Annotated in this window: 46 protein-coding genes; 24 read left to right on the top strand and 22 right to left on the bottom strand. The window is 56.2% G+C overall.

Annotation, left to right across the window (positions count from 1 at the left end; all coding sequences use genetic code 11):
• Both RT613_RS18895 and RT613_RS18890 read left to right on the top strand, forming a co-directional pair.
• A partial coding sequence (locus RT613_RS18895) for a sigma factor-like helix-turn-helix DNA-binding protein (protein ID WP_313617897.1) occupies positions 1–217 on the top strand: 217 nt, incomplete at its 5' end.
• Positions 214–957, top strand: a complete 744-nt coding sequence (locus tag RT613_RS18890) for an anti-sigma factor domain-containing protein (protein ID WP_313617895.1) — start codon at positions 214–216, stop codon at positions 955–957. The genes RT613_RS18895 and RT613_RS18890, both read left to right, overlap by 4 nt.
• Positions 958–1,014: 57 nt before the next feature.
• Here RT613_RS18890 and RT613_RS18885 read toward each other — a convergent pair whose 3' ends face one another.
• Positions 1,015–1,371: an antibiotic biosynthesis monooxygenase gene (locus tag RT613_RS18885; protein ID WP_313617893.1), complete on the bottom strand. Its 357-nt coding sequence runs from the start codon at positions 1,369–1,371 to the stop codon at positions 1,015–1,017.
• A complete protein-coding gene (locus tag RT613_RS18880) occupies positions 1,368–1,694 on the bottom strand; it encodes an NIPSNAP family protein (protein ID WP_313617891.1) in 327 nt (108 codons plus the stop codon). The genes RT613_RS18885 and RT613_RS18880 overlap by 4 nt, the downstream gene beginning before the upstream one ends.
• Before the next feature lie 75 nt (positions 1,695–1,769).
• On the opposite strand from RT613_RS18880, the gene RT613_RS18875 reads away from it, so the two are divergent.
• Positions 1,770–2,471, top strand: a complete 702-nt coding sequence (locus tag RT613_RS18875) for a winged helix-turn-helix domain-containing protein (RefSeq protein ID WP_313617889.1) — start codon at positions 1,770–1,772, stop codon at positions 2,469–2,471.
• An 83-nt stretch (positions 2,472–2,554) separates the two neighbouring features.
• On the opposite strand, the gene RT613_RS18870 is transcribed toward RT613_RS18875, so the two are convergent.
• Positions 2,555–3,676 (bottom strand): pyridoxal phosphate-dependent aminotransferase, encoded by a 1,122-nt coding sequence (locus RT613_RS18870; RefSeq protein WP_409558854.1) that lies wholly within the window; start codon positions 3,674–3,676, stop codon positions 2,555–2,557.
• 334 nt (positions 3,677–4,010) lie between these two features.
• On the opposite strand from RT613_RS18870, the gene RT613_RS18865 reads away from it, so the two are divergent.
• From RT613_RS18865 to aat, 5 genes are all read left to right on the top strand, one after another.
• On the top strand, positions 4,011–4,778 hold the full coding sequence (locus RT613_RS18865) for a DsbA family protein (protein ID WP_313617885.1): 768 nt from the start codon (positions 4,011–4,013) through the stop codon (positions 4,776–4,778).
• 312 nt (positions 4,779–5,090) lie between these two features.
• The gene (gene aroQ / locus RT613_RS18860; RefSeq protein ID WP_313617883.1) at positions 5,091–5,528 is read left to right on the top strand and encodes a type II 3-dehydroquinate dehydratase; all 438 of its coding nucleotides are present in this window, start codon (positions 5,091–5,093) and stop codon (positions 5,526–5,528) included.
• A gap of 27 nt (positions 5,529–5,555) precedes the next feature.
• On the top strand, positions 5,556–6,044 hold the full coding sequence (gene accB, locus RT613_RS18855) for an acetyl-CoA carboxylase biotin carboxyl carrier protein (protein ID WP_313617882.1): 489 nt from the start codon (positions 5,556–5,558) through the stop codon (positions 6,042–6,044).
• Positions 6,045–6,056: 12 nt separating this feature from the next.
• Positions 6,057–7,400 (top strand): acetyl-CoA carboxylase biotin carboxylase subunit, encoded by a 1,344-nt coding sequence (gene accC / locus RT613_RS18850; protein ID WP_313617880.1) that lies wholly within the window; start codon positions 6,057–6,059, stop codon positions 7,398–7,400.
• A 2-nt stretch (positions 7,401–7,402) separates the two neighbouring features.
• Positions 7,403–8,017, top strand: coding sequence for a leucyl/phenylalanyl-tRNA--protein transferase (gene aat / locus RT613_RS18845; protein WP_313617878.1), 615 nt, complete (start codon positions 7,403–7,405; stop codon positions 8,015–8,017).
• A 133-nt stretch (positions 8,018–8,150) separates the two neighbouring features.
• Here aat and RT613_RS18840 read toward each other — a convergent pair whose 3' ends face one another.
• The 5 genes from RT613_RS18840 to gatB form a co-directional block, all read right to left on the bottom strand.
• Positions 8,151–8,588 carry a DUF2155 domain-containing protein gene (locus RT613_RS18840; RefSeq protein WP_313617876.1) on the bottom strand — a complete coding sequence of 146 codons (438 nt, stop codon included), beginning with the start codon at positions 8,586–8,588 and terminating at the stop codon, positions 8,151–8,153.
• Positions 8,589–8,688: 100 nt separating this feature from the next.
• Complete coding sequence (locus RT613_RS18835) at positions 8,689–9,087, bottom strand: NADH:ubiquinone oxidoreductase subunit NDUFA12 (protein ID WP_313617873.1); 399 nt, start codon at positions 9,085–9,087, stop codon at positions 8,689–8,691.
• A gap of 109 nt (positions 9,088–9,196) precedes the next feature.
• The gene (locus tag RT613_RS18830) at positions 9,197–9,670 is read right to left on the bottom strand and encodes a GNAT family N-acetyltransferase (RefSeq protein WP_313617872.1); all 474 of its coding nucleotides are present in this window, start codon (positions 9,668–9,670) and stop codon (positions 9,197–9,199) included.
• Positions 9,667–10,164 carry a GNAT family N-acetyltransferase gene (locus RT613_RS18825; protein ID WP_313617870.1) on the bottom strand — a complete coding sequence of 166 codons (498 nt, stop codon included), beginning with the start codon at positions 10,162–10,164 and terminating at the stop codon, positions 9,667–9,669. The genes RT613_RS18830 and RT613_RS18825 overlap by 4 nt, the downstream gene beginning before the upstream one ends.
• 139 nt (positions 10,165–10,303) lie before the next feature.
• Positions 10,304–11,806, bottom strand: a complete 1,503-nt coding sequence (gene gatB / locus RT613_RS18820; protein WP_313617868.1) for an Asp-tRNA(Asn)/Glu-tRNA(Gln) amidotransferase subunit GatB — start codon at positions 11,804–11,806, stop codon at positions 10,304–10,306.
• A gap of 187 nt (positions 11,807–11,993) precedes the next feature.
• On the opposite strand from gatB, the gene RT613_RS18815 reads away from it, so the two are divergent.
• The gene (locus RT613_RS18815) at positions 11,994–12,584 is read left to right on the top strand and encodes a hypothetical protein (RefSeq protein ID WP_313617866.1); all 591 of its coding nucleotides are present in this window, start codon (positions 11,994–11,996) and stop codon (positions 12,582–12,584) included.
• Between the two features lie 19 nt (positions 12,585–12,603).
• Here the strand turns inward: RT613_RS18815 and RT613_RS18810 are convergent, their stop codons facing one another.
• Positions 12,604–13,113, bottom strand: a complete 510-nt coding sequence (locus tag RT613_RS18810) for a GNAT family N-acetyltransferase (protein WP_313617864.1) — start codon at positions 13,111–13,113, stop codon at positions 12,604–12,606.
• Between the two features lie 389 nt (positions 13,114–13,502).
• Between RT613_RS18810 and RT613_RS18805 the strand changes: the two genes are divergently transcribed.
• On the top strand, positions 13,503–13,760 hold the full coding sequence (locus RT613_RS18805; protein WP_313617862.1) for a YjhX family toxin: 258 nt from the start codon (positions 13,503–13,505) through the stop codon (positions 13,758–13,760).
• 47 nt (positions 13,761–13,807) lie between these two features.
• Here the strand turns inward: RT613_RS18805 and RT613_RS18800 are convergent, their stop codons facing one another.
• The 6 genes from RT613_RS18800 to RT613_RS18775 form a co-directional block, all read right to left on the bottom strand.
• Positions 13,808–14,269 carry a GNAT family N-acetyltransferase gene (locus RT613_RS18800; protein ID WP_313617860.1) on the bottom strand — a complete coding sequence of 154 codons (462 nt, stop codon included), beginning with the start codon at positions 14,267–14,269 and terminating at the stop codon, positions 13,808–13,810.
• A gap of 77 nt (positions 14,270–14,346) precedes the next feature.
• Complete coding sequence (locus tag RT613_RS18795; RefSeq protein WP_313617858.1) at positions 14,347–15,048, bottom strand: hypothetical protein; 702 nt, start codon at positions 15,046–15,048, stop codon at positions 14,347–14,349.
• 13 nt (positions 15,049–15,061) lie between these two features.
• The gene (locus RT613_RS18790) at positions 15,062–15,568 is read right to left on the bottom strand and encodes a Panacea domain-containing protein (RefSeq protein WP_313617856.1); all 507 of its coding nucleotides are present in this window, start codon (positions 15,566–15,568) and stop codon (positions 15,062–15,064) included.
• A gap of 2 nt (positions 15,569–15,570) precedes the next feature.
• A complete protein-coding gene (gene gatA / locus RT613_RS18785; RefSeq protein WP_313617854.1) occupies positions 15,571–17,052 on the bottom strand; it encodes an Asp-tRNA(Asn)/Glu-tRNA(Gln) amidotransferase subunit GatA in 1,482 nt (493 codons plus the stop codon).
• 120 nt (positions 17,053–17,172) lie between these two features.
• Positions 17,173–17,460, bottom strand: a complete 288-nt coding sequence (gene gatC, locus RT613_RS18780) for an Asp-tRNA(Asn)/Glu-tRNA(Gln) amidotransferase subunit GatC (protein ID WP_313617852.1) — start codon at positions 17,458–17,460, stop codon at positions 17,173–17,175.
• Between the two features lie 181 nt (positions 17,461–17,641).
• On the bottom strand, positions 17,642–18,352 hold the full coding sequence (locus RT613_RS18775) for a metal-dependent hydrolase (protein ID WP_313617850.1): 711 nt from the start codon (positions 18,350–18,352) through the stop codon (positions 17,642–17,644).
• Positions 18,353–18,448: 96 nt separating this feature from the next.
• On the opposite strand from RT613_RS18775, the gene ruvX reads away from it, so the two are divergent.
• Positions 18,449–18,943, top strand: coding sequence for a Holliday junction resolvase RuvX (gene ruvX, locus RT613_RS18770; RefSeq protein ID WP_313617848.1), 495 nt, complete (start codon positions 18,449–18,451; stop codon positions 18,941–18,943).
• Here the strand turns inward: ruvX and RT613_RS18765 are convergent.
• The 4 genes from RT613_RS18765 to RT613_RS18750 all read right to left on the bottom strand — a co-directional run bounded on the left by RT613_RS18765 (position 18,880) and on the right by RT613_RS18750 (position 22,670).
• Positions 18,880–19,215 (bottom strand): DUF6105 family protein, encoded by a 336-nt coding sequence (locus RT613_RS18765; protein WP_313617846.1) that lies wholly within the window; start codon positions 19,213–19,215, stop codon positions 18,880–18,882. The two genes, ruvX and RT613_RS18765, sit on opposite strands and share 64 nt — an antisense overlap.
• Positions 19,216–19,594: 379 nt before the next feature.
• On the bottom strand, positions 19,595–20,230 hold the full coding sequence (locus RT613_RS18760) for a TetR/AcrR family transcriptional regulator (RefSeq protein WP_313617844.1): 636 nt from the start codon (positions 20,228–20,230) through the stop codon (positions 19,595–19,597).
• 171 nt (positions 20,231–20,401) lie between these two features.
• Positions 20,402–21,004 carry an AAA family ATPase gene (locus tag RT613_RS18755; RefSeq protein ID WP_313617842.1) on the bottom strand — a complete coding sequence of 201 codons (603 nt, stop codon included), beginning with the start codon at positions 21,002–21,004 and terminating at the stop codon, positions 20,402–20,404.
• A gap of 13 nt (positions 21,005–21,017) precedes the next feature.
• Positions 21,018–22,670: an acyl-CoA dehydrogenase family protein gene (locus RT613_RS18750; protein ID WP_313617840.1), complete on the bottom strand. Its 1,653-nt coding sequence runs from the start codon at positions 22,668–22,670 to the stop codon at positions 21,018–21,020.
• Between the two features lie 497 nt (positions 22,671–23,167).
• Between RT613_RS18750 and RT613_RS18745 the strand changes: the two genes are divergently transcribed.
• From RT613_RS18745 to rpmG, 10 genes are all read left to right on the top strand, one after another.
• Complete coding sequence (locus RT613_RS18745) at positions 23,168–24,109, top strand: aspartate carbamoyltransferase catalytic subunit (RefSeq protein WP_313617838.1); 942 nt, start codon at positions 23,168–23,170, stop codon at positions 24,107–24,109.
• A complete protein-coding gene (locus RT613_RS18740) occupies positions 24,106–25,395 on the top strand; it encodes a dihydroorotase (protein ID WP_313617837.1) in 1,290 nt (429 codons plus the stop codon). The genes RT613_RS18745 and RT613_RS18740 overlap by 4 nt, the downstream gene beginning before the upstream one ends.
• A 112-nt stretch (positions 25,396–25,507) precedes the next feature.
• On the top strand, positions 25,508–26,125 hold the full coding sequence (plsY, locus tag RT613_RS18735; protein ID WP_313617836.1) for a glycerol-3-phosphate 1-O-acyltransferase PlsY: 618 nt from the start codon (positions 25,508–25,510) through the stop codon (positions 26,123–26,125).
• 30 nt (positions 26,126–26,155) lie between these two features.
• Positions 26,156–27,298 carry a DNA-processing protein DprA gene (gene dprA, locus RT613_RS18730; RefSeq protein ID WP_313617834.1) on the top strand — a complete coding sequence of 381 codons (1,143 nt, stop codon included), beginning with the start codon at positions 26,156–26,158 and terminating at the stop codon, positions 27,296–27,298.
• 198 nt (positions 27,299–27,496) lie between these two features.
• Complete coding sequence (gene topA / locus RT613_RS18725; RefSeq protein ID WP_313617832.1) at positions 27,497–30,190, top strand: type I DNA topoisomerase; 2,694 nt, start codon at positions 27,497–27,499, stop codon at positions 30,188–30,190.
• Positions 30,187–32,541: a ribonuclease R gene (rnr, locus tag RT613_RS18720; RefSeq protein WP_313617830.1), complete on the top strand. Its 2,355-nt coding sequence runs from the start codon at positions 30,187–30,189 to the stop codon at positions 32,539–32,541. The genes topA and rnr overlap by 4 nt, the downstream gene beginning before the upstream one ends.
• A gap of 36 nt (positions 32,542–32,577) precedes the next feature.
• On the top strand, positions 32,578–33,021 hold the full coding sequence (locus tag RT613_RS18715) for a DUF983 domain-containing protein (protein ID WP_313617828.1): 444 nt from the start codon (positions 32,578–32,580) through the stop codon (positions 33,019–33,021).
• A 3-nt stretch (positions 33,022–33,024) separates the two neighbouring features.
• The gene (locus RT613_RS18710) at positions 33,025–33,702 is read left to right on the top strand and encodes an NUDIX hydrolase (RefSeq protein WP_313617826.1); all 678 of its coding nucleotides are present in this window, start codon (positions 33,025–33,027) and stop codon (positions 33,700–33,702) included.
• Between the two features lie 8 nt (positions 33,703–33,710).
• Complete coding sequence (locus RT613_RS18705; protein WP_313617824.1) at positions 33,711–34,895, top strand: MFS transporter; 1,185 nt, start codon at positions 33,711–33,713, stop codon at positions 34,893–34,895.
• Positions 34,896–34,984: 89 nt separating this feature from the next.
• Complete coding sequence (gene rpmG / locus RT613_RS18700; protein WP_003496403.1) at positions 34,985–35,152, top strand: 50S ribosomal protein L33; 168 nt, start codon at positions 34,985–34,987, stop codon at positions 35,150–35,152.
• A 1,083-nt stretch (positions 35,153–36,235) separates the two neighbouring features.
• Here the strand turns inward: rpmG and RT613_RS18695 are convergent.
• Together RT613_RS18695 and RT613_RS18690 are read right to left on the bottom strand one after the other, a co-directional pair.
• Positions 36,236–37,606, bottom strand: coding sequence for a PleD family two-component system response regulator (locus RT613_RS18695; RefSeq protein WP_313617822.1), 1,371 nt, complete (start codon positions 37,604–37,606; stop codon positions 36,236–36,238).
• Between the two features lie 19 nt (positions 37,607–37,625).
• Entirely contained in the window at positions 37,626–37,997 is a 372-nt protein-coding gene (locus RT613_RS18690) for a response regulator (RefSeq protein ID WP_003547430.1), read from the bottom strand.
• Between the two features lie 131 nt (positions 37,998–38,128).
• On the opposite strand from RT613_RS18690, the gene RT613_RS18685 reads away from it, so the two are divergent.
• The 3 genes from RT613_RS18685 to RT613_RS18675 all read left to right on the top strand — a co-directional run bounded on the left by RT613_RS18685 (position 38,129) and on the right by RT613_RS18675 (position 41,145).
• The gene (locus RT613_RS18685; RefSeq protein WP_313617820.1) at positions 38,129–38,437 is read left to right on the top strand and encodes a DUF3572 domain-containing protein; all 309 of its coding nucleotides are present in this window, start codon (positions 38,129–38,131) and stop codon (positions 38,435–38,437) included.
• An 83-nt stretch (positions 38,438–38,520) separates the two neighbouring features.
• Complete coding sequence (locus RT613_RS18680; RefSeq protein WP_313617818.1) at positions 38,521–39,795, top strand: DNA polymerase IV; 1,275 nt, start codon at positions 38,521–38,523, stop codon at positions 39,793–39,795.
• Between the two features lie 108 nt (positions 39,796–39,903).
• Positions 39,904–41,145 (top strand): L,D-transpeptidase family protein, encoded by a 1,242-nt coding sequence (locus tag RT613_RS18675; protein WP_313617817.1) that lies wholly within the window; start codon positions 39,904–39,906, stop codon positions 41,143–41,145.
• Positions 41,146–41,215: 70 nt separating this feature from the next.
• Here the strand turns inward: RT613_RS18675 and RT613_RS18670 are convergent.
• Positions 41,216–42,545 (bottom strand): OB-fold nucleic acid binding domain-containing protein (locus RT613_RS18670; protein ID WP_409558853.1); only part of this gene is annotated, 1,330 nt, incomplete at its 5' end.

The following is a 42,545-nucleotide window of genomic DNA, read 5'->3' as shown; positions in this document are numbered from 1 at the left end:
CGATCAGATCATGGCCTCGTGGCAAAGGCTGGAGAACGGCAGCCGCCTGCATGAATGCCTGGGCGCCCTGGAAGAAAGCCGGCGCAAGACAATCCTGATGGCCTATGTCGGCGGTTATACCCATGGTGAGATTGCCGGACGGCTGCGGCTGCCTCTCGGCACGGCAAAATCCTGGATAAAACGCGGGCTTACAACCTTGCGGGAGTGCATGCGATGACCGGCACCAATCCTGAAAAAGATTTCACCAATCTTGCAGACGAATATGTTCTGGGTCTTCTGGAGACTCTGGAAACCGAAGAATTTGAAGCGCGGCTCGCCATGGATGAAGCGCTGCGCACCGCTGTTGCAGCCAGCCGTGAACGGTTTTTGCCGCTTGATGCCAGTGTCGAACCGGTCGAGATCAATGACGATCTGTGGGGCAAGATCAGCGCCGGGATTTCAGCGTCACCTGCGAAAGACGAAAGACAGACAAAAACGCCCCCCCCGGCCCGCGCTCCGACCCCATTGGCGGCAAGCAACGACAACAGGGGTACCACTTGGCGCTGGACCGCCTTTGGTTCGTTGGCGGCATCTCTGCTGATGGCGGTTATGTTGGGATGGTCATTGCTGACACGGCCTGATCCTGTTGTCATTGCCGTGTTGCTCAACAGCAATGGTGAGGCACAGGCAATTGTCGAGGATTTTGGCAATGAGCGGGCAACCGTTCGCCTGCTGGCCGATTTCCCCGTGCCTGAGGGTAAAACCCTGCAAGTGTGGACGCTGCCGTCACGGGAGATGGGACCGGTGTCGCTCGGCCTTCTGGATGACAGCCGCTCTGCTGCACTGAAGGGTCCAGCACTGCCCAAACCGAGGGATGAGCAGCTTTACGAGATTACCCTTGAGACCTCAGGCGGCTCACCAACCGGTCGTCCCACCGGGCCAATCCTTGTCAAAGGTTTCGCCAAAGCACCGCGATAAGGCGTTTGAAATTAAGAAGGCATGGTACTGCGAGCAGCAGCGCCATGCCCATTTGTTTCAACCCTGCCCTTGGCTATGGACCGCGAGGCTGTCACCTGGTGCCTCGTCGCGCTCGTTCAGCCCGTAATCTCGAAGCACACTGGCAACACGCAGGCGATAATTGGCAAAGACACCAGCCCGCCCTGCCGTCTGGGCCGCGCGGTGGGCATCGAGGTTGCGCCAGGCCTTGACCGCCTCCTCATCGCGAAAGAATGACAGCGACAGCATCTTGTCAGGGTTGCTGATGCTCTGGAACCGCTCAATCGAGACAAATCCGTCAATGGTTTGCAACTCGCTTCGCAGCGCAGCGGCTATGTCGAGATAATGTTGCCGCTCACCCTCGGCCGGCCACACCTCAAATATTACTGCTATCATCGTTCACTTCCCCCATGCGGTGCAGAGGCCAGTTGCAGGAACAGCCGATCCTCACGGCGGATGAATTGTTCACGCCGGGCAAATTCATAGTTTTCCCGTCCCAGCGGATCGGCGGCCAGACGTGCCCGATAAGCCTCGTAGGCCGCAAGGTTTTCGATATTATAGACACCATAGGCGATGGTGTTCGAGCCTTCCTTTGGCGCGTAATACCCGATCAGTTCTGCACCACAGCGCGGAATGGCCTGCCCCCAATTGCGCGCATATTGCTCAAAAGCATCGACCTTGAAAGGGTCGATTTCATAACGGATGAAACAGGTCAGCATGGCAATCTCCTTTGTTGTGACAGGCTGCTTGTCTACGTCATTGCTGTACATCAATGCTTCGGCTATGATCGAAGTATGAAAGACGGACCTGTCATCGCAACAATTGCCTCGCTGATCGGCGACCCTGCGCGTGCCAATATTTTAACGGCGCTGATGGATGGCCGCGCACTAACCGTCAGCGAGTTGGCAAATGCTGCCGGCGTCACGGTACAGACGGCCAGCGGGCACCTTTCCAAACTCAGCGATGCCAATCTGCTGAAAGCCGAAAAACAGGGACGGCACCGCTATTTCCGTCTTTCCGGTGCAGATGTCGCCCATGTGCTTGAGGCACTGATGGGGCTTGCCCAGCGCACGGGTGCGGTGCGGGTGCGCACCGGCCCCAAGGATGCCGCCCTGCGCGAAGCGCGGGTGTGTTATGACCATCTGGCCGGAGAAAGCGGCGTGCAGCTTTTGAACGGCATTACCCAGCGTGGCCTGGTCATATCGCAGGATGAGAACATTGAGCTGACCGATGATGGTGCACGGTTCTTTTCCGAGTTCGGTATCGATCTGGAGAGCCTGCAAAAGGGGCGTCGTCCGGTGTGCCTGCACTGCCTGGACTGGAGTGAAAGACGCCATCATCTAGGCGGCGCGCTTGGCGCATCGCTGCTGAATGTCATGCTGGAAAAACAGTGGATCAGGCGCTCGGAAGGCCGTGTCCTGACCTTCACCAGCAAAGGCCGTTCGGCCTTTGAAAACACCTTCGTATGTGACGACGCGGATAGCACCGCGCTTTAACAAACTGATTCAAGTGCCTGCGGGTTTGATTCCGAAAAACCCCGCAAGGCACTGAAATCAGATTCTTTTATCCGCTTCGAATTTCAGCGTTTTTCCTGGAGCCAGCTGGCCATACGACCAATCGCCTCGGCGATGTCAGACACGGAACCGGCATAGGAAATGCGCAGGGCGCGGTGTCCTTCCAGCGGATCAAAGTCCATGCCCGGTGTGGCGGCCACATCGATTTCCGCCAACATGCGCTTGGCAAATGCCATGCTGTCATTGGTAAAGCGGCTGACATCCACATAGGCATAAAATGCCCCATCCATTGGCGACGCCAAAGGCAGACCGATCTGCGGCAGACGCGCCATCAGGAAGTCGCGATTGGTGTGGTAGCTTTCCTTGTAGACATCCAGTTCCTCTGCTGCACCAAAGGCAGCAGCGGCTGCAATCTGCGACAACTCAGGCGCAGAAATGTAGAGGCTCTGCGCAAGACATTCGACCGGGCGCACCAGCCGTTCCGGCAGCACCATCCAGCCGACACGCCAGCCGGTCATGCAGTAATATTTGGAGAATGAATTGATGACGACGGCCTGATCGGTGATTTCCAGCGCCGAGGTTTCCTCGCCGACAAAGGTCAGGCCATGATAGATTTCATCCGAAATAAACGCGATGGAACGGCTTTCGCAGTAGGTCGCCAGTCGCTTGAGCGCCTCCCGGCCGGTGACCGTGCCGGTCGGGTTGGCGGGGCTCGCCAGCAGTACGCCTTTCAGCTTGCAGCCAGCAATCGTTTCTGCCCGCTCCAGGCTGGCCGGTGTCAGCGTAAAGCCGGTTTCCGCCGTCACCGGCACTTCTACCACCTTCAGCCCAAGTGCTTTGAGAATATTACGATAGGCCGGGTATCCCGGTCGTGCGATGGCAACCGCATCACCGGCATCAAACAAGCTGATGAAAGCGAGGTTGAAGGCTGCCGACGAGCCTGTCGTCACAGCAATGCGGGCCGGATCAACATCAACGCCGTGCTGCACGCGGTAATGGCTGGCAATCGCTTCACGCAGTTCCAGCAGTCCCAATGCATCCGTATAACCGATGCGCCCGTGTTTCAGCGCTTCGTTTGCGGCGGCCAATGCGGCCTTGGGCGCTGGATGTGATGGTTGACCAACCGCCATTGAGATAACGGGGCGGCCTTCTTTCTTGCGGCGATTGGCTTCCGCAAGAATGTCCATGGCATGGAAGGGTTCAACGGCGCTGCGGCTGGAAACAGGAATCAAAACGAAGCCTTTCTTATTTTCCCCAGCATCAGCCCTGAAAATGGTTAGGGTTTGGTGAAGCGAGATTTGCGTAGTTTCAAAACTTAATGCGCGGCGCCCAAGGTTTTTGTGCACAAGAGCTGCTGCAGGTCGGAGACTTGCCGTATTCTTTTGCCAATCACAATCCCGCCATTGCCGCGCGTTGCGCTATTTTTTCATTTGTCGCGTTTATGGCTTGCCGTAAAATGAATTAGCCTGCAAACACCGCTGAGATGTTTGCTCCAATGTTTTTGATGACAACGAGGCCGAAATGAAATTTTCCCTAGCATCCGCAACGCTTGCCAGCGTTATTGCCCTGACGGGCCTTGGGGTCAGCGCCCCTGCCCACGCACTGGATGACCAGCAGAAAAAGGAAATCGGCGCGTTCATCAAGGAATATCTGATCGAAAATCCGGAGATCATGCTTGAGGTGCAGGACGCCCTGGAGCGCAAGCAATATGAGGTGCGCAACGCCAAGGCGTCGGAAGCGGTCAGCAGCAACCAGAAGGCACTTTTCGAATCGAAATTCGACATGAGCCTCGGCAACCCTTCAGGTGATGTGACGCTGGTCGAATTCTTCGATTACAACTGCGGTTACTGCAAGCGCGCCATGGGCGACATGGACGACATTCTCAATAGCGACAAGAACATTCGTGTCGTGTTGAAAGAGTTCCCGATCCTGGGACCTGAATCACTGGAAGCACATAAGGTTTCCAACGCGGTGAAGCTGATCGCGCCTGAGAAATATCCGGAATTCCAGCGCACCCTGCTCGGCAGCACCGGCCGCGCCAACGAGGCGAGCGCCATCGAGGTCGCCACATCGCTTGGCATTGACGAAGCCGCCCTGCGCAAATCGATGGAAGAAAACCCCAACACGGCCCAGGTTCAGGAAGCCTATACGCTGGCCAACAGCCTCGGCATCACAGGAACACCGTCCTATATCATCGGCACCGAAGCGGTGTTCGGCGCGGTGGGTGCTGCCCCGCTGAAGGAAAAGATCGCCAACATGCGCACCTGCGGCAAGGCAACCTGCTCGTAACCGTGCAGACGGCGCCTCGCTTTCGATCTTCAATTCCCGTGGCCGCCACGGGAATTGCTACCAGCCGGATCATCCGGCCGAGAACAAGCCTCCCACGATGAAGATATGAATGAGCGGTTTTTCTGTGCCAAAACGGGAATCACGCTCATGCCGCGCTGTAGCTCCGGTCTTGCCAATTCAGGCAAACTATCCACATCAAAATGCCGTTGATGACCAGAAGATTAAGGACAACCCGTGCTTTAAGGCGAACAGGGCTTTTCCTTGAACGCCTTAAAGTCTATAGGTGGCGCTGAATTTTTGACGGAACCGTACATGAGCAAGATCGTCCTCGTCCTCAACGGCCCCAACCTGAACATGCTGGGGAAGCGGGAACCGGGTATTTACGGCGGGAAAACCCTTAAAGACATTGAGCAGGATTGCCGCGAGGCAGGCCAGGCGCTTGGTTTTGAGGTGGATTGCCGCCAGTCCAATCATGAAGGTGCGCTGGTCGATTGGCTACATGAAGCTGACGATCGTGCCATTGGCGTCGTCATCAATCCGGGTGCTTATGGTCACACGTCAATTGCGCTGCATGACGCCATACGCGCTATTTCCGTGCCGGTGCTGGAGGTTCATATTTCCAATATCCACGCCCGCGAGGAATTCCGCCACAAATCGATGATAGCGCCCGCCGCGAAAGGCATGGTTTGCGGCTTCGGCCCATACGGCTACATCATGGCGCTCAACGCACTGAAGAACATCACGCAATAAGAATAAACAAGAGAATAGGGTCTCGTTATGGCTGAAAAGAAAAACGGTATCGACAAGGAACTGATCCGCGATCTCGCGAACATTCTCAACGACACCGACCTGTCGGAAATCGAAATCGAGCAGGACGACCTGCGCATTCGCGTTTCGCGCTCTGCGCCGGCAGCAACCGTTTACGCATCGGCTCCTGCCGCTTACGCTCCACCGGCACCGGTAGCCGCTGCGGCTCCGGCTCCTGCTGTCGCAGCACCGGCTGCAGCCTCTGCTGCCCCTGCCCGCAACCCGGCAAACACTGTGACTTCGCCTATGGTCGGCACGGTTTACCTGTCGCCAGCTCCGGGCGCCCGCGCATTTATCGAAGTTGGTGCCACCGTCAAGGAAGGCCAGACGCTTCTCATCGTTGAAGCCATGAAGACCATGAACCAGATCCCGGCTCCAAAGTCCGGCAAGGTCACGGAAATCATCGTCAACGACGCTCAGCCTGTGGAGTATGGTGAAGCCCTCGTGGTCATCGAATAAGGGCGGATAACCATGGTATCCAAGATCCTCATAGCAAACCGTGGCGAAATCGCGCTTCGCGTGTTGCGCGCCGCCAAGGAACTCGGCATTCCAACCGTTGCCGTGCACTCCACGGCAGATGCGGATGCAATGCATGTTCGTCTTGCCGACGAAAGCGTTTGCATTGGCCCTCCTCCGTCGCGTGACAGCTACCTCAACATTCATCAGATTGTTGCGGCATGCGAAATCACCGGCGCAGACGCCGTTCACCCCGGTTATGGTTTCCTGTCGGAAAACGCCAAGTTCGCAGACATCCTGGATGCGCATGGTATTACCTTCATCGGACCAACCGCGGACCATATCCGCATCATGGGCGACAAGATCACCGCCAAGCAGACCGCACAGGAACTGGGTATTCCCGTCGTTCCCGGCTCTGACGGTGAAGTGAAGCCTGAAAACGCCATGGAAATCGCCAAGCAGATTGGTTTCCCGGTGCTGATCAAGGCAACGGCAGGTGGCGGTGGTCGCGGCATGAAGGTTGCCAAGACCGAGGCTGATCTGGACGAAGCCGTATCCACGGCCCGCTCCGAGGCTCTGGCAGCATTCGGTAACGATGCTGTCTACATGGAAAAGTATCTGGGCAAGCCACGTCACATCGAAGTTCAGGTCTTCGGTGACGGTGAAGGCAATGCCGTGCATCTGGGTGAACGCGATTGCTCGCTGCAGCGCCGCCACCAGAAGGTGCTGGAAGAGGCAAACTCTCCTGCTCTTACCGTTGAGCAGCGCATGAACATTGGCGAAATTTGCGCCAGCGCCATGCGCAAGCTGAAGTATCGCGGTGCCGGCACCATCGAGTTCCTCTATGAAAACGGCGAGTTCTATTTCATTGAAATGAACACCCGTTTGCAGGTGGAACATCCGGTTACCGAAGCGATCACCGGTATGGACCTCGTGCAGGAACAGATCCGGGTTGCTTCCGGTCAGGGTCTTTCGGTCACGCAGGCTGATATCGAGTTCAATGGCCATGCCATCGAATGCCGTATCAACGCTGAAGACCCACGCACCTTCGTGCCGTCTCCTGGCACGCTGACCTACTTCCACACCCCGGGCGGCCTTGGCGTTCGCGTCGATTCCGGTGCCTATCAGGGTTACAAGATCCCGCCTTATTACGACAGCATGATCGGCAAGCTGATCGTGCATGGTCGTACCCGCGACGAGTGCATTGCGCGTTTGCGCCGCGCGCTTGATGAATTCGTGGTTGACGGCATCAAGACCACCCTGCCCCTGTTCCAGGACCTCCTGCAGAACGAGGACATCCTGAAGGGTGACTACGACATTCACTGGCTGGAAAAATATCTGGCCGGTGACGCACACTAAAAATGGCAGGGCGACGCAGCAGAAACACGGAAATAACACCCGAGATACTGCTGCGCGCCTATTCCGTTGGCCTGTTTCCCATGGCCGACTCGGCAGACGACCCGGAGATTTTCTGGGTCGAGCCGGAAGTCAGAGGCATCATCCCTCTCGACGCATTCCACGTTTCCAAAAGTCTGGCCAAAGCCATCCGGCGCAAACCGTTCGACATTCGTTTCGATACGGCGTTTGATTCCGTGGTTGGTGGTTGTGCAGCGGAAGCTGCAGACCGACCCAGCACCTGGATCAACACAACGATCCGCGCGCTTTACAGCCAATTGCATATGCTCGGTCATGCCCACAGTGTTGAGGCATGGGAGGGCAATGAGCTGGTGGGTGGACTTTACGGTGTGTCGCTGGGATCGGCTTTCTTTGGCGAAAGCATGTTTTCCCGCCGCACCAATGCCTCCAAAATCTGCCTTGTCTATCTGGTAGAACGCCTGCGAGACAGAGGGTTTACGCTGCTCGACACACAGTTCACCACAGAACATCTCATCACCTTTGGTGCCATCGATGTTCTCAAGGCAGACTATGCCAAATTGCTGGAAAAAGCCGTAGACCGGCCAACCCTGCGGTTCTAAGCCAGCCCCTCTGTCCCAATCGTCATCATGAATGATACGGGGTGCACGCGCGCAATCGTGCACGACAAAGCTCAACCACCCTCGCCGGTGATCGACGTGGTGATTCGCGGCGTGTCAGGACAGAAGGAATTGCTTAGTTGGAGGCGGAGGATGGTGCGACGACATCCGACTGCTGTTTGCAGCCCGTCAGCCATACGTCATAGATCGGATGTTCCACCGCATTGAGGCCGGGGCTATCGGCAAACATCCAGCCGGTAAAGATGCGGCGCACCTTACGATCGAGGGTGATTTCATCAACCTGCACAAACGAATCGATCTTTTGTGCTTCGGCTTCGTCCCGCGAGTAACAGACCTTCGGCGTTACCTGCAGCGCGCCGAACTGTACCGTTTCGTCGATATAAACATCGAAGGAGGTGATGCGGCCGGTGATCTTGTCGATACCGGAAAAGACGGCAACCTTGTTGGAAATGCGCTCCGCAGCAGCATTGCTGACCACTGCGAGGGAAGGAAGGCATGCCAGCGCAAAAACAGCCAACACACGCAAAGAACCATCCCGCGTGAATTTCCTCATATCAAACCGTCCCTCAAGAATTGAAACCGCAAGCACGCCAAAAGCAAATCTGCTTTCCAGCTATAGTGCGAATATGGCGAAAAGCGTGCAGCAGCCTGATTCAGTTGCCCGGTGTCCAGGCGTCGTAGTCGCCTGTCACGCGTGGACGCTCACCAGAAACAGCAAGCGAACCCTTTGGGCGGTAAGCCTGCGACGTGCCCGTGAGGTTTGGCTGGTGTGGTTTCTGCCATTCGCGCGGTGTGTAATCTTCCTGTGAAGGAGGAACATCCGTGCGGTAGTGCATCCAGCCGTGCCAGCCTGGCGGAATGGCAGAGGCTTCGGCGTAACCGTTGTAAACGACCCAACGACGCGGCATACCCCAGGAGGTGGTGCCGCCTTCGTAATAGATATTACCCAACTCGTCCTGCCCTACCTTCTTGCCAAAACGCCATGTGTGAAAGCGCGCTCCGATCGTCTGGCCATTCCACCAGGTGAAGATTTGAGTGATAAGAGTCTTCATATCCGTTCCTTCGGCTTGCCCATGCAAGCGCTTACGCAAGCGCAGCATGCTGGCATCAGCTTATGCCGCCATGCGGCGCGATTGTCCAGTATTTCCAATCATCACAATGTTATTTCAGCTTCATTCTGAAGCCTAGATGTCGCCGCTCGAAACCAAGTCGTTCGTAAAAGCGGTGAGCATCCAGTCGCGCCACGTTGGAGACGAGCTGCACCGTGCCAATATTCAGCCTTTTCGCCTTGTCGATGCAGTAACCGACCATGATTGCACCAATGCCCTGCCCGCGCATGTCAGAGCGCGTCTGCACCGCCTCGATGGCCATGGAAACCGATCCGCGGCCCACCAGCTTGGTGAGAATGACCGTCTGGAACGTGCCGACGATCTCCCCTTCCAGTTCCACCACATAGAGGCTTTCATTCGGCGATGACGCAATGGCGTTAAAGGCTTTGGTGTAATCGCCCAGCGCAGATGGATCTGTCGTGTCGCCATGGGCGCCGACATCATCGGCGGCGTAGATGGCGGCCAGTGCCGGAACATCAGCTTCCTGCGCCTCGCGAATCGTTAGCTGCTCGGCCGTAATCTTCATCTGCGCAGGCTCTTTTCCATGACGATACCTGGCAGACCTTCAATGCCTGCCATGCGCTCAATTTCGTCCACCTCGACAAAACCGACACCCTGATAGAAGGAGATCGCCGCCTTATTGTCGGGATCGACCTCAAGGCGCATGATTTCCGCGTCCGGAAAGCAGGTTTCCAGCTCCGCGAAGATATCACGGCCAACGCCTTGGCGCTGGAATTCTGGCGCGACGTATAGTTGGTGCAGAAGTGCTGTCTTGGTCATTTTGGTCGACATGGCGGCATAACCCATGCCACCGATCCGCTTGCCATCATCGGCGACCAGAAATTCGCCACCCTTTTTCTCGATGCGCTCCTTGATGGCCTGTGGCGTGTGCCAGCCGGCAATCATCTGCGTGACCTTGTCCTCACCGTAGAGCGCGTCATAGGTGGCATGCCAGGTCTTTGCCAGCAATGTGCGTACCTTCTCAATATCGCGATCACTGGCAGTGCGAATGAAAAACATGTCTTTCCTTCCGACTTGAAATGGAAAAGCCGGGAATGATCCCGGCAAGTCAATGTCATTCCCTACACGCGACGTCATCCTAACGATGTGGTTCGTTAGATCCTCGGGACAAGCCCGAGGACGACAGTCACAGAGGTTATCAGTCTTCGATGCCCAGCTTGGCCTTGACCAAAGCCTGCACGGCCTGCGGGTTGGCCTTGCCGCCGGTAGACTTCATCACCTGACCAACGAACCAACCGGCAAGCGTCGGCTTCGCCTTGACCTTTTCAACCTGATCCGGGTTGGCAGCGATGATTTCGTCCACAGCCTTTTCGATGGCGCCGGTGTCTGTCACCTGCTTCATGCCACGGCTTTCAACGATCTCGGCCGGGTTGCCGCCCTCGTTCCAGACGATTTCGAACAGGTCCTTGGCGATCTTGCCGGAGATGGTTTCAGACTTGATGAGATCGATGATCCCACCGAGCTGATCAGCGGAAACAGGAGTCTCTTCAATGTCTTTGCTGGATTTGTTCAAGGCTCCCAGCAAGTCGTTGATAACCCAGTTTGCCGCAGCCTTGGCGTCACGACCGGCCGCAACGGCTTCGTAATAATCGGCAATTGCCTTTTCAGACACCAGAATGGAGGCATCATAAACCGACAGACCGAGTTCGCTGACAAAACGCTCTTTCTTGTCATCCGGCAGTTCAGGCAGATCAGCCTTCAGGCTTTCGATGAAGGCATCATCAAATTCCAGCGGCAGCAGATCAGGGTCCGGGAAATAACGGTAGTCATGCGCATCTTCCTTGGAGCGCATGGAGCGGGTTTCGCCCTTATTCGGATCAAACAGGCGGGTTTCCTGATCGATCTCACCACCATCTTCAAGAATGGCGATCTGGCGACGTGCTTCATATTCGATGGCCTGGCCGATGAAGCGGATCGAGTTGACGTTCTTGATTTCGCAACGTGTGCCAAACTCGCCGCCTGGACGGCGCACGGACACGTTGACGTCTGCACGCATGGAACCTTCGTCCATGTTGCCGTCGCAGGTGCCGAGGTAACGCACGATGGCGCGCAGTTTGGTCATGTAGGCCTTCGCCTCATCGGACGATCGCATGTCAGGCTTGGAAACAATTTCCATCAGGGCAACGCCCGAACGGTTGAGATCCACAAACGACATGGTCGGATGCTGGTCGTGCATCGACTTGCCGGCATCCTGCTCAAGGTGCAGACGTTCGATGCCGATTTCGATATCTTCGAAATTGCCCTGTCGGTCTGGCCCCAGCGAGATTATGATCTTGCCTTCTCCGACGATCGGGTCCTTGAACTGCGAAATCTGATAGCCCTGCGGCAGGTCAGGATAGAAGTAGTTCTTGCGGTCAAAGATCGAACGCTTGTTGATCTGGGCTTTCAGGCCAAGACCGGTACGAACGGCCTGCGCCACACATTCCTCGTTGATAACAGGCAGCATGCCAGGCATGGCAGCATCAACCAGCGACACATTGGCATTCGGCGCATTACCGAAAGACGTCGACGCGCCGGAAAACAGCTTCGAATTGGACAAAACCTGTGCGTGGACTTCCATGCCGATGACAATTTCCCAGTCGCCGGTTGCACCGGGAATGAAGCGTTTCGGGTCTGGTGTGCGCACATCTACAAGGGTCATATCAAGCTCGCGGAATACATTTTTTCTGTTTGTGGGGTAAAACAATTGCGCTGCATGCGCAAGGCTTCTTGCGCGGTAACATCTGGGACAAGCTGGCTTGTCACACAAATGGAAAATATATTGGCTATCGCTCCGCACCACATCGGCCAAAGCCGGTAATCTTGCCTTCAGACAGGGATACGCGCCCATGAAAAAAGTCTCACTCGTTTATGGACTGCTTGCAGTCAGTGCTGTTGTTGCCAGCCCCCTTTTCGCCAGCACCGGCGTTGCACAGGACAGCCCCGTCAAAGACCAGATTGCCCTTATGGCAGAGGCCAAGGCGCAACAGGCAACCGGCGTTGCCCGCAAGACCCGAGAGGTGGACGCCCGACCTGCTGTCGCAGGCGAAGTCATCGTCACCACCATCAAGGGTGAAGGCGTGGAAACCACGTCGAAGCCAGCTGAAGCGGGTGACTGGGTTGTGCGCAATCGCTGCCCGGAAACCGGCAATGAGGAAATTCTGGTCAAGGCGGCCAAGTTTCCACAGCGTTATGGCGAAGCGCAATCACCCGCAGATGCGCAAGGTTACAGCACCTTCAAACCGCTTGGCAGCGACATGACCTATTTTATCGTGTCGGAAAAAACCGGAGCCTTCACCTTCACCGCGCCTTGGGGTGAAAGCATGGTTGCCAAACCGGGCGACGCAATCGTTCAGGTGCCTTCCGACGAGAAGGATACCTATCGGATTGCCGCCAGTTCGTTCAAATGCACCTATGAGATAGTCACACCGGCAAAATAATCCGCTGATCTCTGCAGCGTCAAAATTCGGGGCCGTAGGTATCCTTCGGCTCTTCAACCAACTGCTTGCTGAGACCGATCGACTGCACGTCGCGATCGAGCTTCGGCGCATAGGTTACCGTCAGCCAGTTGACGCTGTAGCCATGCTTCCGGAAAAACGCGATGGCCTGATCGTTCTGCGCATGGCTTTCCACCCGCACTGACGTAAATCCCTGAGCGATGATTTCCCGTTCCACATCAGCCAGCAGGGCCGATCCTACGCCCTTGCGCTGATATTCGGGCTCAATCCAGAAATCGCTGATCTTGTCATCGAAATGTTCGCGTGCTGCCCAGCCGACGATTTCGCCATCGAATTCGGCAACGGTGATGCTGAGCCACGAAGACAGGGTAAAATTTTCGAATGCGGAGCGAGCGTTGTCACTGAGTGCCTTGGTGACACCAATGGGTGCCATGGCCATTTCCCAGGCCCGCAATCCCAAGGCGGCAAGTTCTGCCGCTTCATCTTCCCGCGCATTGCGTATGCTGATCAAATGCCGCCTCCGATCATCCGGTTGCAGTAGAACATTCATTCCCGCATTTGACCAGTACAAGCTTTTGCCAAGCTCTTCATTCAACAGCTTATTTGAGGCACGTTTCATTTGCGCCAAGGCAGCCAAGTTGCGTTGTTGAAGCCACGGTGTGATCGCTCCGGACGTTTCCGCGGCTCCTGAAAACTGCGTAATACTTGACCAGACAGACCAGCAGCGCTAACCAGAAAGCGCAAGAAGGAGCCTTTTATGTTCTCTCAATCGGAGTCCCGGTAAAGGCCCTGCCCGCAAGTTTCTTGCGCGCCGGGCCCAAATGAAACCGAGCCGGATGCCTTGACTGGCAGCCGGGTGTGTTTTCATGCGTCCAATGGACGCCGACCGGATTTCCGAAAATGGACATTTCACGCGCCGAACAGCGCATCCTTCACCTGCTCGCGCAAGGCGGCAGAATAGAACTCGCTCGCGACGACAATCGCAAAATCGAAAAACTAAGCCTTTATACCCGTGACGGTTGGGTTTTCAGTGGCCTCAATCTCGAGACCTTCCGCAAGCTGAAACGCAAGCGGGCCATCGCCTCGGCAAATGGCAAGCCCTATCGCATCACCACGCGCGGGCTGGAACTGGTACGAGGTGAACTCGACAACCGGTAAATGGCTGTGCCGGGCGGCGGCAATGCTGCCCGGCGCATCTCTCAAGGTTAAAGTGCCCGCTCCAGGCGAACCTTCTCAAGTTCCACCTTCATGCTGTCGGACCATTGCTGGCCCTGCCAGACGATCTCAAAACCGCAGCGCTGATAAAGGCGGATGGCCGCGACATTCCTGGCATGGGTGCTGATCGTCGCAGTGCTGATGCCGACTGCGCGCATTTTCTCCAGAAAATGCTCGACAAGTGCGCGGCCCAATCCACGCCCCTGCCAGTTCGGATCCACCCAGAGATCAGAGATATGGTTGGGTTCGCCATCACGCGCACCCCATCCAGCAATCTCACCATCGATTTCGACGACCGCGATATCGCAGTGCGCCTTGGCGGCAAACTCGGAAAATTTATCCTGCACGCGCGCGATGACGGCGGGGTCGTGATAGACCTCTTCAAAGGCATTACTCGATCGCCATGCTCGAAAACCAACGAGGCCGACCGCATGACGGTCAGCCTCGTTCATAGCCCGAATTTTAAAGGCGCTTACCACCACTTGGCAGGCATCAATTTTGTGGCACAGCTCACTCAACTAATGCCTCATTAGAAAAACAGGGGCAAATCGCGGTCCTTTAGAGGGCGCCGCTTTTTCGTTATGAGCTTTTCATCTTCAATTATTCTTAGTGCCTCTTGAACAACAGATAAGTGTTTGGCTAGGGCCGCATCATCAACCAACTCAATGTCTGACAATCCCAAAACGTTGAGTTCACGACCTTTACCCGGAGTTCTCTCCGCAACTTCAACAAATTCTATATCCGTTTTTTCGCCGTAGAACTCGGCATCAAGAAAGTATTTTTTTACTATTGTGGCAAATATCCCTATCTGCTTTTTAGTGTATACAGTTCTTTTCCGCGGCTGAAGAAAATAAAGCTTAATCGTTCTATCTTCGACAAAGAAAAACGGCACTCGATAAGATGCATATCTACCAGCGCCGTAATGAAAACTTCTCGAGGGAACATCGACTACATTCGTAGTACGACCAAAGCTTAAAGGACAAATTATTTTTGCAACATCAAGATTTGCAGCAGCGCCAACTGAGCCATCATGCAAACTAGGTGCTGCCGTAAGCTGAGTTAAATTATGAAAACCCTTGTAGGCAACCTTAGCAATCTTCGTAGACGCCAAGTAGTTAAAGCCGCCACCGCTCGGAGTGAGGGCGCCTATAAGTTGCGCAACAGCCTCATCTAAGTTTTCAGAGTTAACGCGCGAGATTTCTGGAACTGACGGATTGAGCTGTAAACGCATGTAACCTCCTTGTTTAATGCGTATCGACTCCGCGTCCTCCACCGCGTAGAATCCATAGCTTAATGTCTTCATCCGGAATAATCATTCCCGGAACCGCTTTATCCACAGACATATTCCAAATTTTTTCCCAAGGGCCTTCTTTGTCGTGAGTTAAGTCGACAAGCTTCCCAGCATGAAATTTCGAATAATATTGAAATAGGTTGGAAAGAAAAGACATCTCTTCATCTTTAAAATCACACTCTACTTCCACCCAACGACCAGAGGTCAAATCAAGTTTCCGCAAACGCTTGTCAATGGGTCTATCTTTGCAGTCCTTAAGCTGATCATACACCACCCTGACGACAGGACCGTACTGCCAAGCCTCGAATTTCTGACCTATTAAGGGATTGCCATACTTTGCCAAATGCCAAGCATGAGCAAAAAAGATGATTTTTTGAAGTGACAAATGAGTCAGAGAATTTTTCTCGCGCCATGCTGTTTCTATAAAGAAATTTGCGACGGCGCGAGCATCGTAAGGCATAGCTACCACCACTTGGCAGGCGTGAACTTGCCTGCGGCCTGTTCGATGGCATGCGCTGTCTTGAACAGGGTTTCTTCTTCAAACGGCTTGCCGATGAGCTGCAGACCAAGCGGCAGCCCCTTGCCATCCAGGCCGGCTGGAACGGAAAGGCCCGGCAGGCCGGCCATGTTGACCGTGATGGTGAACACGTCCTGCAGGTACATCTTGACTGGATCCGAAGCCAGTTCCTCATCACCAATGGCGAATGCGGAAGACGGGGTGATTGGCGCGAGGATCGCATCAACGCCTTCATGGAAGACGTTTTCGAAGTCACGCTTGATCAGCGTGCGAACCTTCTGCGCCTTCAGATAATAGGCATCGTAATAACCGGCCGACAGAACGTAGGTGCCAACCATGATACGACGCTGAACTTCCTTGCCGAAACCGGCAGCGCGGGAATTCTGGTACATCTGGGCAATGTCGCCGCCATCAACGCGCAGGCCGTAACGAACACCGTCGTAACGGGCAAGGTTGGACGACGCTTCGGCAGGTGCGACGATGTAATAGGCTGGCAGCGCGTATTTGGTGTGCGGCAGCGAGATGTTGACGATCTCGGCGCCTGCATCCTTTAGCCACTCAATGCCCTGTGCCCAGAGCTTTTCGATTTCTTCCGGCATGCCATCGATACGGTATTCTTTCGGGATACCGATTTTCAGGCCCTTCAGCGACTGGCCAATGGCCTTTTCGTAATCCGGCACCGGCAGATCAACAGAGGTCGTGTCCTTGGTGTCGACGCTTGCCATGGTCTTCAACAGAATGGCGGCATCGCGCACGTCGCGGGCAATTGGGCCAGCCTGATCAAGCGAGGATGCGTAAGCTGCAATGCCCCAGCGCGAGCAACGGCCATAGGTTGGCTTGATGCCGACCGTGCCGGTAAAGGCTGCTGGCTGGCGAATGGAGCCACCGGTATCGGTTGCGGTTGCGCCGGCGCACAGATGCGCAGCAACGGCAGCAGCCGAACCACCCGATGAACCACCAGGCACCAGGTTCTGTTCAGAACCCGTGGCGCGCCATGGGTTGATGGCCGGACCATAATAGGAGCTTTCATTGGACGAGCCCATGGCGAATTCGTCCATGTTCAGCTTGCCCAGCAGAACTGCACCGGCATCCCACAGGTTCTGGGTCACAGTGGATTCGTATTTCGGCTTGAAGCCGTCGAGGATGTGCGAGCAGGCCTGTGTGTGGATATCGCGGGTGGCGAACAGGTCCTTCACACCAAGCGGAATACCCTCTAGATCACCGCCCTTGCCTGCAGCCAGCTTCTCATCGGAAGCCTTGGCCATCTCACGAGCCTTTTCAGGCGTCGTGGCAACATAGGTGTTCAGCTTTTCATTGGCGGTGTCGATAGCCTTGAGGTAGGCGTCCGTCAGTTCGACGGCGGAGAATTCCTTCGCCTTCAGTTTCTCGCGTGCTTCGGCAATGGTCAGGCTGGTCAGTTCGGTCATATCGGCAACGGCTTTCGAATCTTAAAAAATCGGACTGGCAAATGCAGGCTTCAAGTTTCCTGTCTCGGCACTGGCTGGTCTGAAAAACCGCATTGCGGTTTTCGCCAATGCCGCCAAGGCTTACTCGACCACCTTTGGAACCATGAAGAAGTTCCGTTCGGAGATCGGTGCATTGGCCACGATGTCTTCCGCCTTGTTGCCATCAGTCACGGCATCAGCGCGCTTGCGCATTTCCATTGGTGTGACCGAGGTCATTGGCTCAACGCCGTCAACATTGACTTCCGAGAGCTGCTCCACAAAGCCAAGTATGCCATTGAGCTGGCCCAGCATCTGACCTGCTTCTTCTTCGGTAACGGCGATACGGGCAAGGCGCGCAACGCGCTTTACGGTGTCGAGATCGACGGACATGTTTCTTCTCCGATGGAATGTTCCAGAGCCGATTGCCGCGCTTGGAAAAGCAGCAACCGGGCATGGTGTGTTCTTGCGTCGTGTTCTTGTGTCGTTTCCCACCAAAACCGCAAGCCGGTTTTCAGGGAAACGTCTTTACTTCGCTATAATGTTCATGCCCGTCATTCGCAACGGTAGAATATCAGAACGTGATGCTTGCCCCGGCTTTCGGCGTTTCAACCGTGGCCTGAGCGCCTTCCATGCCAGCCACGAACTTCTCCGGCGTCTGATCGACGATCGGGAACGAGCCATAGTGGCACGGCACGACATAACGGAAATTGAAATAACGCTGGCAGGCAAGCGCTGCCACCGCACCACCCATGGTGAAGCGGTCACCAATCGGCACAAGACCAACTTCCGGCTGGTGCAGCTCATTGATCAACGCCATGTCGGAGAAAATGTCCGTATCGCCCATATGGAAAACGGTCGGGCCCTCTTCAAAATGCAGCATCAGGCCGTTGGCATTGCCAAGCGCATGGGAAACGCCGTCTTCGGTAATCTGGGCAGAGGAATGCAGCGCATTGGTGAAGGTGGCGGAAAAGCCGAACTTTTCAAACGCGACGGTACCGCCGGTGTTACCGACCTCGATCTTTTCAACACCCTTGGTGCCAAGCCAAGTACCAAGGTCGGCATTGGCCAGAACCGTGGCACCGGTTTCCTGCGCCAGCCGTACCGTATCGCCGACATGGTCACCGTGACCGTGGGTCAACAGAATATGGGTGATGCCACTGGCAACATCCTTGGCATCCTGGCCCGTGAAAGAAGGGTTTCCCGTCAGGAACGGATCGATGAGGATTTTGGCCTTGCCTGTTTCAAGGCGGAAAGCAGCGTGACCAAGCCATGTCAGTTTCATCGTGTATCTCCTGATTTCAATTCAGATTTTCGTTTCTGTTACGGCAGAAAATGTCATATGTCAGCAACGATAAACACATCATGACAGGGCAGAACCATGGCGAACATTACCATTGAGGAGCTGGCGCAGGTTCTGCAACCGGGTCAGGCTATTGCAGGTCTCGACCTTGGCACCAAGACCATCGGCCTTGCCATGTCGGATCTGTCGCGGCGTTTTGCCACCCCTCGCCCAGTCATCAAGCGGGTGAAATTTACCCAGGATGCACAGGTTCTCCTGGATTTTGCAGTGAAGGAAAAAGTCACGGCCTTTGTCATCGGTCTGCCGATGAACATGGATGGTTCGGCCGGGCCGCGCGTGCAGGCCACTCGCGCTTTCGTGCGCTCGATGGGGGAAAAGACCGACCTGCCCTTTGTCTATTGGGATGAGCGTCTCTCAACCGTTGCGGCCGAGCGGGCGCTGCTGGAAATGGATGTGTCGCGTGCCAAGCGGGCCGAACGTATCGATTCGGCCGCCGCCAGCTTCATTCTTCAAGGGGCTCTGGACAGGCTGTCAGCGCTTGGCAGAACGATTTCGCTGCCGTCAGACGACTGATCATTGCCCCGCCACCACTCGGCAATGGCCTTGCGCTTGCGAAACCCGATAATGGCAAACACGATAAGACTGTCGACCATAATGGCGCGCGCCACAAGTGGCGGAATGGTTTCCGGCGGGATGCCGAGAATATTGCCGTAAATATTGAACACGAGGTCATGCGCTTCACGCGTCAGCATGAAGATGCCGAAGCTCATGTCGTAATAAGACAAGCCATACCAGCTACCCAAAAGCGCGATCGGACCGGCCCACAAAATCAGAAACCACTTCATGCCGCCTGCTCCTGATTAAAGACACCGTAAGGCAGACCGGACACAACGATCCATCTGGCAAAGGCCATCATACACAGGTTCACGGTCGGAACATAAATGTCCAACGGCAAGACTGCAAAAAACGTCATCATGACGCACAAGGATATCCAACGGTACACGGCGGTTCCTCTGCATACGCCCAACCGGCGCATGGTTAACAAATCATTAACACAATGTGGACCTGCTTAACTGTCGGCGCAAACACAACATGCAAACATGGTTAACGGGAGCCGTCCGACTGTGGAAAACTTTCCGCCCGCCAAAACAACAAAAACCCGCCGGCTTGGTTCCGACGGGTTTATATTTTATTTTCCTAATTCGCCTTGGTCTACAGGCGTTCTCAGCCGTAAACGCCGCGCACCAGCCGTTTGACGGCGACTTCGATCTTTTCCCAGTCCTTGGCCGTTTTCAGAGGCACGCCAGCAAATTGTTCACTGGTGGCTGCAGAAATGACGAGATGCTGGATGGCACCAAACAACACCGCATTGACGGTGGTAGTATCAACGCCCTTCGGGGCTGCCAGAGAGCCCTTCATGCGCTCCAGCCATTTGGCCAGTGATTTGGCCCGTGCTTCGGCCAGGCGCTTGACCTGCGCGGAGTTGTCGGACACTTCCCACGCAACAATCTTGCAGACCAGCGGATCACCGCGCAGCGCTTCCATGAAATAAAGCGCCAGCTTTTCCATGAGATCACCGTAGGTCAACAGGAACATGCCGCCGGTATCTTCGGGAATGCGATCCTTGACCCAGGAGCCAAGGTCTTCACCGATCGCGTCAACCAGACCTTCAAGCCCGCCATAATAACGATAGATCAGCTGCTTGTCGCAGCCAGCACGGCGCGCAACGGCATTGATTCCAAAACCCTGAAAGCCCTCTTCGGCCAGCAAGGATTTTGCAGCGTTAAAGATCATCTTTTCCGTCGCGGCGCGATCCTTGATGCGCGGAGCCGGTTTTGTTTCAAGTATCGATTCGAGCAAGGCGTCTAACTGTCTGTTGTTGTCGCAGGAAACAGAAAAAACTGAACACGGTGCGACGTTATCAGCGCACTGCGTTTTCGATCTGTTTCATGCGACCTGTTTGTTCTTTTGTTTTATCGCCTGTCTTTATCCTGAGGCGTTTCACCACCGGGAGACATGCTGTTAGCCGGATTACTGTATAGAATCGCGATTGGAAATTGTTTTCAGCAGAAAATCGGCACGATCCTCAACATTTGTTTTGGGAATCGTTACAACGCGGTAGCCGTGATCGCTATAACTTTGAATCAAGGCTTCGTAACTTGCCGCCGCATCGTCGAAACCATGTTGGCGTTCGCTATCGGTCTGGTAGATTTCCCGCCATGGCGGCACAGCAAATACCGTCTCATTGTAGCGGAAACGACGTGCTGCCGTTTCGAACCATGGTTTGGGATCAAGTCCCGCATGGGCTGCCCCACTGATCTGGTCGATGATGCCACGATCAAAAAACGTCACATCAGGGCGTTTGGCCGCCTCGATCATGAAATTGATCGATCGCGAAATCGTCAGGTCGATGAAGGCAGACAGGTTTTCCCATGGCAGCGCATCGCCGCCGATATAGAGCTGTTCCTTGACCAGTTGACGGCCCGGCTCCTCGCAGGTCGCAAAACCACGTTTTGCCAGTTCTGACAGCAGCGAAGATTTGCCACCGCCGGAACAGCCGGTCAGCACAATGAAACGTGAGGACTGCCCCTCAACCAGCGCCGGATCATAGATCTTCTCGATCAAGGCTGTCATGGGCCGTCGGGCTTCATGCAACGGGTGGATAAAGCAGATCGACAATGTAGGAGGCGTCGAAACGTGAATCCAGCATGCCATAGGTCGAGCGCCAGCCACCCGCCAGACGGGTTTCAAGGAAGGCATCGGCAATGCGCCCCGCCCCCAGTCGGCACAGTTCGGCAGCGGCTGCGGCGAGTGCCAGCTGTTCAATCAGCAGGCGGGCAGCACCTTCGTCGCGTTCGCACAGCGCAATGGCGGCGCGCAGCACTTCGGTGGTCTTTTTGCCGGATGGCCCAAGATCACGTTCCAGCACGCTGAACACCAGATCAAACAGATCCTTGCCACGCTCCAGCACGCGCAGCACATCCAGCGCCATGACGTTGCCGGAGCCTTCCCAGATGGCGTTCACCGGTGCTTCGCGGTAATGGCGGGCAATTGGCCGCTCTTCCACGTAACCATTGCCGCCAAGGCATTCCATGGATTCGTAGATCAAGGCAGGCGCGATCTTGCAGCACCAGTATTTGACGGCTGGCGTCATGACACGAGCATAGGCGGCTTCCGCCGGATTGTTGCGGGCATTGTCAAAGGCCGAGGCCAGACGGAAGGACAGTGCCGTTGCGGCAGCCACGTCCAATGCCATGTCAGCGAGAACACGGGTCATGATTGGCTGGCTGATCAGGTTTTTGCCGAACACGGAACGGCCACGTGCGTAATGCACGGCCTCTGCCAGCGAAGCGCGCATGATACCGGCTGATGCCAGCGCGCAATCAAGCCGTGTCAACGTGACCATGTCGAGAATGGTGCGAACACCGGCACCGGGATCGCCGAGGATATAACCGAAGGCATCGGTGAATTCGACTTCGGCCGAGGCGTTGGAGCGGTTGCCAAGCTTGTCCTTCAAACGCTGCAGACGCAGGCCGTTGGACGAACCATCTTCGAGAATGCGCGGCACCAGGAAACAACCCATGCCATCGCCCATCTGCGCCAGCATGACGAAACCGTCACTCATCGGCGCCGACAGGAACCACTTGTGGCCGGACAGGCGGTAGATGCCCTCACCCACCCGTTCAGCACTGGTACGATTGGCACGCACATCGGTGCCGCCCTGCTTTTCCGTCATGCCCATGCCAATGGTCACGGCAGTTTTCTGCATGGCCGGCTTGTTGGTCGAATCATATTTGCGCGACAGGATTTTCGGCGCCCATTCCTTCTGCACGCGCGGCGATGCCATAAGCGCCGCCACCGAGGCGCTGGTCATGGTCAGCGGGCACAGATGCCCGGATTCGAGCTGGGCGGTCAGATAAAACCGCGTGGCGCGGGCCTTGTGCTCGTTACCGCGGGTGTCGGGATTGGTTTCCCAGGCACTGGAATGCAGGCCCGAGGCCATGGAACGGCGCATCAGCGCGTGCCAGGCGGGGTGAAACTCCACCTGATCAAGACGTTCGCCGCGTGGCCCATGGGTGCGCAGTTGCGGCACGCCCTGGTTGGCCATGCGTGCCAGTTCCTGCGCCTCATGCGAGGTCACATAACGGCCAAGCTGGTCGAATTCGTCACGCAACGGGCGCGCCATATCCGATGTCAGGTCGACGATCAGCGGGTCTGAGCGATAAGCATTGATTCCTGCCCATGGTGCAGGTTGATTCAATTCGGCGAGCGATTCTTCTGTCCGGGAATTCTGGGTCATCAAATGCTTCTAGCTGAGTTTTTTTGAAATTGCATGGGGGTGATATTGCATAATGGCGCCCATCGAAAGCGATTGAGACAATTATCTCGCGCCAGAAGCAAGTTTCCCCGGAAACTCCCGGCGTCACAAAATGTTGAAAACATTGCCGCACCGGCTGAAAGTAGCAAATGCGAACATGGGCTGCATTTTCATTGTATCCGGCACTCCCCGGCTTTCACGCGGTCAACCTTATGAAGTGCTCAACCCGTCCCGACACAGCTCATTCATCACGGTTCACGCCTTGATATAAAGCAAGCGGGGGAAACATCACCACGTTTTCACATTCAGGTGCCATCGGACGCTTGCCCCACGCCGATGCGTTCTCTATAGAGCGCAGGACCGAATTCCGCGGCACTCCACAGGCGTGTTCACAGGCGAATGGGAGCGCACGGATACAGCATTCGGGCGCTCCGGGCATTTTCAAGGGAAGATGCGGCGCCCGTCAGGAGGCACACCGCATGGTCTTCTTCCCCCACCGCCATCTGCTTGGCATCAAGGGCCTTTCCCACCAGGATATCACCACTCTTCTCGACAAGGCCGATGAGGCTGTCAAAATCAGCCGCCAGCGCGAGAAAAAGACCACGACATTACGCGGTCTGACGCAGATAAACCTGTTCTTTGAAGCATCCACCCGCACACAGGCCTCTTTTGAACTGGCAGGCAAACGTCTGGGCGCTGATGTGATGAACATGTCGGTTGGCAACTCCTCCGTCAAAAAGGGTGAGACACTGATCGATACGGCCATGACACTGAACGCCATGCGGCCGGATGTGCTTGTCGTTCGTCATTCCTCCGCCGGTGCGGCAGCGCTTCTGGCGCAAAAAGTGGCCTGCTCCGTGGTGAATGCCGGTGACGGCCAGCACGAACACCCGACTCAGGCACTTCTCGATGCGCTGACCATCCGCCGCGCCAAGGGGCGTCTATCCGGCATTACGGTTGCGATCTGCGGTGACGTGCTGCATTCGCGCGTTGCCCGCTCCAACATCATTCTCTTGAACCAGATGGGTGCGCGGGTGCGTGTCGTCGCCCCGCCAACGCTTCTGCCATCCGGCATCGCCGACATGAGCGTGGAAGTGTACCACTCCATGGCGGACGGTCTGAAAGACGCCGACGTTGTCATGATGCTGCGCCTGCAGCGCGAGCGCATGTCCGGCTCCTTCGTGCCGTCGGTGCGCGAATATTTCCACTATTACGGACTGGATGCCGAAAAGCTGAAAGCCGCCAAGGAAGACGCGCTGGTCATGCATCCCGGCCCTATGAACCGCGGCGTGGAAATTGCCTCCGAAGTGGCTGACGGCCCGCAGAGCGTGATTGAAAGCCAGGTGGAAATGGGTGTTGCCGTGCGCATGGCTGTCATGGAAACCCTGCTTCTTTCGCAAAATCAGGGAGAACGCGCATGAGCGTCGCAACCGTTCTCAAGAACGCCCGTATCATCGACCCATCCCGCAATATCGATGAAACCGGCACGATCATCATTGACGCTAATGGCACGATCCTCGCCGCTGGCAAGGATGCGCAGAACCAGGGCGCACCTGAAGGTGCCACCATTCGCGATGCCAAGGGTCTGCTTGCTGTTCCCGGTCTTGTTGATGCCCGCGTTTTCATCGGTGAGCCCGGTGCAGAACACCGCGAGACCATCGAATCTGCCTCACGCGCGGCGGCCGCCGGTGGTGTGACCTCTTTCATCATGATGCCGGACACCGATCCCGTGATTGATGATATCGCGCTGGTCGAGTTCGTCAAAAAGATGGTGCGTGACAAGGCCATCGTGAACGTGCACCCGGCAGCGGCTCTGACAAAGGGCCTCAAGGGTGAGGAAATGACCGAGTTCGGTCTGTTGCAGGAAGCCGGTGCGGTTGCCTTCACCAATGGTCGCCGGACACTGTCCGACACACTGGTTCTGCGCCGCGCCATGACCTATGCCCGCGAGCTGGGCGCTGTGATTGCGCTTGAAACCCGCGACAAATATATCGGCAATGGCGATATGAATGAGGGGTTGTTTGCCAGCTGGCTCGGCCTGTCCGGTGTTCCGAAAGAAGCCGAAATCATTCCGCTGGAACGTGACCTGCGCATTGCCGGTCTGACCCGTGCGCAATACCACGCCGCCAAAATCTCCGTGCCGGAATCGGCAGAAGCGATCAAGGTTGCCAAGTCCCGCGGCGTCAAAGCCACCAGCGGCATTTCCATCAATCACCTGACGCTGAATGAAAATGACATTGGTGAATACCGCACCTTCTTCAAGCTGCAGCCGCCGCTGCGCGCCGAAGACGACCGCATGGCGATGGTTGAGGCGCTGAAGGACGGCACGATCGATATCATTGTGTCCTCACATGACCCGCAGGACGTCGACACCAAACGTCTGCCATTCGGTGATGCGGCAAGTGGTGCCGTTGGTCTGGAAACCATGCTGGCAGCGGCCCTTCGCCTGCATCACAGCGGCCATGTGCCACTGATGCGACTGATCGATGCGCTGTCGACCCGCCCTGCCCAGATTTTTGGGCTGGATGCCGGCACGCTGAAGTCAGGCGCCAAGGCGGATATCACGCTGATCGATCTGGACGAGCCATGGCTGGTTTCGAGAGATGCACTGGTGTCGAAATCCAAGAACACGCCATTTGAAGATGCGCGGTTCTCCGGACGTGCCGTTTCAACTTACGTGGCAGGCAAGCTGGTCTACAGCGCATAAAGCGGGACGCGTCTTTAAAGACGCGCCACACAGATGCTTTATGTATCAATTCACGCATCGGCTTTGCGAGAACCGGCTCCGGTTTTTGGGCCGATGCGACAAGGGGGAATGAATGAGTGAACTCATGACATGGCAAACCGCGCCTGCCCTTCTGGCAGCGGTTGCACTTCTCGGCTACCTGCTCGGTTCCATTCCGTTCGGCCTGCTTTTGACGCGCATGGCCGGACTGGGCGATGTGCGCAAGATCGGTTCGGGCAATATCGGCGCAACCAATGTGCTGCGCACCGGCAACAAGAAACTGGCGGCCGCAACGCTCGTTGGTGACGCGCTGAAAGGCACGGTTGCCGTGCTGCTGGCTGCCAAGCTCTGGGGTTATGAAGCATCACTGATTGCCGGCTTTTTTGCCTTTATCGGCCACCTGTTCCCGGTGTGGCTGGGTTTCAAGGGTGGCAAGGGCGTGGCCACCTATATCGGCGTGCTGCTGGGCGTTGACTGGCGCATGATGCTGGCCTTTGCCCTGGTGTGGCTTCTCTGCGCCTTCACCACCCGTTACTCCTCGCTTTCCGCTCTGGTTGCAATGCTTGTCATTCCGGTTGCGTTGTGGATACTGGGCCCGGAGAAAACAGCCTTGCTGGTGTCAATGTTGAGCATCATTTCCTGGTGGAAACACCGTGAAAACGTCGCAAGACTTGTATCAGGCAAGGAAAGCAAGATCGGGCAAAAGGGCTGATACGGCCTGCGCCCGAAGCGGGGGCGCACAATGCCGGATGACGGCGCAAGACGGGGTGGCATACAGCTTTCCGAAAAACAGAAAACGGCGTGGCTGAGGCTCATCCGCAGCGAAAATATCGGCCCCGCCACGTTTCGCCAGCTCATCAACCATTTCGGCAGTGCCGAAAAGGCGCTGGAGGCCCTGCCCGATCTGTCGCGGCGCGGCGGCGCAACCCGCACTCTTCATATTACGACCATTGACGAAGCAGAACGCGAGCTTGAAATCGCTGCGCGGTTCGGCGCGCGTTTTGTCGGTATTGGCGAGCCGGATTATCCGCCGGCGCTCAAAGAAATTGACGGCGCACCGCCTCTGATTGCGATGAAGGGTGATGGCCGCACGGCAACCCGCCCCAATATCGGCATTGTCGGCTCACGCAACGCCTCGATCAACGGCATGAAATTTGCCGCGATGATGGCGCGGGATTGCGGCCGGCAAGGCTATACGATTGCGTCGGGCCTGGCGCGCGGCATCGATACATCAGCCCACCGCGCCAGTCTTGCCACCGGCACCGTTGCCATGCTGGCCGGCGGGCTGGACCGTCCCTACCCGCCGGAGAACTTCTCCCTGCTGGATGAGATTTATGCCAGTGGCGGCGCGACGATCAGCGAAATGCCGTTCGGCTGGGAACCACGTGCCCGCGACTTTCCGCGCCGCAACCGGCTGATTGCCGGTGTCTCGCTTGGCGTCATCATTGTTGAGGCGGCGCAGCGTTCCGGCTCATTGATCACCGCGCGATTGGCTGGAGATTTCGGACGGCTGGTGTTTGCGGTGCCCGGTTCACCGCTTGATACGCGCTGCCAGGGCACCAACGGCTTGATCAAGGACGGCGCCACGCTGATTACTGAAGCAAAAGACGTGCTCGACGCCATTTCGCCACTTGTCGAACCTGACCTGCCGCTGTTTCGCCAGGTCAACGAGCCGACGCATCATGCCGATATCAGCGAACCACGCGATGATGACCGGGCATTGGTCGTCAATGCGCTTGGCCCCTCACCGGTGGAGATGGATGACATTATTCGCCATACCGGTCTTTCCACCTCGGCCATCATGCTGGTGCTGATGGAACTGGACATTGCAGGCCGTCTGCAACGCCATGCAGGTGGAAAGATATCGCTGATTTCGGATGCGTAAAAACCGGACTGAAACCATCATTGATTGCAAAAAGCGCCAACAATACCCATTAATACAATTCGTTTTACAGGACAGAAAATGACGTTCCCCCCTTGACCCGGAGCAATTCCCTGTCCATGTCGAAAGACTTGAGAGCCGTGTGTCGGCAAAGGGCGCGGCAGGAATTATTGGCGGAACCTTTTCCAGAGAAACAATAATATGAATGTCGTCGTCGTAGAATCTCCGGCCAAAGCCAAGACGATCAACAAGTATCTCGGCTCCGGCTACAAGGTTCTTGCATCCTTTGGACACGTGCGGGACTTGCCAGCCAAGGATGGCTCAGTGCTGCCCGACCAGGATTTTGAAATGTCCTGGGAGGTCGATAGCGCTTCGCAAAAACGCATGAAGGATATTGCAGATGCCGTGAAGGCATCCGATGGCCTTATTCTGGCAACTGACCCTGATCGCGAAGGGGAAGCCATTTCCTGGCACGTGCTGGACCTTTTGAAGAAAAAGCGGGTGCTGGGCGACAAGCCGGTCAAGCGTGTGGTGTTCAACGCCATCACCAAAAAGGCCGTTCTGGATGCCATGGCGCAGCCGCGCGATCTCGACATTCCGCTGGTGGATGCCTACCTCGCCCGCCGTGCGCTGGATTATCTCGTCGGTTTCAATCTTTCTCCTGTCCTGTGGCGCAAGCTGCCGGGCGCCCGTTCGGCTGGCCGCGTACAATCCGTGGCGCTGCGTCTGGTCTGCGACCGCGAATCAGAAATCGAACGTTTCGTATCCGAGGAATACTGGAACCTGTCGGCGCTGTTGAAGACGCCGCGCGGTGATGAATTCGAGGCAAAGTTGGTGGCGGCCGATGGCAAGCGCCTGCAGGCCCGTGGCATCAAGACCGGTGACGACGCCAATCGCCTGAAAAGCCTTCTAGAAGGTGCGACCTATGTCGTGGACAACGTTGAGGCAAAGCCTGTCAAGCGTAATCCCGGCCCTCCCTTCACCACCTCCACCCTGCAGCAGGCTGCATCGTCACGCATGGGTTTTTCCGCTTCGCGTACCATGCAGGTGGCCCAGAAGCTTTATGAGGGTATCGACATTGGTGGCGAAACCGCCGGTCTGATCACCTATATGCGTACCGACGGTGTGCAGATGGCACCGGAAGCGATTGACGCTGCACGCAGCGCCATCGGCTCGCAGTTTGGAGCCCGTTATGTGCCCGACAAGGCCCGTTTCTATTCCACCAAGGCCAAGAACGCCCAGGAAGCGCACGAAGCCATCCGCCCAACGGATTTCAGCCGTACACCGGATCAGATGAAGCGTTTCCTCGATGCTGATCAGTTCCGTCTGTATGACCTGATCTGGAAGCGTGCGATCGCCAGCCAGATGTCTTCTGCCGAAATCGAACGTACCACCGTTGAAATTCTTGCCGACAATAACGGCCAGAAAGCCGGTTTGCGTGCGGTTGGTTCAGTTATTCGTTTTGACGGCTTCATTGCCGCCTATACCGACCAGAAGGAAGATGGCGAACAGAGCGACGACGGTGATGATGAAGGCCGTCTGCCGCAGATCAACGAGCGCGAAAACCTCGCGAAACAGAAGATCAATTCCAGCCAGCACTTCACCGAACCACCACCACGTTATTCGGAAGCATCGCTGATCAAGAAGATGGAAGAGCTCGGCATCGGCCGCCCTTCCACCTATGCCGCAACGCTGAAAACCTTGAGCGACCGCGAATATATCGTCATCGACAAGCGCAAGCTGATTCCGCATTCGCGTGGACGTCTGGTGACGGCCTTCCTTGAAAGCTTCTTCACCAAATATGTGGAGTATGATTTCACCGCTGATCTGGAAGAAAAGCTCGACCGGATTTCTGCCGGCGAACTGGACTGGAAGCAGGTTCTGCGTGATTTCTGGAAGGACTTCTTCTCCCAGATCGAAGACACCAAGGAACTGCGCGTAACCAACGTGCTGGATGCGCTGAACGAAGTTCTCGCACCGCTGGTCTTCCCGACGCGCGAAGACGGTTCCGATCCGCGTATCTGCCAGGTTTGTGGCACCGGAAACCTGTCGCTCAAGCTCGGTAAATACGGCGCCTTTGTTGGTTGCTCGAACTACCCTGAGTGCAATTTCACGCGCCAGCTGAACTCGGATGGTCCGGAAGCTGAAGCCGCTGCCCTCAACGAACCGAAGGCACTGGGTGCAGACCCGCATACCGGCGAAGAGCTGACACTGCGTTCTGGCCGTTTCGGGCCCTATATCCAGCGTGGTGAAGGCAAGGAAGCCAAGCGCTCCTCCCTGCCCAAGGGCTGGAAACCGGAAGATATCGACCACGAAAAGGCGCTGGCGCTCATCAACCTGCCGCGTGATATCGGCCAGCACCCCGAAAGCGGAAAGATGATTTCGGCCGGTCTCGGTCGTTATGGACCGTTCCTGCTGCATGATGGTGGTTATGCCAACCTTGAGAGCATCGAAGACGTGTTCTCGATTGGTCTGAACCGTGCCGTGACCGTGATTGCCGAAAAGAAGGCTGCACCGGGACGTGGCCGTGGCTCGACACCGGCTGCGCTGAAAACCCTGGGCGACCACCCGGATGGCGGTGCCATTACCGTGCGTGACGGCCGTTTTGGCCCTTACGTCAACTGGGGCAAGGTCAACGCCACCATTCCGAAGGCGCAGGCGCCTGACAGCGTGACGATGGAAGAAGCCCTGGTGTTGATTGCCGAACGTATTGCCAAGACTGGCACCGGTGGCAAACCGGCCAAGGCGAAAAAGGCAACATCGAAGGCCGCATCGGCTGACGGCGAAACAACGGCGAAAGCAAAGCCGAAGGCAGCTGCGAAAAGCAAGGCAGCGGCCAAGCCGAAGACCGCAGCGAAGAAGGCTGCACCGAAAGCAAAGAAGGCGGAATCGTGAGCAAATCCCCACGCAAGACAACCGGTTCCTCCAATGATGGGTTCGGAAGAACAGGGCGTGGAAAACGGGTGGTGGAAAGCGAAGGCATCGTGCATGGCCAGGTTCCACCACGCGAAGTGCTGCTGCGTTTTATTGCCGACCATCCCGAGCAGGCTTCGAAGCGCGAAATCGCCAAGGCTTTTGGTCTGAAAGGTGAGACGCGCGTTGAGCTGAAAGCGCTGCTGCGCGAGCTTGAAGTCGATGGCATGATCCAGAAGAACCGCAAGTCTCTGGTGCGTCCTGGTGCATTGCCGCCGGTCACCGTTCTTGACATTACCACCCGCGACAAGGATGGCGAACTGATCGGCCGTCCGGCCGAATGGCTGGACGAACAGGGCGTTGCCCCTGCGGTCCTCATTCGCCAGTCGTCGCAGGATCGCGGCAAGAAGGCCCCGACTGCTGGTCTGAACGACCGTGTACTGGCGAAGATTTTTCCTGCCAAGGATCGTGGTGGCCCGGCCTATACGGCGCGTGTCATCAAGATCCTCGACCGCCGTCAGGGCGCACTGCTTGGTGTCTTCAAGTCGACGGCCGGTGGCGGTGGACGCCTGATGCCGATCGAGCGGCGCGGCGATGAAATGGTGATCGATCCCGATGGCGTGGGCGATGCGAAGGACGGTGATCTGATCGAGGTCGAAGTTGGTCGCAACAGCGGCCGTTACGGCCTGACGCGCGCCAAGGTTCTGTCCGTCGTCGGTTCCGTAGCATCGGAAAAGGCAATCTCGATGATTGCCATCCATGCCCATGGCATTCCGCATATTTTCCCGCAAGGCGTGCTGGCAGAGGCAGATGACGCCAAGGCTGCTACCATGGCGCACCGCGAAGACTGGCGCGACCTGCCGCTGATCACCATCGATCCGGCCGATGCCAAGGACCATGACGATGCGGTTTATGCCGAGCCGGATACCTCGCCTGATAATCCCGACGGCGTGATCGTCACGGTGGCGATTGCTGACGTCTCCTGGTATGTGCGCACCGGCTCGCAGCTTGACCGCGAGGCGCTGAAGCGCGGCAACTCCGTCTATTTCCCGGACCGCGTCGTACCGATGCTGCCGGAGCGCATTTCCAACGATCTCTGCTCGCTCAAGGAAGGCGTTGACCGCCCTGCCCTTGCGGTGCGCATGACCTTCTCCCGGGAAGGCCGCAAGGCTGGCCACACCTTCCATCGCATCATGATGAAGAGCGCCGCCAAGTTGTCCTACCAGCAGGCGCAGGCTGCCATCGATGGCAAGCCCGACGACAAGACCGGGCCAATGCTGGAGCCGATCCTCAAGCCTTTGTGGAATGCCTACGAGATCATGAAGCGCGGGCGTGACCGTCGCCAGCCGCTGGAACTCGACATGCCCGAGCGCAAGATCCTGCTACGCGCGGATGGCACGGTGGACAAGGTCATCATTCCCGAGCGGCTGGATGCCCACAAGCTGATCGAAGAAATGATGATCCAGGCCAACGTGGCCGCCGCCGAAACGCTGGAAAAGAAAAAACAGCCGCTGGTCTACCGCGTGCACGATGCCCCGACGATGGCCAAGCAGGAAACGTTGCGCGAATTTCTGGCCACGATCGGCATTTCCATGACCAAGGGTGGCGCCACCCGCGCCAATTCCTTCAATGGCATTCTGTCGCGCGCCGAAGGCACACCGCACCAGATCATGGTCAATGAAATGGTGCTGCGCTCGCAGAGCCAGGCGATCTACAGCCCTGAAAATATCGGGCATTTCGGCCTCAATCTGATGAAATATGCCCACTTTACCTCGCCGATCCGCCGCTATGCAGACCTGATCGTGCATCGCGCGCTGGTCGGTTCGCTCGGGTTTGGCGAAGGCGGCATCACGCCTGCCGAAGAAGGCATGCTGGATGATATCGCAGCGGAAATCTCGACATTCGAGCGCCGCGCCATGGCCGCTGAACGCGATACCATCAACCGCTTGATTGCCCACCATCTGTCCGAACGGGTCGGTGAAGAATTTGAAGGCCGTATTTCCGGTGTCACCAAGGCGGGACTTTTTGTCGCGCTACCTGACTATGGTGCAGACGGCTTCATACCCATATCTACACTTGGCACGGACTATTTCATCTATGACGAGGCGCATCAGGCTCTGACAGGTGAAAAGACCGGGCTTGGCTATCAGCTTGGCGACACTGTTCAGGTTCGCCTTGCTGAAGCTGTGCCACTGGCCGGGGCGCTTCGGTTTGAGATATTGAGTGAAGGCCGCAAAATGCCGGTCGCCACGCGGTCCTTCCACAAGGCGGGACGCAAGACGGCACGGGTTGCGGCAAAACCAGGAACACGACCACCCAGACGGCGCAGATAACAAGGCGGCAGGATCCGCCACAGGAAGGATGCAGCCATGAGTGCAGACAACAGCCTAGATACAGTTACCTTTGGTGATGCCGGCAATGACCGTCCAACCGGACGTTCCATCATGCGTGGCATTCGCGGCACCTGCCCTGCCTGCGGCAGCGGCAAGCTGTTTCGTGCGTGGCTGAAGCCGGTGCATGAATGCGCAGCCTGTGGCGAAGAAATGCACCATGAGCGGTCCGACGATCTGCCACCCTATATTTCCATCGTCATTCTCGGCCACATTGCCGTTGGCGGTTTCATGATGACCGACATGATTCTACCTGTCGAAATGTGGGTGCATTTTGCCATCTGGATCCCGATTACCATTCTGGCAGCACTGGTGACGTTGCAACCAATCAAGGGCGGCGTGATTGGCCTGCAATGGGCGCTGAAAATGCACGGTTTCGGGCGACAGCCGGACAAGGTGCAAATTGACGGGTCGTCGTTTTAAAACATGCTGCCTCTTCGTGGTGTCGATCTTCCGACGGAACGTTTCGCGGCAACACGGCCCCGGGATGCAGCCTCGATCATTCTGATTGATCGAAGCCAAAAGACACCGAAAATACTGATGGGCAAACGCGCCGCCGGACATGTGTTCATGCCCGGCGTTTATGTGTTTCCCGGTGGTCGGCGTGATCGTAACGACCACACCCTGCCCTTTGCCGGCGATCTTGACCCGCTGGTGCATTCGAGCCTGCAAAAACGTGTGTCGCGGCCGCTTGGGCCTGCTGGCGCCAGAGCGCTGGCACTGGCCGCCCTACGCGAATTGCAGGAAGAAACAGGGTTGACGCTCCATTCATCCACAGGTGAAGCACCTGATCTGTCACGCCTGCGGTTTGTGGCCCGTGCCATAACGCCACCTGGCCATATCAGGCGTTATGACGCGCGATTCTTCTGTGTATTTACCGATGAAACACCGCTCAATATCGCCGCAATGCGCGATACGAACGAACTTGTTGACCTGTCATGGCTTGACATGGATGCCCTTTGCAGTCTGAACATGGCGCAAATTACGCGCAGCATTCTCGAAGATGTCACAAAGCTCATGATAGTTGATCCAGCGCTATCCTTTGAAAACGCGGTACCGTTTTATTTCATGCGTCACGGACTTGCTGTTCGTGAGCACCTTTGAAGGTCTATATGACAAAGCCTGAAACCTGCGGTACCTATGCCACCGACAAAATTCACTGGCCGTCCCTGTTCGCAGCAATTGCCGCCATCAGCGCTGTTGGCGTGGCAATAGGGCTTGGCTTGCCGCTGCTCAGCATGATTCTGGAAAAGCGCGGCATCTCCTCTACGATGATCGGGGTGAACTCGGCGATGGCTGGCGTGGCATCGATGCTTGCCGCCCCGCTGACGTCAAAGCTCGCGCACGACTGTGGTGTGGCGCGCACGATGATCGTTGCGGTGTTCATCTCTGCGATCAGTGCGCTGGGCTTTTATTTCGCGGACGCCTTCTGGATGTGGTTTCCGCTGCGCATCGTCTTCCACGGCGCCACCACCACGCTTTTCATTCTTTCCGAGTTCTGGATCAATGCCACCGCCCCGCCCTCCAAGCGCGGCATGGTGCTTGGCATGTATGCCACCGGCCTTGCCGTTGGATTTGCCGCTGGTCCTCTGCTGTTTTCGCTGGTTGGCAGTGATGGAATCACACCGTTCGTGACAGGTGCAGTGGTGATCCTGCTGGCGGTGATTCCCATTTTCCTGGCCCGCAAGGAAAGCCCTCAGCTCGATGAAAAGCCGAATCATCATTTCGCCCGCTATATCTGGCTGGTGCCGATGGCTTCGGCAGCGGCGTTTGTGTTCGGATCGGTGCAGGCCGGAGGTCTTTCGCTGTTTCCAATCTATGCAACGCGCGAAGGTTTCAACGAATCGCAGGCAGCGCTGCTCCTGACGGTGATGGGCATCGGCAATATGGCCTTCCAGATCCCGATCGGCCTGCTCTCCGACCGCCTGAAAGACCGGCGTATATTGCTCGGATTGATGGCTCTTCTGGGCTTTGTCGGCACACTGACCCTGCCGCTTCTGGTGCAAAGCTGGGCTTTGCTGGCCTCCATGCTGCTATTGTGGGGTGGATGTGTATCCGGCATGTATACGGTCGGCCTGACGCATCTCGGCTCGCGATTGACCGGTTCTGACCTTGTTTCAGCCAATGCCGCGTTCATTTTCTGTTACGCCATCGGCACGATCAGCGGCCCACAAATCGTTGGTGTCTCCATGGATTTGAGTGGAACAAACGGTTTTGCATGGGCCTTGGCCGCATTTTTCGCGTTTTATGTGGTTCTTTCCATTGCACGTTTTGTTTTGAAGCCAAAACAGGCTTGACTTTTTGGGCGCGATCCGTAGTTTCGCGCCAGATTTAGCCGGGATCGAACAGGTCTGCGGCTCACTACTTTGTTAAAGGCAGGACGACCATGGCGAAAGCTACAACAATCAAGATCAAGCTGCTGTCGACAGCCGACACCGGTACCTTCTACGTCACCACCAAGAACAGCCGTACGTTCACGGACAAGATGACGAAGACAAAGTACGATCCAGTCGTACGCAAGCATGTTGAATTCAAGGAAACGAAGATCAAGTAATCTTCTTCTCGAATTTGCAGTTTTCAAAAAGCGCGCTTTCTTCGGAAAGTGCGCTTTTTGCTTTCGGGGCCTATGACAGACCATCGGCCCGCCACAGGACTGCGAACATGACAGCCTGTAACGCCAGCAGCGCGCGACCTGTGATCACGGCACTCAAGAACTGCCTGGGCGACAGGATGCAGCCTGCGCGCCCGCCTGCCCTACCGTGCAAAGCCCGACGCCCGTGATAAATGCCTGTAGAAGGGCAGCAGCGCGCCAGGAAAGAGCAACCAAGCTCCAGCGTGAAATTCATGGAATGCGATGGAAGGAAATGGGGGTCGGTCGGAGTTGCATACGGTACGAGGAACCGTTTAGTGCACTCCAACCGACCGACCCCACGACCCAGGAGATGCGGCGGACCTGAGCATCATGGGGTATCTTCTGAAACCAGCCTTCCCGATCCGAAGACCAAGTAAAGACCAGCTCTCGAAACACCTGAGACAAGTAACTTGCGCTGATTATTGAGCCTGTGCTTGCACTGCCATTACGAAAGTTATGTCGTTGAACCAAAGGTCGCGCAAACGCCAAAAAAAATCAACAACTTCTTAAAGAAACGCTATTTTGAAATGCAAATATGGTTAAACATGACCGTAACCGGTACAGTATTTATTTTATAATCCGTGAATACTTGAAATACAAATCAAATTTTTCTCAAGTAAAAAACCACTAGACCCTATCGAAACCTCGTTTCAAACATGATTTGGCACAGCAGGAAATGTCGCTGCGCGAGCATCGGCAGAGCGCTGCGTTCAAATATATCGATGATTAGACAGCAAAAATAGTCCCGCTTTCGTAACGTTACGTTACAAAATGACAATTCTCGAGAAAATGCCAAGCAATTACAGGCACAAAACTATGCCCGCAGGTTCGCAGATTGGCACATGTTATCCACAAGACAGGTGATCGCAATACCTGAATTCTAGGGGCCAACAATTGGGGACAGCAGGTGACGTGCAGAAAGCCACCCCGCCCCGCTCTGGAGCCCGGCAAGGACGTCCAGAGACTCCATATGGTTTTAATTTCGGAAAGCGGCCTGCGCGGCCGTCAGGCGGCAGCAGCCACGACGCGGTTGCGTCCGGCCCGCTTGGCATCGTAGAGCGCCTTGTCGGCCTCTTTGAGCAGCTGCTCAGGCGTTTCGATGTTGAGGCTGTTTGAGGCGATACCAAGCGATGCGGTAATGCTCAGCTCCACACCGGTCGACCGGATCACGAAAGGTTTGCCCTCAATGCTCATGCGCAAGCGCTCGGCGATATTTGCGGCTATTTCCGCCGTGGTATCGGGCATCACCACCACGAACTCCTCGCCGCCATAACGACAGGCCAGATCAGCCCCGCGCACCGTTGCACGCAGTCGACCTGCAAACTCTTTCAGGATTTCGTCACCGGCATCATGACCATAGGTGTCATTGACCAGCTTGAAACGGTCGATATCGGTGATGAACACCGACAGAGAGCGACCACGGGTGGCCGCACGGTTGAACAGCACCTTGAGATGATTGTCGAGGTAACGGCGGTTATGAAGCCCGGTCAGCCCGTCTGTCACGGCAAGTTCGATGGAATGCTGCACGCTGCTGCGCAAACGGTCGTTGTAACGTTTTCGCTTCAACTGCGTCAGCGTCCGTGCCACCAGTTCATTGGGGTCCAGCGGCCGGGTAATGTAGTCATTGACGCCGAGATCCAGCGCCCGGACGATCATGTCTTCGCCGCCCTGCTCTGCAATCAACAGAACCGGCAGGAAACGTGTGCGGTCCAGTGAACGCAATTGCGAACACAGACGCAGCGGATCGTAGTCATCCAGTGTTGCGCTGACCAGAACCAGCTCGAAACCATGTTCTGCGGCCTCGAAGATCGCCGCTTGCGCATCCGAAATCGCCGTCACCTCGGCAACCGGCTTGAGCATCTTGATGATGCGTTCCTGCGAGTTTGCACGCGGATCGACCAGCAGCACCTGCCCCGGTTCCTCGATGCGCCCCTCGTCGCGCAGCAAGTCTTCTATGCCAACAGCACGCGCTGTCTCCGCGCGCATGCGCAGTTCGTCGCTCATGGTTTTCAGGCGAACGAGACTTTTGACGCGAGAGACAAGCTGCAGATCGTTGACGGGCTTGGTCAGAAAATCATCGGCACCAGCCTTGAGACCACGGACCCGGTCGGATGGTTGGTCAAGCGCCGTTACCATGACTACAGGAATATGCATGGTGCGCGGATTGGACTTCAGCCTCTCGCACACTTCAAAGCCATCCATGCCCGGCATCATGATGTCGAGCAGAACAATATCGACCTGCGTGTTGTTGCAGATTTCCAGCGCTTTGAAGCCGTCGTCGGCTGTCAGCACATCAAAATATTCAGCAAGAAGGCGCGCTTCCAGCAACTTCACATTTGCCGGGACATCATCAACGACCAGAATTCTTGCTGTCATAAGCTGTCCTCAAATGCCTTCAGGCATCTCCAAGGTAGGTTTTTATGGTTTCGATAAATTTGGGCACGGAAATGGGCTTGGAGACATAGGCCTCGCATCCACCCTGACGAATGCGCTCTTCATCCCCTTTCATGGCGAATGCTGTGACGGCGATGACCGGAATGACGTGCAATTCATCGTCTTCCTTCAGCCACTTGGTCACTTCAAGACCGGAAACTTCCGGCAACTGGATGTCCATCAGAATAAGGTCTGGCCGATGCTTGCGCGCCAAATCAAGGGCTTCCATGCCATTTCGGGTCTGAATCGTTGTGTAACCTGATGCTTCGATCAAGTCGCGAAAGAGCTTCATGTTCAGCTCGTTGTCTTCAACTATCATGACCTGTTTTGGCATAGCGACCATTCCTCGATGCGCCTTGAAACCATGCCACTGACATATAAGTCTGTCGCAGAACCGATTCCATCGTATATAATTTAACGACGCTAATGCGATTTGGTTGAAAAATAGGTAACTTCGGCGAAGAAATGCTGCGAGACAAAAAAACAAATACCGCTTCTGCGGCAAAACCTGAAGAAACAGCCGCCGCCATACTTGGTTGGCTGGCCAGTGAACCCGAGTTGCTTTCCCGCTTTTTGGCGCTGAGCGGCCTGCAGGCCAATATGCTGCGGCATGCGGCCACTGACCCCGGTTTTTTTGCCGGCCTGACAGATTTTCTAATGAGCCATGAGCCTGATCTGATGGCTTTCTGCGCGGCAACAGAAACAAAACCGGAAGATGTCGCTGCCGCATGGCATCATTTTTCCGGCCCTGGCCTCGATTCGGGTGAATATTGAGGCCAAAGCGACCGGTTTCTCTTGAGTAAATTCAGGCAACGGAATAACGTGGCGAGCGTTCATTCTTTGTTCCTGAGTTGACCATGACAAAACACGCCCCCGGTTTTTGCCGCGATTGTCTGGCCGGTCAGCCACAGGGTATTCGCCGTTGCCAGAAATGCGGTAGCCCTCGCCTTGTCTATCACAATGAACTCTACGATCTGAGCCTGGCGCATATCGACTGTGATGCGTTTTACGCCTCGATCGAGAAGCGCGACAATCCTGATCTGATGGACAAGCCGGTGATCATCGGAGGTGGCAAACGTGGCGTAGTGTCCACCGCTTGTTACATTGCCCGCATTCATGGCGTGCGCTCGGCCATGCCGATGTTCAAGGCGCTGGAGGCCTGTCCCGAAGCGGTTGTCGTTAAACCGAACATGGAAAAATACAGCACTGTCGGTCGCCAGATCCGCAGCATGATGCAGGAACTGACACCCCTGGTGCAGCCACTGTCGATTGACGAGGCGTTTCTTGATCTCTCAGGCACCGAACTTCTGCACCACGACCCGCCTGCCCGCGTGCTGGCAAAATTTGCCAAGCGGGTTGAAAAGGAAATCGGCATTTCGATTTCCGTTGGCCTTTCCTACTGCAAGTTTCTGGCGAAGGTCGCCTCCGACCTGCACAAGCCACGCGGTTTTTCGGTGATCGGCCAGGAAGAGGCCGTCACGTTTCTGGCCACCCGCCCTGTCACCACCATCTGGGGTGTCGGCAAGGCCTTTGCCGCGACGCTGGAGGCGGACGGCATCCGCTTGATAGGCCAGTTGCAGGAAATGGACGAAAGCACGCTGATGCGCCGTTACGGCACCATGGGACAGCGGCTTTACCGCCTGTCCCGTGGCATCGACGAACGCACGGTGCACAACAACGATCCGATCAAGAGCGTGTCGTCCGAAACCACGTTTTTCAACGATATTTCACGGCATGAAGACCTTGTGCCGATTTTGCGTTCGCTGTCCGAAAAGGTCGCATGGCGCCTGAAAAAAAGCGGCATTGCCGGGCAGACCGTGGTTTTGAAAATGAAGACGGCTGATTTCAAAAGCCGTACCCGCAACAAGCGCCTGGATGACCCGACCCAACTTGCCGACCGTATTTTCCGCATCGGCCTTTCCTTGCTGGACAAGGAAACCGATGGCACGAAATTTCGCCTGATCGGCATTGGTGTGTCAGACCTCAGCGATGCGGCAGTGGCTGACCCGCCTGATCTGATTGACCAGCAGGCCTCACGACGCGCGGCAGCGGAAGCAGCCATGGACAGACTGCGTGACAAGTTTGGCAAGGGCAGCGTGGAGACGGGCTACACATTTGAAGTAAAAAAATAACCTGACGCCTTGGCCGGATTACACGAAGACGTGAAGGCGTTTAAAAACTTCATTAAATGCTAATTGATAAGCTCCGAGCCTCTGTATTGCGTTGGAGTAAATAGCCCCATGGTATTGCGTTCATTTCTGGGTGCTTGTCTTTTGTCGACGTCCGTACTGGCACACAGTGCCTTTGCGTATGATTCCGCAGGACTGCAAATCATTGTATCGAAAAGCACTCAGTCTCTTGCCGTCTATGACAATGGCGAACTGATCAAAACCTCGAAAGTCTCAACCGGCAAACCGGGACATGACACGCCAACCGGCATTTTTTCCATTCTGGAAAAACGCAAATATCACGAATCGAATATCTATTCGAATGCGCCGATGCCCTTCATGCAGCGGCTGACATGGTCCGGCATTGCGCTTCACGAAGGCAAGGTGCCAAATTACCCAGCCTCACACGGCTGTATTCGCCTGCCATCCGGATTTGCCCAGTCGCTTTATGGCAAGACCGAACGCGGCGTGCATGTAATCGTGTCGAATAACCCTGTGGAACCACAGCGCATCTGGCACACGACGCTGTTCCAGCCGACTGTAGAGCAACCCGACAGCAAGTTGCTGCTGTCCGATGTGGAACTGCGCCCGGCCGCGTTTGACCCTTCCCTCAAGGTGGAAGTGGCCATGAATGAAAAGACCAATTCCGTCACCCCAAAAAAGGTGACGAGGCCCGACACGAAACCGCTGCGCATTCTGATTACCCGTCGCGGTGACCGCGAAAAGATGGTCGATATCCAGTCCATGCTGACTGCGCTTGGTTTTGATGCCGGTGCCGCCGATGGTCTTATGGGGCAACGCACCATCAGCGCGATCAACGGGTTCAAGCGCTGGAAGGATTTGAGCGAAAAAGGACCTGTCGTGACGGACGCCTTCGTTGCCGCTCTATATGCTTCAAGCGGTTACGACGCGCCGCCCGCCGGGCAATTGCAGGTAAGGCAGGATTTCAAGCCGCTGTTTGAGGTGCCTGTTGGCATCAAGGACGCCAACCTGCCGCTTGGCACACATTTCATGGAAGCGACTTCCGTGGACCATATGAGCGGCCGCGCCGACTGGTATTCAATCACGCTGGAAAACCATCTGCCAACCAGCACAATGCGACGGTTGGGTATCGATGCCGACAAATATGATCTGCAGGAAAGTGCCAGCGAGGTTCTGGATCGCATCGATATCCCTGAGGATGCACGCAAGCGCATCGAGGATTTGCTGGTGGCCGGAACGTCGATCACCATTACCGACCTCAGCCACTTCCCTGAAACGGGTCAGGGCACTGATTTCATCACCATAACCAGAACGGCCAAGAACCGTTCATAAACCGGTTAGATACCGGATGGTTCGAAACGCCCCTCACCCCGCGACCCGCGGGGTGAACTTTTAAATGCCATCACAGCAGTTCGACATCAATAATGCCGGGCGCCGCACGCAGGGCTGCAGCAACCTCCGGTGAGATGCGGTATTTATCCGTCAACTCCACTTCGATCTCACGCTGGCCGTCATCCTTGATGACGATGAAGGACACCAGACCATCACCCTTGGCGTTGAGATGTTTGGCAACCATTTTCAGCGGCCCGGAATCACGCACGTAAACACGCAGTGCCTTCTGCATCTGGACGGATTTTTCCTCCAGTGACTGTGCTGTCTGGATACGCAGGCCAATGCCTTCCGGACGCTCATCCGCCTGAACGGTAATGACCAGCGATTTGCCGACTTCCAGGAGATCACGGTACTGGCCAAGCCCTTCTGAAAACAGCACGGCCTCATACTGACCTGATGCATCCGAGAAGGTAACGATGCCCATCTTGTTGCCGGTCTTGGTCTTGCGCTCCTGTTTGCCGGTGACGGTGCCGGCCAGTCGACCGGCGGTCGCACCCTGTTTTACCGCTGTGGTAAAATCGGCAATGTTCTGCACACGCAGTTTTTCAAGCGTATGGCGATAGGTGTCGAGCGGGTGAGCGGTCAGATAAAAACCGAGCACCTGATATTCACGCAGCAGTTTTTCCGAGGCAAGCCACGGCGAAAATGTTGGCAGCGCAAGACGCTCCGGCCCGCTGGCACCACCGGAACCGAACATGTCGGATTGGCCGCTGACGCGGTTTTCCTGCGCCAACTGGGCGAAACCGATGATGCGGTCCAGACCGCCAATCAGTTCGGCACGGTCACGACCGAAACAATCGAAGGCACCGGCATTGATCAGGCTTTCAAACACACGCCGGTTGATCTGTTTGGGATCAATCCGCTGGCAGAAATCCTCAAGGCTGGCAAAGGGCTTCTCCCCCCTCACCGCAACGATGTGGTCCACAGCACCTTCGCCGACGCCCTTTAGAGCCGCGATCGAATAATAGATGCGGTTGTCGCCGGTTTCGAACTTGCGGAACGAGGTCTGTACCGATGGCGCAACGATCTCGATACCCATACGCGAGGCATCCTGACGGAAGTCGTTGATCTTTTCGGTGTTGGCCATATCAAGCGTCATCGAGGCGGCCAGGAACTCCACCGGATAATGCGCCTTCATATAGGCGGTCTGGTAAGAGACGATCGCGTAAGCGGCAGCGTGCGACTTGTTAAAGCCGTAGTTGGCGAACTTGGCGAGAAGGTCGAAGATGGTGTCGGCCTGCGCCTTGGACACCTTGTTGCGCATCGCACCTTCAACGAAACGTTCGCGCTGCTTGTCCATCTCCTCCTTGATCTTCTTACCCATGGCGCGGCGCAGAAGG

This window comes from Agrobacterium sp. (assembly GCF_032092815.1).
Taxonomy (GTDB): domain Bacteria; phylum Pseudomonadota; class Alphaproteobacteria; order Rhizobiales; family Rhizobiaceae; genus Agrobacterium.
Note: the sequence above shows the minus strand (reverse complement) of the source record. Positions and strands in the feature narration are given on the sequence as shown.

What these genes read in the sequence shown, in the direction of transcription:
- RT613_RS18800 (WP_313617860.1), bottom strand. Translation starts at nt 14,269, where the DNA reads ATGAACGAGGCTGACCGTCATGCGGTCGGCCTCGTTGGTTTTCGAGCA.
- RT613_RS18890 (WP_313617895.1), top strand. Translation starts at nt 214, where the DNA reads ATGACCGGCACCAATCCTGAAAAAGATTTCACCAATCTTGCAGACGAA.
- RT613_RS18815 (WP_313617866.1), top strand. Translation starts at nt 11,994, where the DNA reads ATGAAAAAAGTCTCACTCGTTTATGGACTGCTTGCAGTCAGTGCTGTT.
- RT613_RS18695 (WP_313617822.1), bottom strand. Translation starts at nt 37,606, where the DNA reads ATGACAGCAAGAATTCTGGTCGTTGATGATGTCCCGGCAAATGTGAAG.
- aat (WP_313617878.1), top strand. Translation starts at nt 7,403, where the DNA reads ATGGCAGGGCGACGCAGCAGAAACACGGAAATAACACCCGAGATACTG.
- RT613_RS18755 (WP_313617842.1), bottom strand. Translation starts at nt 21,004, where the DNA reads ATGACAGCCTTGATCGAGAAGATCTATGATCCGGCGCTGGTTGAGGGG.
- accB (WP_313617882.1), top strand. Translation starts at nt 5,556, where the DNA reads ATGGCTGAAAAGAAAAACGGTATCGACAAGGAACTGATCCGCGATCTC.
- gatA (WP_313617854.1), bottom strand. Translation starts at nt 17,052, where the DNA reads ATGACCGAACTGACCAGCCTGACCATTGCCGAAGCACGCGAGAAACTG.
- RT613_RS18825 (WP_313617870.1), bottom strand. Translation starts at nt 10,164, where the DNA reads ATGTTTTTCATTCGCACTGCCAGTGATCGCGATATTGAGAAGGTACGC.
- RT613_RS18690 (WP_003547430.1), bottom strand. Translation starts at nt 37,997, where the DNA reads ATGCCAAAACAGGTCATGATAGTTGAAGACAACGAGCTGAACATGAAG.
- RT613_RS18675 (WP_313617817.1), top strand. Translation starts at nt 39,904, where the DNA reads ATGGTATTGCGTTCATTTCTGGGTGCTTGTCTTTTGTCGACGTCCGTA.
- RT613_RS18805 (WP_313617862.1), top strand. Translation starts at nt 13,503, where the DNA reads ATGGACATTTCACGCGCCGAACAGCGCATCCTTCACCTGCTCGCGCAA.
- RT613_RS18865 (WP_313617885.1), top strand. Translation starts at nt 4,011, where the DNA reads ATGAAATTTTCCCTAGCATCCGCAACGCTTGCCAGCGTTATTGCCCTG.
- RT613_RS18705 (WP_313617824.1), top strand. Translation starts at nt 33,711, where the DNA reads ATGACAAAGCCTGAAACCTGCGGTACCTATGCCACCGACAAAATTCAC.
- RT613_RS18830 (WP_313617872.1), bottom strand. Translation starts at nt 9,670, where the DNA reads ATGAAGATTACGGCCGAGCAGCTAACGATTCGCGAGGCGCAGGAAGCT.
- plsY (WP_313617836.1), top strand. Translation starts at nt 25,508, where the DNA reads ATGAGTGAACTCATGACATGGCAAACCGCGCCTGCCCTTCTGGCAGCG.
- accC (WP_313617880.1), top strand. Translation starts at nt 6,057, where the DNA reads ATGGTATCCAAGATCCTCATAGCAAACCGTGGCGAAATCGCGCTTCGC.
- RT613_RS18765 (WP_313617846.1), bottom strand. Translation starts at nt 19,215, where the DNA reads ATGAAGTGGTTTCTGATTTTGTGGGCCGGTCCGATCGCGCTTTTGGGT.
- RT613_RS18880 (WP_313617891.1), bottom strand. Translation starts at nt 1,694, where the DNA reads ATGCTGACCTGTTTCATCCGTTATGAAATCGACCCTTTCAAGGTCGAT.
- RT613_RS18750 (WP_313617840.1), bottom strand. Translation starts at nt 22,670, where the DNA reads ATGACCCAGAATTCCCGGACAGAAGAATCGCTCGCCGAATTGAATCAA.
- RT613_RS18680 (WP_313617818.1), top strand. Translation starts at nt 38,521, where the DNA reads ATGACAAAACACGCCCCCGGTTTTTGCCGCGATTGTCTGGCCGGTCAG.
- RT613_RS18795 (WP_313617858.1), bottom strand. Translation starts at nt 15,048, where the DNA reads ATGCGTTTACAGCTCAATCCGTCAGTTCCAGAAATCTCGCGCGTTAAC.
- RT613_RS18885 (WP_313617893.1), bottom strand. Translation starts at nt 1,371, where the DNA reads ATGATAGCAGTAATATTTGAGGTGTGGCCGGCCGAGGGTGAGCGGCAA.
- RT613_RS18740 (WP_313617837.1), top strand. Translation starts at nt 24,106, where the DNA reads ATGAGCGTCGCAACCGTTCTCAAGAACGCCCGTATCATCGACCCATCC.
- gatB (WP_313617868.1), bottom strand. Translation starts at nt 11,806, where the DNA reads ATGACCCTTGTAGATGTGCGCACACCAGACCCGAAACGCTTCATTCCC.
- ruvX (WP_313617848.1), top strand. Translation starts at nt 18,449, where the DNA reads ATGGCGAACATTACCATTGAGGAGCTGGCGCAGGTTCTGCAACCGGGT.
- RT613_RS18710 (WP_313617826.1), top strand. Translation starts at nt 33,025, where the DNA reads ATGCTGCCTCTTCGTGGTGTCGATCTTCCGACGGAACGTTTCGCGGCA.
- rpmG (WP_003496403.1), top strand. Translation starts at nt 34,985, where the DNA reads ATGGCGAAAGCTACAACAATCAAGATCAAGCTGCTGTCGACAGCCGAC.
- dprA (WP_313617834.1), top strand. Translation starts at nt 26,156, where the DNA reads ATGCCGGATGACGGCGCAAGACGGGGTGGCATACAGCTTTCCGAAAAA.
- RT613_RS18745 (WP_313617838.1), top strand. Translation starts at nt 23,168, where the DNA reads ATGGTCTTCTTCCCCCACCGCCATCTGCTTGGCATCAAGGGCCTTTCC.
- topA (WP_313617832.1), top strand. Translation starts at nt 27,497, where the DNA reads ATGAATGTCGTCGTCGTAGAATCTCCGGCCAAAGCCAAGACGATCAAC.
- RT613_RS18715 (WP_313617828.1), top strand. Translation starts at nt 32,578, where the DNA reads ATGAGTGCAGACAACAGCCTAGATACAGTTACCTTTGGTGATGCCGGC.
- aroQ (WP_313617883.1), top strand. Translation starts at nt 5,091, where the DNA reads ATGAGCAAGATCGTCCTCGTCCTCAACGGCCCCAACCTGAACATGCTG.
- RT613_RS18685 (WP_313617820.1), top strand. Translation starts at nt 38,129, where the DNA reads ATGCTGCGAGACAAAAAAACAAATACCGCTTCTGCGGCAAAACCTGAA.
- gatC (WP_313617852.1), bottom strand. Translation starts at nt 17,460, where the DNA reads ATGTCCGTCGATCTCGACACCGTAAAGCGCGTTGCGCGCCTTGCCCGT.
- RT613_RS18875 (WP_313617889.1), top strand. Translation starts at nt 1,770, where the DNA reads ATGAAAGACGGACCTGTCATCGCAACAATTGCCTCGCTGATCGGCGAC.
- RT613_RS18840 (WP_313617876.1), bottom strand. Translation starts at nt 8,588, where the DNA reads ATGAGGAAATTCACGCGGGATGGTTCTTTGCGTGTGTTGGCTGTTTTT.
- RT613_RS18775 (WP_313617850.1), bottom strand. Translation starts at nt 18,352, where the DNA reads ATGAAACTGACATGGCTTGGTCACGCTGCTTTCCGCCTTGAAACAGGC.
- RT613_RS18835 (WP_313617873.1), bottom strand. Translation starts at nt 9,087, where the DNA reads ATGAAGACTCTTATCACTCAAATCTTCACCTGGTGGAATGGCCAGACG.
- RT613_RS18790 (WP_313617856.1), bottom strand. Translation starts at nt 15,568, where the DNA reads ATGCCTTACGATGCTCGCGCCGTCGCAAATTTCTTTATAGAAACAGCA.
- RT613_RS18870 (WP_409558854.1), bottom strand. Translation starts at nt 3,676, where the DNA reads ATGGACATTCTTGCGGAAGCCAATCGCCGCAAGAAAGAAGGCCGCCCC.